This is a genomic window from Streptomyces muensis (assembly GCF_021474425.1).
GTDB classification, from domain to species: domain Bacteria; phylum Actinomycetota; class Actinomycetes; order Streptomycetales; family Streptomycetaceae; genus Streptomyces; species Streptomyces muensis.
Genome location: NZ_JAKEIP010000032.1, coordinates 1 through 56,302, shown reverse-complemented (window position 1 = coordinate 56,302; position 56,302 = coordinate 1). Strand labels below are relative to the sequence as shown.

Sequence of the window (56,302 nt, the reverse complement as noted above, 5' to 3'; positions counted from 1 at the left end):
ACCCCCGGTACCGAACAGCCAGTTCACGGCGAGCTGTTCCAGCACGGGCGTGCCCAGATCGGCGTAGGCGCGTGCGGGACGGCACCCGGACCCCCACCCGCTCCCCGACCTCCGCGAGCCGAGAGCCCGACAGGCCACCCGTGCGGACCCACAGCGTGAGCCCGCCCCGCGGCACCTCGAACTCCCAACCGGGCAGCTCCCGCCGCACGGCCGTGACGAGCGCGTCCCGGTTCTCCCGGGCCTGCCCGCGCCGCAGCTCCACGGCCTGCTCCCAACCCCCGGTACCGAACAGCCAGTTCACGGCGAGCTGTTCCAGCACGGGCGTGCCCAGATCGGCGTAGGCGCGTGCGGCCACGAGGCTGCGGATCACGTCCGGAGCCGCCCGCACCCAGCCAATCCGCATCCCCGCCCAGAAGGCCTTGCTGGCCGACCCTACGGTGATGACGGTCGAGCCGGCGGGGTCGAAGGCGCACACCGCGCGCGGCATCTCCACGTCCGGATCGAGCCACAGCTCGCTCATCGTCTCGTCGGCGACGAGCACCGTGCCCGCCGACCGCGCCGCGTCCACCAGCCGCCGCCGCTGGTCCTCGTCAGCCAGCGCCCCGGTCGGATTGTGGAAGTCGGCGACGACATAGGCGAGCCGGGGCGCGGCCTCCCGCAGCACCTGCCGCCACCGGTCCACGTCCCAGCCGGCCAGCCCCTCGGCCATGGCGACGGGCACGAGCCGGGCGCCCGCCTCCCGCATCAGCTGGAGGATGTTGGCGTACGACGGCGACTCGACCGCGATCCGCTCACCGCGACCCGCGAACAGATGACAGATCGCGTCCATGGCGCCCATCGCACCGGTCGTCACCATGATCTGCTCGGGCATGGTCGGAATCCCGCGCGCCGAGTACCGGTCGGCGATCATCGCGCGCAGTGCGGGCAGCCCGGCCGGATAGTCGCCGTGGGTGTGGGCGTACGGGGGCAATTCCTCAAGGGCGCCCTGGACGGCACGGGTCAGCCACGGCTCGGGGGCGGGCAGCGCAGCGGTGCCCAGGTCGATCATGGAGCCCAGCGCCTCGGGCGGCAGCGGCTCCAGACCGCGGGCGGGCAGCGGGTTCCCGGCCGGCACGGCCGTCCAGCTCCCGGCCCCGCGCCGCGACTCCAGGAACCCCTCGGTGCGCAGCGCCTCGTACGCGGCGGCCACGGTCGTACGGCTCACCGAAAGGGCGAGGGCCAGTTCCCGCTCGGCGGGCAGCCGTGCGGCGACCGGAACGCGGCCCTCCAGGACGAGCAGCCGGATGCCGTCGGCCAGGGACCGGTACGCGGGCGGGCGCTTGGTACCGGGGCCGGCGGGGCGGTCCTGCTGGGAGGTGAGCAGCCGGGCCAGCTGTGCGGCCCCCATCGCGGAAGTCCACTGCGCCATGATTTCCAGTCCACCTTCCCCGAATTGGCCATGGAGGGCACCGCCTCCCAAGCCACAGGGTGTCATGCATCAGTCCACTACCACCACAGGGGGGCACGCCTTGTCCACGCAAGGACATACGGCGAAGCGGCTCACGCACGGGCATCTCGTCCGGCGGCTGTCACAGCTCTACGTCGGGCTCGCGCTGTACGGCGCGAGCTCGGCGCTGCTCGTCGAGGCGGGCCTGGGTCTGGAGCCCTGGAACGTGCTGCACCAGGGCCTGGCCGAACGCACCGGCCTGACGATCGGTGTCGTGTCGATCATCGTCGGCGCGGCCGTGCTGCTCCTGTGGATCCCGTTGCGCCAGCGCCCCGGCCTCGGCACCGTCTCCAACGTCTTCGTGGTCGGCCTCGCCATGGACGGCACGCTCGCCCTGCTTCCCGAAACGCACACCCTGGCCGTACGGATCCCCCTCCTCCTGGCCGGCATCGTGCTCAACGGCGTGGCCACCGGCCTCTACATCGCCGCCCGCTTCGGCCCGGGCCCTCGCGACGGCCTGATGACCGGCCTGCACCAGCGCACCGGCCGCTCGATCCGCCTGATGCGTACGGCCGTCGAGATCGCGGTCGTCGTGACCGGCTTCGCGCTGGGCGGCACGGTCGGTGTCGGCACCGTCCTCTACGCGGTGTCCATCGGCCCGCTCGCCCAGCTCTTCCTGCGGGTGTTCGCCGTCCCCTCGGCATCGGACGGCAGCACGGTCGTTGCCACCGGGCAACCCCGGGGAGCGATACTGCGTCCGTGAGCACCACGCGGATACGCCACCCCTACCTCGACCACGCCGGTCCGATCCCCTTCGCCCACCGGGGCGGCGCGGCGGACGGTCTGGAGAACACCGTGCTGCAGTTCCGGCGCGCGGTCGAGCTGGGCTACCGGTACATCGAGACCGACGTCCACACCACGCGCGACGGCAGGCTCGTCGCGTTCCACGACTCGACCCTGGACCGGGTGACCGACGGGGCGGGCCGGATCGCGGACCTGCCCTGGGACGACGTACGGCACGCGCGCGTGGGCGGCAAGGAGCCGGTGCCCCTCTTCGAGGAGCTCCTGGAGACCTTCCCCGAGGTCCGCTGGAACGTCGACCTCAAGGCGGAGCCCGCGCTCCACCCCTTCCTGGAGCTGATCGAGCGCACGAACGCCTGGGACCGCGTCTGCGTCGGCTCCTTCTCCGAGGCCCGCGTCGTCCGCGCCCAGCGCCTGGCCGGACCGCGTCTCGCCACGTCGTACGGCACCCGGGGCGTCCTCAATCTGCGGCTGCGCTCCTGGGGAGTCCCGGCCGCGCTGCGCCGCTCGGCGGTCGCCGCCCAGGTTCCCGAGGCCCAGTCCGGGATCCAGGTGGTGGACCACCGCTTCGTACGGGCCGCCCACGCGCGCGGGCTCCAGGTGCACGTGTGGACCATCAATGATCCCCAGGTGATGCACCGGCTCCTGGACCTGGGAGTCGATGGCATCATGACCGATCACATCGACACATTGCGCAAGGTCATGGAGGACCGCGGCGTCTGGGTCTGACCCCCGCCCCCGTCCCCACCCGCGCGCGGGATCATCACGGGGAAGCGAGGGCGCGGTGGGCACCGGAACCGTGCGTACAGAGCCGGCCGACGAGGCCGCCGGACGTCGGCGCGAGCAGCGCGGCTGGTACTTCTACGACTGGGCGTGCTCGGTCTACTCGACGAGCGTGCTCACCGTGTTCCTGGGCCCGTATCTGACGTCGGTCGCCGAGGAGGCGGCGGACGCCGACGGGTTCGTCCACCCGCTGGGCATCCCGGTGCGCGCGGGTTCGTTCTTCGCGTACTCGGTGTCCCTGTCGGTGATCGTGGCCGTTGTGGTGATGCCCCTGGTGGGCGCGGCGGCCGACCGTACGGGCCGCAAGAAGCCCCTGCTCGGGGCCGCCGCCTATACGGGGGCCGCGGCCACCACGGCCATGTTCTTCCTGGACGGCGACCGCTATCTGCTCGGCGGCCTCCTGCTGATCGTCGCGAACGCCGCGCAGTCGGTCGCGATGATGCTCTACAACTCCTACCTCCCACAGATCGCCCCGCCCGAGGAGCGCGACGCGGTCTCCTCCCGGGGCTGGGCCTTCGGCTACGCGTCGGGCTCGCTGATGCTGGTCGTGAACCTGGTCCTGTATCTCGCGCACGACTCCTTCGGCGTCTCGGAGAGCACGGCGGTCCGCATCTGTCTCGCATCGGCCGGCCTGTGGTGGGGCGGCTTCGCACTGATCCCGCTGCGCCGACTGCGCGACCGCCGCGCCCGGAGCGAGACGGGCGACGAGGCACCGGCCGAAAAGAAGCAGACCGCCATGGGCTTCCGGCAGCTCGCGGCCACCGTCCGCGACATGCGCCGCCACCCGCTGACCCTCGCCTTCCTCCTCGCCTACCTGATCTACAACGACGGCATCCAGACGGTCATCTCCCAGGCGTCGGTCTACGGCTCCGAGGAACTCGGCCTCGGCCAGTCGACGCTCATCGGCGCCGTGCTGCTGGTCCAGGTGCTGGCCGTGGTGGGGGCGCTGACGATGGGGCGGCTGGCCCGGACGTACGGCGCGAAGCGCACCATCCTCGGCTCGCTGATCGCGTGGACGGTGACGCTGGCGGCCGGGTACTTCCTGCCGGCCGGGGCACCGGTGTGGTTCTTCGTACTGGCCGCCGGCATCGGGCTGGTCCTCGGCGGCAGCCAGGCCCTGTCCCGGTCCCTGTTCTCCCATCTGGTCCCGCCGGGGAAGGAGGCCGAATACTTCTCGGCGTACGAGATGAGCGACCGCGGCATGAGCTGGCTCGGCCCGCTTCTCTTCGGGCTCACCTACCAGCTGACCGGAAGTTATCGAGACGCGATCATCTCGCTCGTGGCCTTCTTCGTCCTCGGATTCGCCCTGCTCGCAAGGGTTCCGGCGCGTCGGGCGATCAGCGACGCGGGCAATCCGGTGCCGGACACGATTTAGCGTTCCGAGTGAAAGGGCGGTAGTGTACGCGTTTGGCCTGCCAGGCGTACCGTTACTGCGCGTCAAAGATGCCGAAACGCTGGGTTACATCTGCTAGCAGATGTGACAAACCGGGCGCCGGTGGGTACGACATTGGTCAGCAAGGCTGCGGCTACGACGGCGACGCATCACCCGGAACGGGACACGGAACGGGAATCTTTACCGCCGACCGGACGTTGACCGGATGACGACGACAGCGACACCTGTCCTGTGGGCGACAAGCCCGGGAGGCACGATTCATGAGTGAGCGAGCTCTTCGCGGCACGCGCCTCGTGGTGACCAGCTACGAGACGGACCGCGGCATCGACCTGGCCCCGCGCCAGGCCGTGGAGTACGCATGCGAGAAGGGGCACCGGTTCGAGATGCCCTTCTCGGTCGAGGCGGAGATCCCGCCGGAGTGGGAGTGCAAGGTCTGCGGGGCCCAGGCACTCCTCGTGGACGGCGACGGCCCTGAGGAGAAGAAGGCCAAGCCCGCGCGTACACATTGGGACATGCTGATGGAGCGGCGTACCCGCGAGGAACTCGAAGAGGTCCTCGAGGAACGGCTCGCCGTTCTCCGCTCCGGGGCGATGAACATCGCGGTTCACCCCCGGGACAGCCGTAAGTCCGCTTAACCCCTGCGGGGCTTGGGCGGAACCACCAGGCAACGTGTAACCGCGGGCGTCGTACGTGAAGCTGACGTACGACGCCCGCGGTTTGCCGTGCCCAAAAGCCTTCGGCGTACCCAAAGACTTGGTGCGCCAAGAGCAAGAACAAGAAGAGGGCCCGGCGCTCAGTGGCGCCGGGCCCTCTTCTTCTCGGTTTCCCGCATCTCGGTCTCTTCGCGTCTCACCGCGTCAGCGGCGGCCGCGGCCCCTCCGGGGCGTTCCCCGGCTCGTCCCGGATGACCTCGCCCTGAACGACCTTGCCGTCGGGGCGTTGCATCCGGGCCTGCTGGAAGGCGTCGCCGAACGAACCCGGGGTCGCCTCGCGCAGCTTGCGCTCGAACGTCCGCTCCGCACGACGGCTCAGCGCCTTCTGGACCGGCGGGATCAGCAGGAGCAGCCCCAGCGCGTCCGAGACCAGGCCCGGCAGCATGATCAGCAGGCCGCCCAGCATCATCAGGCCGTTGCCACCGCCGCTGGTCGGGGTGCCGCCGCGCTGCAGCGCCTCGTTCAGGGCCTGGAAGGCGCGTCGGCCCGCCCGCTTGATCACCACCGAGCCGAGCACGAGACCGGCGAGCAGCAGCAGGAACACCACGAGCCCGTTCGTCGCGCCGGCGACCACGGTGAGCAACCAGATCTCCAGCACCAGCCAGGCGGCGACACCCAGCGGCAGGAAGGTGCGCAGCCGGGAGCGCCGGGGCCGGGCGGGATAGGTGGGGGTCGGAGCGCCAGTCGTCATGCGTCCAGTGTGCCTGGACCCGGCTCAGAGCGGGATAAGCGGACGGCGACGCGACGAGCGGCGGGCAGTCGGGGCAGGAGCTACGACGGCCGGGGCGGCGACGACGGCTTCGTACGGCTCATCAGCTTGCCGACCCGCTCCCGCGCGCCCCACGACGTGACCCGCCACAGCGCCTCGACCAGGATGTCGCGGCTCATCTTCGAGTCACCGAGCTCCCGCTCGACGAAGGTGATCGGCACCTCGACGACATGGAAGCCGGCCTTGACCGCGCGGCGTGCGAGGTCGACCTGGAAGCAGTAGCCCTGGGAGGCGACGTCGTCCAGGCCGAGGCCCTCCAGGGTCTCGCGGCGGAAGGCGCGGTAGCCGCCGGTGATGTCGCGCAGGGGGAGGTCCAGGGCGACACGGGAGTACAGGCTGCCGCCGCGGGAGATGAACTCGCGGGACTTGGGCCAGTTCACGACCCGTCCGCCGGGCACCCAGCGGGAGCCGAGGACGAGGTCGGCGCCCTTGAGGGCGGTCAGCAGACGGGGCAGTTCCTCGGGCTGGTGGGAGCCGTCGGCGTCCATCTCGATCAGGACGCCGTAGTCGTGCTCGATGCCCCAGCGGAAGCCCGCGAGGTAGGCGGCGCCGAGGCCCTCCTTGCCCTTGCGGTGCAGGACCTGGACGTGGTCGTCCTCGACGGCGAGTTCGTCCGCGAGCTTGCCGGTGCCGTCGGGGCTGTTGTCGTCGGCGACGAGCACGTGCGCCTCGGGGACCGCCTTGCGGACCCGGCCGACGATGCTCTTGATGTTCTCCGCCTCGTTGTAGGTCGGGATGATCACCAACGCCGTGCCGAGCGGCCCGAACTGCCTCCCCCGGTGCTGTGCCCCGAGAGTCCCGTCGCCGTCGTTCACTGCTGCCCCTTCATGTCCGTCCGCAGACGTCCACCATAGTGGGCGCGGCCTGCGCTGACGTGACGGCACGTTCGTATGGTGGTGTCGATTCCACAAGAGCGGGGTAAGCATGCGTTTTCTGTGTGCGGACGCCGCGCGTCTGCTGCGGATGGGGGCCCGGCGCGCCCTTCGGGCCGACCTGGGACCCGCTGGCTGCGGATCGACCGAAAGCCGTTGTCTACTGAGCTCCCGGGCCCCACCCGGGTCACACCTCCCCGACCGGCCGGAACGTTCCGTCGTCGCCGCGCGGACACTGAGCCTGGCTCCCAGTGACGGTGCCCCGGTGCGGCACACCGTCCCTGACCCAGCGGCGTTGCGACGGGTTCCCGGAAGTTCCGCGGTTGCCCGGTCGGGCGTCCGGTGGTGGACCCGGCCGAACCTACCGGCCCCGGGCCTCCGCCTGTCAACAGCCGTTTGACCTGCGGGTATTCACCCAAATCGCTGGTCAGCGCAGAGGATGCGCAGGTCGCGCCAAGGGGCGGCGCGCGATGATCGAGTTCGCGCCACCCCGGGAGATCACTCGCCCGGCCGTACGAAGACCGTTCGTCCGCCCACAACCGTGCGCAGGCAGGTGGGGAGGTCCCGGCCCGGGCTCAGGTCGGGCAGTCCGGGCGTGCCGGAGCGAGGGTCGGTGGACCAGCGGGCGACCCGGTCGTCGGGGGCCTGGACCACCAGTTCGTCGGTGCGCCACACGGCGTAGTCGGCGGGTGCGCCCGGTACCAGGACGCCCGCGTCGTCGCGCCCGATCGCCCGCCAGCCGCCCCGCGTGTGCGCCGTGAACGCGGCGCGTACGGACACCCGGTGCTCGGGGGTGTGATGGAAGGCCGCCGCGCGCACCGTGCCCCACGGGTCGAGCGGGGTGACGGGGCTGTCGGAGCCGAACGCGAGGGGCACGCCGGCGCGCAGCAGGGCCGCGAACGGGTTGAGGGAGCGGGCGCGTTCGGCGCCCAGGCGGTGGGCGTACATGCCGTCCTCGCCACCCCACAGCGCGTCGAACACGGGCTGGACGGAGGCGGTCAGGCCCAGCTCGGCGAAGGCGGCGATGGTCTCGGGGGTGAGCATCTCGGCGTGCTCGACCCGGTGCCGGGCGGCGCGGACACGGGCGAGGCCGACCTTCTCGGCGGCGGCCCGCACGCCCTCCACGACGGCGGTCACGGCGGCGTCGCCGATCGCGTGGAAGCCCGCCTGGAGGCCGGCCTCGGTGCAGGCGACGACGTGGGCGGCGACGGCGGCCGCGTCCAGGTAGGCGGTGCCGGTGTGGTCCGCGTCGGCGTACGGCTGGTGCAGACATGCGGTGTGCGAGCCCAGGGCGCCGTCGACGAAGAGATCCCCGGCCGCGCCGGCCGCGCCCAGCTCCCGCGCCTTGCGCACGTCCTGCTCGGCCCAGTAGCCGACGACGCGCGGCCCGGCCTCCTCGCCGGCCAGCCGGAGCAGGCCGCTGAAGTCCTCCTCGGAGGAGATGTCCGGCCCTGCGCACTCATGGACGGTGCCGATCCCGAGGGACGCGGCGTGCGCGAGCGCGGCCCGCTGGGCCTCGACGCGCTGGGCGGGCGTGATGGAGGCCAGCGCGGTGGCGCGTACGGCGTGATGGGCGGCGGCGACGAGCGGCCCGTCGACCGTGCCGGGGCCGTCCGGCGTCATGTCCAGCAGGGCCGTGGTGACGACCGCCGAATGGACGTCGATACGGGAGAGGTAGAGAGGACGGCCCCCGGCGGCCTCGTCGAGCTCGGCGCGCGTCGGCGGACGCCCACCGGGCCAGCGGGCGGCGTCCCAGCCGTGCCCGAGGAGCACCCGGTCCTCGGGCCGGGCGGCGGCGAACTCCCGCACGAGACCCAGAGCCGCCTCCAGCGAGGACGCACCGGACAGATCGAGACCGGTCAGGGCGAGACCCGTGGCGGTGGTGTGCACATGAGCGTCGGTGAACGCGGGCGTGACCAGCGCACCGTCCAGATCGACGACTTCGTCCACCCCGTCGGCGAAGGCATCGGCGGCCCCCTCGGACCCCACCCAGGCCACCTGCCCCCGCTCCACGACCATGGCGGTGGCGAAGGGATCTGCGGTGCTGTGGACCTCTCCTCGGCGGAGAAGGACGGTTTTCGGCTGGGCGGCGCTGTCACTCATGAGGAACAGTCTCGCGCCTCCCCCCGCCCCCTCGGTACGCAGGTCCCACACTGCTGGACTGATCGCGCCGACAACCCCTGGGGGCGCGGGGAACTGCGCGATCAACCACGAACGACCCGCAGCAGACAACGCACAAACAGCCCAGCGGCGATCAGTCCCCCGTAAATCAAACCCGCGGCGGCCGCGCCTCGTACGGCGTCGACAACACCACCGTCGTCCGCGTGGACACCCCCGCCAACGACCGAAGCCGTGCCAACAGCTCCTCCAGCTCGTGCGGCGTGGCCACCCGAACCTTGAGGATGTAGTTCTCGTCCCCGGCCACGCTGTGACAGGCCTCGATCTCGGGCACTCCGGCCAGCCGGTCCGCGATGTCGTCCGGCGCGCTGGGATCGAACGGTTTCACCGAGATGAACGCGGTCATGGGCAGCCCCACGGCCTCGGGGTCCACCACCGCGGCATAGCCCCGGATGACGCCACGCTGCTCCAGCCGCCGCACCCGCTGGTGCACGGCAGACGTGGACAGACCCGTGGCCTTGCCCAGATCGGTGTAGCTCATCCGCCCGTCCTTGACGAGCAGCTGCACGATTTGTCGGTCCAGCTCCTCCATGGCGCAAGAACCTACAGTGCGGCTGATCTCCTCGGATACCTGAGCAGCCCAGGTCATGCCCGGTTCGTGATGTCCACGGGAAGCGGTTGCGGGCCGGCCGGGGGACAAACCGGCCGCCACGGGCACCTGCGGGCGGCATGTGACGAAGGCCACAGGCCTCGAACGGCCTCCGTGATGCTCCCGTGATTAACGCCGAGAGCAGACGGGAAGTGCTTGCTGTGGTCGAGGCCGCAGTGCCGTCACGGCCCAGCCCGAGGGGGAGAACCCAATGCAGAGTCTTAAGCGCCCTGGTCGAACCGCACCCAAGCGCCTCCAGGCGGTCGTCGAGCCCGAGCCGGAGGGCGTCGAACCCGACGCCCTCGACGAGGAACTCGACGCGTACGACACCTTCGAGATGTTCCGGGTGATCTGCCCGGACTGCGCGCAGCCCATCGCCCTGCTGGCCGACGAGGAGGTCCTGCCGGAGCACGCGCTGTGCGCCTCGCCGTGGAACCCCTTCGGTCTGACGGTCTGCGCCGGTACGGGCCGCAGGGCCGCCGAGGCCCGTTCCGCGGACGAGTCGCTGGAGCCCCAGGAGCAGGACACCGCCCTCCTGTTGACGCTCCCTCAGGGACTGAACTGGCGGACCCAGCCCTTCTCGCACGTCGGTGGCCCGGGCTCGCGCCCCATCAGGGTCCCGGTCATGCGCCGGCAGGCCGCCTGAGCGCACGCCGCTCCGCGCGCCGGCACCGGCGTCGCATCGCTCAATTCCAGTAGCTGCCCTGCACCATGGCTCGCAGGCTGCCGTGGTGCAGGATCAGTGTGTCCGGGTCCGCCGGGACGGCGACTTCGCCGAAGTGCGCCTGACGGTAGGCGATCCGGAGCATCACGATGGCGTGCCGCAGGGCCGCGTACAGCGTGTGGAAGTCCATGTCGTGCGGTGTGTGGCCGGTGAGGTCGGCGTAGCGGGCCTCGATCCGGTCGCGGCGTAGGAAGTCCGGCAGTCCGCGCTGGCCGAAGGCGACCGTCAGGTCGTGGAAGAAGCGGTGCAGATAGACCGTCCAGCCGAGGTCGACCTCGCGCGGCGCGAGGGCCGCCATCTCCCAGTCGAGGACGGCGGCGGGTTCGAAACCGTCGTAGACGATGTTCCCAATGCGTGCGTCACCCCAGTTGAGCACGGGTGTGCCCGGGTCGCACGGCCAGAGCTCCTCCAGGCGGGCGAACGCGTCCTCGATCAGCGGTGAGCGGGCGCGTCCGTCAACCACCCATTCGTAGTACGCGCGTTGGGCCGTGACATGTCGTCGCAGCGCGTCGCCGTTGCCCGGAAGGGTGAGGAACTCGGCCTCGCGCAACGGCACTTGGTCGTGCAGCCGGGCCAGCACCCCGATCGTGGCGGCCTCCAGCCGCTCGCGCTCCTCGTCGCTCGCCGCGTGCAGCCAGTTGCCCTGGTAGGTGTACGGCATGACGTCCGGCGGCACCCGCCCGTCGACGCGCTCCATGACGAAGAAGGGCGCGCCCAGGGGGCCGGGGTCCTCCTCCAGCCAGAGCACCTTCGGCACCGGCACATCGGTGTGCTCGGCGACGAGGCGCATGGTCCGGTACTGGCGCGGCATGTCGTACACGGGGAAGACGGTGTAGGCGGCCGGGTCCGCCGCGAGCCGCAACGCGCAGTTCCGCAGCGGGGGTTCGGGGTGCTCGATGTCGAAGAGCAGGGTCTCGCTGGACATGCCGTTCGACTCGGGGACGGTGACGCCGACTGCCTTGGCGCCCGGCAGCCGAGCCAGGCGGTGAGGCGGCGGGTGAGTTCCTCGGGGTCGCGGGTGCTGGTGCGCGGGCGGGGTGCCGTGGCTGCCATGTCGAAACCCCCTACGGAGCGACCGACTTGATGTCCGTGAACCCGCTCGGGTCGTGCCGTCCGAACGAGCCGTGCTCGAAGATGCCGTGCCCGACCCTGCCGTCCAGGCAAAAGCGCGCGGCGTGGTCGGTGACGCCGTATGCGGCGAGGGGGTGTGCGCTGGGGTCGGTGAGGTCGTAGGTACGGCGATCGGTCCAGCCTCGGCCGCGCCAGGTGCCGTGCTGCCAGTCGTCGGCGGGCGGGTAGCCGGCGCCGACGGCGAGCGGGGAGGAGGCCAGGATCTCCACCTGGAGTTCCTCGGGCTTGCGGATGTCGCCGAGGTGGATGAGGGCGCGCTCCGGGTGGCGGGTGCCCGGACGGTAGGTGATCTCGGTCTGTGGCCAGCCCAGTTGGCGGTCGCGGCGGCCGGGGCGGACCATCGTCGCGTCGCTGAGCGTGCGGTGTCCGTCGGCGTCCTCCTGGACGATCACCATCAGGAACCGGTCCTCGAAGCGCACCGGGCACCAGATCCAGTGGAAGCCCTCGGTCGGGTGCTCCTCGGCGAACCGGCCGCCCTCCTCCCCCGGTATGGGGCGCACACCCCAGCTGCGGTCACGGGTGCCGGTCCACCCGGTCGGGGTGACGCGGAACTCCTCACCGCCGGCGCGCACGACGCCCGCCACGCCGCCCCCCTGTACGAAGCGGCGCCCTTCGAGGGTGAGCCGGTCGCCGCGGCGCTGGAGGTGGTGGGGTTCCCAGAGGGCGGGGAAGTCGGCGGTCCAGGTGATGTCGTACGACAACTCCTGGTCGTCGCACGTCAGACGGAACCTCCGGAGCGGCTCCTCGACCTCGATGCGCAGCGGCCCGACGGCGAGCCGCATCCGGTCCTCGCCGAGGGCGTCCGAGGCCCGCACGGCGTGCAGCCGGTCCCCCACGCGCAGGGTCGCGTACGCGTCCATCACTCCGGCGTTCGGGTACACCCCGAGGCCGAGGATCAGCAGGGCCCGGCCCTGGTGGTCGAGGACGTGGAAGATGCAGCGGTCGTAGGCGTTGCGGTCGCTGGTCGCGACGTACCTCATGGACAGCGGCACCTGGTGCACCGGGTACTCGTCGAGCGCGACGGGGCGGTCGTCGTCGGCCACGGCATACCTCCCTGGAGGCGGCTGGGCTGACGGTACGTCAGGTAGTGGCAGGTGACCAGAGCGTGAGCCGGACGGCCGTGAACTCACGCCCGATTCCGGCGGGCGGTGACTTGTCCGCCCACCTCCGCGTTGCCCTGGTATGCCCCCCACCTATTCAGCGACCGGGCCTCAGCGCCGCATCTTCGTGCCGCGGCCCGCCGGCTCGCTGGCGCCGGCGCCTCCGCAGCAACCGGATCCGCCCATCTACCGCGAGCTGATGCGCACCTGGGCCGACCGTGGCCGCACGCTGCCCGGGCGCCACGACCCGGAGTGGATCCGGCTCGCGGCGCCGACGGTCAAGCACGGGCAGTTCAGCGTCCCTCGGGACCTGCTAGGTGACGGGCGATGACCATCCGCTGAATCTGGTTGGTGCCCTCGACGATCTGGAGGACCTTGGCCTCGCGCATATAGCGCTCGGCCGGGAAGTCCGCGGTGTAGCCGTATCCGCCGAGGATCTGGACGGCGTCGGTGGTGACCTTCATCGCGGTGTCGGTGCAGTGCAGCTTGGCCATCGCCGCCTGCTTGGCGAACGGCCGGCCCGCGTCGCGCAGCCGCGCCGCCGTGAGGTACAGCGCGCGGCCCGCCTCGATCTGGGTCGCCATGTCGGCGAGCATGAAGCGCAGGCCCTGGAAGTCGGCGATCGGCTTGCCGAACTGCCGGCGCTCGGTCGCGTACGACACCGCCTCGTCGAGCGCCGCCTGGGCGACACCGATCGCGCAGGCGGCGATGCCGAGCCGGCCGGAGTCCAGGGCGGACAGGGCGATGGCGAAGCCCTGGCCCTCGTCTCCGATGCGCCGCTCGTCGCCGACCCGGACGCCGTCGAAGTGGACCTGGGCGGTGGGCGATCCCTTCATGCCCATCTTCTTCTCGGGTGCCGCCGCGCTCACGCCCTCGGCGTCGCCGGGCACCAGGAACGCGGTGATCCCGCGCGGGCCCTCCTCGCCGGTGCGCGCCATGACCGTGTAGAAGTCGGCGATGCCGCCGTGCGTGATCCAGGCCTTGGTGCCGTTGATCACCCAGTCGTCGCCGTCGCGCACCGCCTTGGTGCGCAGCGAGGCCGCGTCCGATCCCGACGCGGGCTCGGAGAGGCAGTACGCGCCGAGCAATCCGCCGCCGAGCATGGCGGGCAGATGCTCGACCTGCTGCTGCTTGGTGCCGTAGGTGGCGAGGGAGTAGGAGGCCAGGGTGTGCACGCTGACACCCAGGCCGACGGTGAGGCGGACCGCGGCGAGTTCTTCGAGGACCTGGAGATAGACCTCGTACGGCTGGTCGCCGCCGCCGTACTCGGAGTCGTACGGCAGGCCGAGCAGTCCCGATTCGGAGAGCAGAGTGAAGACCTCGCGCGGGAAGCGGCCGGCGTCCTCCTCCTCGGCCGCCTTCGGGGCGATCTCGCGCTGCGCGATGTCGCGGACGAGCGAGATCAGATCCCGGGCCTCGTCCGTGGGCAGTTGACGGTCCACGGGCTGCGGGGCGCGGTCGGGCATGGCGACGATCCTCCCTGTCGGGCACGTCGGCGGTCATCCGCCTTGGGTGGGGCGGCTCCGCCGGGTCTCTCTGGTGCCGGGCCGATGCTCGCATTTCCGGGTCTCGGAAGCTGCTGACCAGCGGCTGTGCGCTGTGAGTATGCCCGATCGGAGGCATCGCGTCACCGGTTAACGACCGCTCACTAAAAGAAGTATCCAGCACGTTATCCCGGCGCCGAAATTGGTCCGAACCATTGACGTACTGGTCTAGTCCTCCTACGGTGACGGATCAACGCATCAGCGCGTCCATGCCAATCGGAGCATGCTCCCCTCTCCCCCCACGAGGAGACACCCGATGCACCTCTCGCACCGCCCGCGCGCCCGGCTCATGGCGCTCGTCTCCGCCGCGTGCGCGGCCGTCCTCGGCGCCGGACTGCTCGCCGGCGCGGGCACCGCCACCGCCGAACCCGCCGCCAAGCCGAAGCTCGCCGCCGGCTCCAAGGTCGTCGGCTACTTCACCGAATGGGGCACCTACGACCGCAAGTACTACGTCAAGAACATCGAGACGTCCGGCTCCGCGGCCAGGCTCACCCACATCAACTACGCCTTCGGCAACGTCACCGGCGGCAAGTGCGCGATCGGGGACTCCTACGCGGCGACCGAACGCACCTACACCGCCGCCGAGTCGGTGGACGGCGTCGCCGACACCTGGGACCAGCCGCTGCGCGGCACCTTCAACCAGCTGCGCGAGCTGAAGAAGAAGCACCCGGGCCTGAAGGTCCTGTGGTCCTTCGGCGGCTGGACCTGGTCGAACGGCTTCGGCGAGGCCGCACGCAACCCGGCCGCCTTCGCCCAGTCCTGCTACGACCTGGTCGAGAACTCCAAGTGGGCCGACGTCTTCGACGGCATCGACATCGACTGGGAGTACCCGAACGCCTGCGGCGCCACCTGCGACACCAGCGGCCGTGAGGCCTTCAAGAACCTGATGGCGGCGGTGCGCGCCAAGTTCGGTTCCGGCAACCTCGTCACCGCGGCGATCACGGCCGACGCCACCAGCGGCGGCAAGATCGACGCGGCGAACTACGCGGGCGCGGCCCAGTACGTCGACTGGTACAACCCGATGACGTACGACTTCTTCGGCGCCTGGGACGCGACCGGCCCCACGGCTCCGCACTCGGCGCTGAACTCCTACTCCGGCATCCCGAAGGCCGAGTTCCACACCTCGGCGACCATCGCCAAGCTCAAGGGCCTCGGCATCCCGTCGTCCAAGCTGCTGCTCGGCATCGGCTTCTACGGCCGCGGCTGGACCGGCGTCACCCAGTCGGCCCCCGGCGGCACGGCGACCGGCGCGGCTCCGGGCACCTACGAGGCGGGCATCGAGGACTACAAGGTGCTCAAGACCAAGTGCCCGGCGACCGGAACCGTGGGCGGCACGGCGTACGCCAAGTGCGGGAGCCAGTGGTGGAGTTACGACACCCCCGCGACCATCGCGACGAAGATGACGTACAAGAACCAGCAGGGTCTTGGCGGAACGTTCTTCTGGGAGCTGAGCGGGGACACCTCGGGCGGTGAACTGATCAAGTCCATCAAGTAGCGGGTCCCACGGGGGGACGCAGGGGCGGAGGGCCACGAGCCTCCGCCCCTGCGTCCTGCCGCCGGCCGGGGTCAGCTCTCCCGGCGCGCGGGCTCCGGGGCCGGGTAGGCGGGGTCCATCTCCTCGATGGCGCGCAGGGCGCCGCCCAGGGTCCTCACCAGCAGCTCGCGCATGGTGTCGCGGGGCAGTTCGGGCCGTTCGGTCCAGTCCAGGGTGGCGCCCTCCACGCTGCACACCCAGGCGAGCAGGCCCATACGGGCGATCGGGGCGATGTCGGTACGGCCGTACGCCCCCTCGGCGATGGTCGCCACGATGGCCTCGCGCACGCCGTCCCGGATGGCGTGCACCTCGGTGTCGAAGCCGACGCCGCCGCTGACGATGGTGCGGTAGGCGGCCTGGTTGTGCTCGGCGTAGCGGAGGTAGCTGTCGATGGTGCGGTGCACCCGGTCGACCGGCTGGAGTTCGAGGCCGCTCGCGGCGAAGGTGACCAGGTCGGCGACGGAGTCCTGGATGATCGCCAGGTAGTAGCCGCGCTTGGACTGGAAGTAGTAGTAGATCAGCCCCTTGGCGACATGGGCCTGCCGGGCGATGTCGTCCATGGAGAGCGCGTCGTACGACGTGTCGGCGAACAGCTTCCGCCCGATGGTGATGAGTTCGGCACGGCGCGCCATCGAGCGCTCGGTGCCGCGCGCCCGGGGCCGGGCCGCGTCACGCTGTTGACTAATATTCAATTTAGACCCTGTTGTTCAACGGGCGGCGGGACATCCGCAGTATGGCAGACCTGCACCAGCTGCTCGTTCGAGTCTGATCGAGTTTGGTGGGTCTGCCCGACAACAGGGTCGGGATATGTCCGGCCAAAGGGTCCTGTGTGTGTCAGGTCACAGCAGGCCGAGCTGTGTGATCAGCATCGCGACGACCACGACGAGGGTCCAGCCCATGATGTGCTCGAGGATCTTCGGGCCGTCTTCCTCGGGGCCGCCGGTACGGACGCGCGCGGCGGTGGCGGAATGCGTGGTCATACGCCCACCCTGCCACCGCGAACGGCCTGTGCGGCGGAGACGTTGCTCACAGCACGCCCGGCGTTCACACCACGCCCACCGCCGCGAGCGCCGCGCGCTGGCGCGGGGTGGGACGCGCCGGGAAGTAGAGGTAGCAGACGCCGCCGGTGCCGGAGGCGACCTTGCCCTCGGCGTTGTACCGCTTGGTCCGCAGCCAGATGTTCTCCCACTCGCGCCGCTTGTAGACGCGCCGCACCGCCTCGTTGCTCGGCGAGTTCGGGTCGTTGGCGATCACGTCGCCTTCGGCGGTGAAGCCGATGACGGTCATGAGATGCCCGGCGGTGCCGTACCCCGCCCCGGTCAGCTCGCCCTTCAGGAAGGACTGGGACGTTATGGCCGGGATGCCGGCCGCGATCAGCGTCTCCAGGTCGGTGAGCGAGCGGAGGCGGGTGACGACGCCCTGGAGGTCCTTGAAGGTGGCCGCGTAGGCGGCGTTGAACGGCCAGTTGCCGCACCCGTTGTACTGGTGGTCGAAGGTGTACCGGGCCGCGTGGCAGACCTGCGGGTCGGCGAACGCGGGGTCGACCCAGGCCAACTGCTCCGGGGTGAGCCGGCCGCCCCAGTACTCGATGATCATCTGCGAGGAGGTGGGGCTGCACCAGGCCTCGCCGCCGTTGTCGTACTCCGGGTACTGACCGATGTGAGTCTCCTGCGAGTAGCGCGGGACGGTCAGCTCCCGGGCAAGGCCGGGGGTGGAGGCCGGGACGGTGAAGCGGTCGGGGACGTCGGAGCCCATCGCGCCGGCCCGCCAGACGGTGGGGGTGAGCTTCGTGCCGGGCCTGCGGTACAGGGTCAGCCGCAGCCGGTAGGAGGCGACGCGCAGTCCGCCTGCCGGGTCGTCGACGGCGAGGGTGTCCGTCCAGACCGTGCTCCTGCCGTCCTTCTGGTCGTCGACCGAGGTGCGCCTGATGTCCTGGTCACCGGCCGCCCAGCGGCCCAGCACGTACCAGGGTGTGGCGGTGCCGTCCGAGTACGTCCCCTTCAGTTCGATCTGGATCCAGGTGCCGGCGGGGGTGTGCGCGTTCCAGGAGGTGATCACCTCGGTGGCGGGCACGGTGAGCCGGTGGACCGGGGACGTCCAGGTCGCGTACTCCCAGGAGGCGCTCTCGCCGGTGTGCGGATCCGTGTAGTCGCGGGTGCCCACGGCCGTGGCGATGACGAGGCCGGGGCGGGCGCCGGCGACGGCCCGGGTGCCCTGGGCGGTACCGCCGCGCCAGTCGGTGTACGTGGTCCAGGCGCGGTTGTCGACGGTGCGGGCCGGGGCCTGCGCGGGAGCCCCGGCGTCGGCGGTGACGTCGACGGCGACCGCCGGGCCCGCGCTGCCGGTGACGGTTGCGGCGACCGCGGCTGCCAGAACGATTCTGCGGGACGGCTGCTCGGCTCTGCTCATGGGCGGAGGACTCCCAGGTGTCCGGGTCGGGCGGGTCCAGTGCACGGTGGTCCGCCCACTATGACCGCAGGGGGTGGGCGTCTGCCAGCACTTCGGCCCGGACGCGCCTACGAATATTGGTGTCGACCACTGGCATGACCTTGGCGGAGTCCGAATGGCCCAATCACCGTACGGGCGGGGTGGGATGAGCGGGCGGATCGGCGGACGGACGACCGGACGAGCGCTCCCGGCGTCCGCCGCCGTGCGGCTTCGGACGCCGGGAGGGTGACGAGTCGTCAGGCGAGAGCCGCCGCCGGACGGATGTCGGCCGGTGTCAGACGAGATCCATCGCCGCGACCTCGTCGGGGCGGCCGTAGCTGACCGGGCCGTGGAAGCGGCGGCGGGCGCTGGTGAACCACCACACAGTGGCCACGGCCAGGACGACGGCCAGGGCGACGGGTGCGTAGTTGAAGGTGTCGGCGGTGACCGGCGAGGCGTGCGGCAGCATGAACAGGACGCTGCTGAGCAGGATCCAGGTCACCGCGACGACCCCGACCGGCCGCCCCCAGCGCCCCAGGTGCCAGGGCCCCGGCTGGAACTCGTCCCCCAGGCGCAGCCGGAGCAGGATCGGGACGGCGTACGCGAGGAAGAGTCCGACCACGTTGACGCTGACGATGGCGGTGAACGCCGTGTGCGACCACCAGCCGGGCACCACGAGCGCCAGCGAGCAGGCGACCGCGAGCCACACGGCCTTCACGGGGGTGCGGGTGCGTGGCGAGACCGAGTGCCACCAGCGGGAGCCGGGCATCGCGCCGTCCCGGGAGAAGGCGAAGATCTGCCGGGTGTTGCTGGTGAGGTTGGCCAGGCCGCAGAAGAGCATGGCGCCGATCACGATCAGCAGCAGCACCTTCGCGGTGCCCGCGCCGAGCCCGTCGATCAGGATCTGCACAGGCGGCGCGTCGGCGCTCGCCACCCGGTCGTAGTCACGAATGCTGTAGACCAATGCGAGCATCAGCAGCAGTCCCGCTATCGCCGAGTACGCGATGGCCCGGGTGATCCCGCGCGGCGCATTGACCGTCGCCCGGACCGTTTCCTCCGACATGTGGAAGCTGCCGTCGAAGCCGGTGAAGGTCCAGCTGGTGACCAGCAGGCCGAGCATCCCGCCATAAAGGCCGCTGGTGAAACCGGTGTTGTTCGCGAAATGCGTGACGAACGAAGCCGACTGATGATGATCGGGCATGACCATCAGGGCGGTCACAATGATCACGAGTCCGATCAGCAGCCACCACACGGAGATCCGGTTCAGTACGGCGACCAGGTGCACGGTGTAGGTGTTGGCGAGTCCCTGGAGCACGATGATCAGCGCTGTGATCAGCACCGTTCGGTGCCCGGTCGGCTCGTACGAGGGCCACTGGAGGGCGATGAAGGCCTGGATGAAGGTGGCGGCGGCGTAGCCGGTGGCGGCCGTGCCGCCCACCTGGCCCACGAAGTTCAGCCAGCCGGTGTACCAGGACCAGGCGCCCTTGTGCCGTTTGGCGAGCTTTCCCGCCGAGAAATACAGCGCGCCGCTCGTCGGATAGGCGGAGGCGACCTCGGCCATCGATGCTCCCACGAAGAGCACCATGACGGAGACGCCGATCCAGCCGAAGACGAGAATGCTCGGGCCGCCCGCGTTCAGACCGAATCCGAAACCCGAGAAGATACCCGAGATGATGTTGATGATGGTGAAGGAGATGGCGAAATTGTCGAATGCCTGAAAGCGGCGGGTGAGTTTTCTCGGATAACCCATCGCATGCAGCGTCGCGTCGTCGTCGAGCGCGATCGGATCCGCTCCCCCGCGTGCCGCGGCACGCGGGACCGATATCCGTTCTGACACGGGTCGGGCCTTTCTCTCGGTGGGGGGTTGCGATCCGTCAGGCGCTCGGCACGGGCAGGCCGCAGGCGCGGCGCGCCCGGGACAGCTGCGCGGCCGGGTCACCGAAGACGGACCAGGGCATGCGCGAGGCGTACGGCCCCATCGCCGTGAAGACGGCGCGTGCCTCCTCCTCGCGCCGGGCCATGACCAGGGCGTGCGCGAGATAGGCCAGGTCGAGGACCGGAGTGAAGGGGTAGTCGGCCACCGCGGGCAGCCAGTCGCCGTGGATCGACAGCGAGGTCGAGCGCCACTGCGGCTGCTCCCAGACCCGGTCGGCGAGCAGCTGGGTCGGGTCGTAGCACTCCACCAGGGCGACCAGTGGGAGCAGGCGCAGCGGCGAGTCGGCGGGGGCCCGTTGGCCGAGGAAGGCGGCGACGTCCCAGGCGGCGGTCACGGAGCCGCCGTACCGGGTGAAGAAGCAGGCCAGAAAGCGGTGGTGGGCCTCGCGGTGCCAGGGGTCGAGGGAGAGGATGTGGGCGAACAGCCGCCAGGGGCCCGGCGGTGCCGTGAGCAGTCCGCGCGGTGCCCGGTCGCGCAGCCGGTGCAGCCGGGCCATGGCCAGTTTGGCCACCAGGGGTGTGGGGTCGGCGGGGGCCGTCGCGGCGGCCCGGTCGCAGGCGGCCAGCGCTATCCGCTCCAGCGCCTCGGTCCGCGGGTCGCGTGCGTCGGCCGCGCGCAGCGCCCGCAGCACGGCCACCCGCGCCCACATCAGCTCCGCCTCGGGGCCCGGCTCCTCATGCAGCCAGCGCTCGACGAGGTCGGAGTCCGCGGCCTCCGAGGCGAGCACGAGGGAGCGATGGGCGCGCAGGCCGAAGTCACCGCGGGTTTCGGCCAGGGCGTCGAGGGAGCTCAGATATCGGCCGGCCCGGACATCGACGCATACGCTCCCCAGCACGCGGTCGTCGGCCGCCGGATGCCACACATACTGCCCCTCGAATAACCCCGCGGCCATCTGTCCCAGCCCATCCCCGTTACGGCACCTCACAGTTGCACTCCTGGCACCTTACTCAGCGTGCGGCTCAACCGGAACGTGAATTTCACCGGGGTGGCCGGAGTTTTTCGGCGGGATTGCGAGCAGCCGTCGGCTAGTTCAAAGTGACACCTTTTCTCATCTCGTTCTCGCACTCCCTGCCGCCCCGTCCCCACAACCGCTTTCGCCTGCTACTAGAATGTTCCAACGAAATATGCCCACCAGCCCGCCCCACTTCAGGAAAAACGATTCAGAACCTCGCCACCCGACTCCGCCGCCTCCCTCCGTCCTGCGGCCCGGTCCGCCTGATCGCCGTCGACGGACACGCCGGCTCCGGAAAGTCCACGTTCGCCGGGCAGTTGGCCCGGGCGCTGGGCGACGCCCCGGTGCTGCATCTCGACGACATCGCGAGCCATGACGAGCTGTTCGAGTGGACCGAGCGGCTGCTGGCCCAGGTGATCGAACCGTTCACACGGGGAGAGGTCGCCCACTACTCCCCCTACGACTGGCGGGCCCGCCATTTCGGGCCACCGGTCGCCGTGCCGCCCGCCCCGGTCGTCGTCGTCGAGGGCGTGGGCGCCGGCCGTCGCGCGCTGCGCCCCCACCTCGCCCGGCTGCTGTGGATGGAGCTTCCGCACGAGGAGTCCTGGAACCGGGGACGCTCACGGGACGGGGCGGAGCAGCGGGAGTTCTGGGACGGGTGGGTCAGGGCGGAGCAGAGGCACTTCGCGGAGGACCCGTCCCGGCCCTTCGCCGACCTCCTGGTTCGGCAGAGCGGCAAGGGATACGAGCTGCTTCCTGGGCCTGCCGGGACTGTTGGACCGGACCAGGCGATCACACTCGGTGACGACCCATCGGCAATGTGCTGAACTTGTGAAGAGCCCTCCCGGGCAAGTTCGCGGAGTGCCTCAACTCTGCTTGACCCGGGGGCCGTACAGGACTTACGTTCTCAATGTGCGGTCAATCGAAGCCGCCCACTGACGCGAAGCCCCCGGTTGTTCCCCCGTGATCGGGGGCTTCGTTCTGCCCTGACTCCTCTTTTCGGACGCCGAGAGGCGCGATTCGCTCACCCTGGGTCACCGAGCGCGCTCCGCCCGATCCGCTCCCACCTCGCCAAACGGCCGGTGCGGCACCCTGGGGCGGGTGACACCCTCGCAGGTACGATGCCCTCGGTGCGACGTACGGACGGCTGCTCTGCGCACCGTTGCAACTCCGGTCCGCGGCACGGCGGTTCGATCGATCCGATCAAGGCGGCCGACGGACGAGCGGTCGGTCAACCGACGGGGGCACGGTTTGTGGGGGACGTGATGGACTTCGGCACGCAGGGCCCCGAGGCCCCGGCCGACCTCGCCTGGTTGCGAGGTGTGGATGCCTACACGATGGGGGCCTATCCGCAGGCGGAGGAGGAGTTCCGCACCGCGGTACGGATCGATCCGGGGATGGCCGACGGCTGGCTCGGGCTGCACGCGCTGCGCGTCGACACGACGACCGCGCTGCTGCGGATGTTCCGACACCGGGAGCGCTTCGGGGAGCAGCGCGCCCGGCATCGGCGGACCATCAACTCCTGGTACTGGCTGGGCTGGTGGGTGCAGCCGGTGCTGGAGAGCCCGCGCGATCTGCTACTCGCCCACGCCTCGCACTGGCTGGACGGACGGCACGTGCCGGAGCTGGACCGGGCGCTGGCCGGGCTCCCGCCCGTCGACACCGACCACCAGGTCCGCTTTCTGCACGCCTGCCGCGCCTATCTGGTCAAGGACTGGGAGCAGCTCGTACGGCACACCGACCCGCTGCTCGACGACGCGATGCTCGGGATCGAGGCGGGCCTGTTCGGCGGCATGGCGCGGGTCCGCCTGGAGATGTACGGGCAGGCCGAGCCGCTGCTCTCGGCCGCGCTGATGCGATGTCGCAGCGAGCAGCCGCAGCGCAAGGAGCTGCGGTACTGGCTGGCGCGGGCGCACGAGGGCACGGGGCGGTCCGCCGCCGCGCTCCCCCTCTACCGCGCGGTGCACCGCGTCGACCCCGCGTTCATGGACACCTCGGCGCGGCTCGCGGCCATCGCCGAGGGCGACGGCTACGACGACGGCACCGACCTCGCGGCGATCACGCTGACCGGGTTCGGCGGGGACGTCGGCGACGGGCCCGACGGGCTCGACCCGCTGTTCGGCGTCGAGGGGCGGGACCTGAAGCTGTCCGACCCCGATCTGCCGCCGACCGGGCCGCTGCCCTCGGTGGTGGATCCGACGGTGCGCGAGAAGACCACGGTGTCCTCGCAGCCGTTGCCCTCCGGGCCGACCGATCCCCAGTTACTCGAGGAGGCGCTCGCCGAGCTCGAGCGCATGGTGGGGTTGGAGCCCGTCAAGCGGCAGGTCAAGGCGCTGTCCGCCCAGTTGAACATGGCCCGGCTGCGCGCCGGGCAGGGGTTGCCGGTGCAGCCGCCCAAGCGGCACTTCGTCTTCTCCGGGCCGTCCGGCACCGGCAAGACCACGGTCGCGCGCATCCTGGGGCGCGTGTTCTACGCCCTCGGGCTCCTCGGTGGCGACCATCTCGTGGAGGCTCAGCGGGCGGATCTGGTCGGCGAGTATCTGGGCCAGACCGCCGTGAAGGCCAACGAGCTCATCGACTCCGCGCTCGGGGGTGTCCTCTTCGTCGACGAGGCCTACTCCCTGTCCAACACCGGGTACGGCAAGGGGGACGCGTACGGTGACGAGGCGCTGCAGGTGTTGCTGAAGCGGGCCGAGGACAACCGGGACCATCTGGTGGTGATCCTCGCCGGCTATCCCGAGGGGATGGACCGGCTGCTGGCCGCCAATCCGGGGCTCTCCTCGCGGTTCACGACCCGTGTCGACTTTCCTTCGTACCGGCCTCTCGAACTGACCTCCATCGGTGAGGTGCTCGCCGCGGAGAACGGTGATGTCTGGGACGAGGAGGCGCTGGACGAGCTGCGCTCCATCGCGGGGCATGTGGTCGATCAGGGGTGGATCGACGAGTTGGGGAACGGGCGGTTTCTGCGGACGCTGTACGAGAAGAGTTGTGCGTATCGGGATCTGCGGTTGTCGACCTATCCCGGGGCGCTGACTCGGGACGACTTGTCGACGCTTCGGTTGCCGGATCTGATGCAGGCGTATGGGGAAGTGTTGTCGGGGCGGGGTCCGCAGGATCCGTCGGGCATGTGAGGTTCTCTCGCCCCCGCCGCCCCTACCCTTCCCATCCTTGAAGGGGCTCCGCCCCTTCGACCCCGCCAGGGGGCTCTGCCCCCTGGACCCCCGCTCCTCAAACGCCGGAGGGGCTGAAAGTGCCGGACGCCGGAGGGACTGAAAATGTCAGCCCGTAAGTGCTCCCTCCGGTTCCCCCGTGCTCAGGCGCGGCCCTGTCACCCGTACCTCCGGCAGTTGGCGGTGGGCCGGGTCGCGGACTTCTCCTACCAGGAGTTCCAGGACGTCTTCCAGGGCGACGAGGCCGAGGACCCGGCCGGAGGTGTCGGCCACCTGGGCCAGGTGGGTGGCGGCGCGGCGCATGACGGTGAGGGCGTCGTCCAGGGGGAGTTCCGAGCGGAGGGTGGTCATGGGGCGCCAGATGTGCTGGGGTACCGCGCGTTCGGACTCCTCCAGGTCCAGGACGTCCTTGACGTGCAGGTAGCCCATGAAGGCGCCGGTCTCCGCCGCCACGGGGAAGCGGGAGTAGCCGGTGCGGGCGGTGAGGGCGACGATCTGGCCGGGGGTGACCGAGGGGCTGACCGTGACCAGGGACTCGCGCTTGAGGAGGACGTCCGTCACCGGGCGGGAGCCCAGCTCCAGGGCGTCTCCCAAACGTTCCTGCTCCTCGGGGTCGAGCAGTCCGGCCTGGCCGGAGTCCTCGACGAGCCGGTTGAGCTGCTCGCTGGTGAAGACCGCCTCGACCTCGTCCTTCGGTTCGACGCGGAAGAGCCGCAGGATGGCCTGTGCGACGGCGCCGAGGGCCACGGTGATCGGGCGGCAGAAGCGGGCGAAGTAGACCAGGCCGGGGCTGAGCCACAGCGCCACCTTCTCCGGCGCCGCCATCGCCAGGTTCTTCGGCAGCATCTCTCCGATGACCAGGTGGAAGAAGACCACCGCGGCGAGCGCGATGACATAGGTGAGGGGGTGGATCATGCCCTCGGGCAGGTGCACCCACTCGAACAGCGGCTCCAGCAGGTGCGCCACCGTGGGCTCCGCCACCGCGCCCAGGGTCAGCGAGCACACCGTGATGCCGAACTGCGCCGCCGCCATCATCTGCGGCAGCCGCTCCAGGCCGTAGAGCACCTGCCGTGCGCGGGCCGTGCCGAGCGGTTCGATCTGGCTGCGGCGGACCGAGACGAGGGCGAACTCGGCGCCCACGAAGAAGCCGTTGGCCAGGACCAGCAGCGCCGCGAAGAGAAGTTGGAGCACGCTCATCGGGCGACCTCCACCACGGCACCGGTCCGGACCAGCCGGACGCGCTCGGCGCGGTAGTGGCCGACCCGGCGCACCGACAGCCGCCAGCCCGGCAGCTCCGCCTTGTCGCCGACGGCCGGGATACGGCCGAGCAGGTCGGCGACCAGGCCGGCGACGGTCTCGTACGGACCCTCGGGCACGTCGAGTCCTATCCGTTGGAGGATGTCGACGCGGCAGCTGCCGTCGGCGTCCCAGGCGGGCCGGCCGTCCTCCGGCGGGGCGGCGGCGAGTTCGGGCAGGTCCTGGCCGTCGTGCTCGTCGCGGACCTCGCCGACGATCTCCTCGACGATGTCCTCCAGGGTGACGACCCCGGCCGTGCCGCCGTACTCGTCGACGACGACCGCGATGGGCTGCTCGCTGCGCAGCTGGGCGAGGAGCGGCTGGACCGGCAGGGTCTCGGGGACCAGCAGGGCCGGGCGGGCGATCCGGCCGACCGGGGTGCGCAGCCGTTCACTCGAACGGACCGCCAGGGCGTCCTTCAGATGGACCATGCCGACGACCTCGTCGATCTTCTCGCGGTAGACCGGGAAGCGGGACAGACCGGTGGCGCGGGTCAGGTTCACGACGTCCTCGGCGGTCGCGGACGACTGGAGCGCGCTGACCTTCACGCGCGGGGTCATCACGTGCTGCGCGGTGAGCTCGGCGAGCGACAGGGTCCGTACGAAGAGATCCGCGGTGTCCTGTTCCAGGGCGCCGGCCTGGGCGGAGTGGCGGGCCAGGGAGACGAGTTCGCCGGGGGTGCGGGCGGAGGCCAGCTCCTCGGTCGGCTCGATGCCCAGGGCGCGGACGAGACGGTTGGCGACCGAGTTCAGCGCGGCGATCACCGGGCGGAACAGGCGCGCGAAGACGTGCTGCGGGCCGGCGACGAAGCGCGCGACCTGCATCGGCCGGGACACCGCCCAGTTCTTCGGCGCGAGCTCGCCGATCACCATCTGCACGGCCGAGGCCAGCAGCATGCCGACGACCACGGCCACCCCGGACACCGCGCCCTCGGGGATGCCGATCGCGGTGAAGGGGCCGCCGAGCAGCTCGGCGAGCGCCGGTTCGGCGAGCATGCCGACGACGAGGGAGGTGATGGTGATGCCGAGCTGGGTGCCGGAGAGCTGGAAGGACAGTTCCTTCAGTGACTCGACGACCCGGTGGGCCCGTCGGTCGCCCTCGGCGGCGGCCTTCTCGGCGTCCGTCGCCTCGACCGTGACCAGGCCGAACTCGGCGGCCACGAAGAAGCCGTTGGCGAGAATCAGGAGGAACGCGGCTGCGAGTAGCAGCAGGGGGATGCTCATGACGCGGCCGCCCCGGTATGTCGGGAGGGGGCGGCGCAGGTACTACAGGACGATCCGTCCATCGCTGGAGGGAATCACTCCTCGGGTAGCAGGGGGCCTCTGAGGGCGGGTGGGACATCAAAGGCGGAGGCGTCGGAAAACGCCTCCGCCAACAGATTAATCAAGACATGGCGATTTACGTCAGGGTGAAAGTCCCCCAGTGAGCCCCGATGGCCCCCTGAGTCAGCCCTGATGCTCCTCCGGATCCCTGATGGCACGGGCCTCGGCGAGTGCCCGCAGAGCGCGCGCGTCGGCGATGGCCCGCTGCTTGGCGATGCCGGGCTGGATGCCGAGCGCGGGCAGGCTGGTGCCGTCGCTGAGGTTGAGGAACACCCAGGGGTCGCCCGGGCGGAGGTTCACCTGGACGATCTCGGCCCACTCCAGTCGGCGCCTGGTGGCGATGTTCACCACGGTGACGCCGGACTCGTCGGCGACGACCTTCACGCGCGCCAGCATGGCCAGCACGCCGAACATCAGGGCGCCGGTGAGGACGAAGCTGAGGCGCTCGCCGGGGCCGAGCTTCGCCAGCAGCAGCGCCACCGCCGTGATGACGACGAAGATGGCGACGCCTGCGGTGAGCAGGACGGCCCGGGTGCGGCCCGGCCGGAAGGTGACGGGCAGGGCGGGCAGTTCGGAGGACATCGGTGTACGGCCCCTCGGGTCAGAGGCGGCAGGCGTGGATGGCCGTGGTCAGGATGGCCCGCGCGCCGATGTCGTACAGGTCGTCCATGATCCGCTGGGCTTCCTTGGCCGGAACCATGGCCCGTACGGCGACCCAGCCCTCGTTGTGCAGCGGCGAGACGGTCGGCGACTCCAGGCCCGGCGTGAGGGCGACCGCCTTCTCCAGCTGCTCGACGCGGCAGTCGTAGTCCATCATCACGTACGTCCGCGCGACCAGGACGCCCTGGAGGCGGCGCAGGAACTGCTGGACCTTGGGCTCCTCGCCGTCCGCGCCGGTGCGGCGGATGACGACGGCCTCGGACTTCATGATCGGCTCGCCGACGACCTCCAGGCCGGCGTTGCGCAGCGAGGTGCCGGTCTCGACGACGTCCGCGATGACCTGGGCGACACCGAGCTGGATGGCGGTCTCGACGGCGCCGTCGAGGTGGACGACGGAGGCGTCGATGCCGTGGTCGGCCAGGTGCTTGGCGACGATGCCCTCGTAGGAGGTGGCGACCGTCTTGCCGTTGAGGTCGGCCAGGTCGTCGCCGACGGTGCCCGGCTTGGTGGCGAAGCGGAAGGTGGAGCGGGCGAAGCCGAGTGCCAGGATCTCCTCGGCGTTGGCGCCGGAGTCGATCAGCAGGTCACGGCCGGTGAGGCCGATGTCGAGCTGTCCGGAGGCGACGTAGATGGCGATGTCGCGGGGGCGGAGGTAGAAGAACTCGACGTCGTTGCCGGGGTCGACGATCCGCAGTTCCTTGGACTCGCGGCGCTGGAGGTAGCCGGCCTCATGCAGCATCTCCGCCGCAGGGCCGGACAGGGAACCCTTGTTGGGGACGGCGATGCGCAGCATGAGGTCGGCTTCCTTCGTTCGCTGTTACGGGTGTGCTGGACTGCTGGTGCTCAGGTGCTGGTGCTCAGAGGTGGGCGTAGACGTCGTCGAGGGAGATCCCGCGCGCGACCATCATCACCTGGACGTGGTAGAGCAGCTGCGAGATCTCCTCGGCGGCGGCTTCCTTGCCCTCGTACTCGGCGGCCATCCAGACCTCGGCGGCCTCCTCGACGACCTTCTTGCCGATGGCATGGACGCCCTTGCCGACCAGCTCTGCGGTGCGGGAAGTGGCGGGGTCGCCGTTCGCGGCCTTGTGCTGGAGCTCGGTGAAGAGCTCCTCGAAAGTCTTCTTGGACATGGTGGCGCCCACTTTACGCGTAGTACCGGTCCACCTAACGCCACGGTTCGGATACTGAGCGGAGGGTCGCGGCGGTGGCGACCGCCGCGGTCACCGCCTCGTGCCCCTTGTCCTCGTTGGAGCCCTCGATGCCGGCCCGGTCCAGGGCCTGCTCCTCGGTGTCGCAGGTCAGTACGCCGAAGCCGACGGGGACGCCGGTGTCGACGGAGACCTGGGTGAGGCCCTGGGTCACGCCCTGGCACACGTACTCGAAGTGCGGGGTGCCGCCGCGGATGACCACGCCGAGCGCCACGATGGCGTCGTAGCCGCGGCCCGCGAGGACCTTGGCGACCACCGGGAGTTCCCAGCTGCCGGGGACCCTGAGCAGGGTCGGCTCGTCGATCCCCAGGTCGTGCAGGGCGCGCAGCGCGCCGTCCACCAGACCGTCCATCACCTTCTCGTGCCACTGCGCCGCGATGACCGCGACCCGCAGGTCACCCACATTGCGTACGGACAGCTCCGGTGCGCCCTTGCCGCTCACGTTCCTTCAGTCTCCTCGTGTGCTCTTACTGGTTGGTGCAGGTGGACAGGGTGGCCGGGGCGGCCCCGGGTGCCGGGTCCAGCCAGGGCAGGTCGTGCCCCATCCGGTCGCGCTTGGTGCGCAGGTACGTCAGGTTGTGCTCGCCCGCCTGTACGGGCATCGGCTCCCGCTCGCTGACCTTGAGGCCGTGGCCGGTGAGCGCGTCCGTCTTGTCGGGGTTGTTGGTCAGCAGGCGCACGCTGTGCACGCCGAGGTCGACCAGGATCTGCGCGCCGGCGCCGTAGTCGCGGGCGTCGGCGGGCAGACCGAGTTCGAGGTTGGCGTCCAGGGTGTCGCGGCCGCGCTCCTGGAGTTCGTAGGCGCGCAGCTTGGACATCAGGCCGATGCCCCGGCCCTCGTGTCCGCGGAGATAGACGACGACTCCGCGGCCCTCGTCCTGGATGCGCTGCAGCGCCGCTTCCAGCTGGGGTCCGCAGTCGCAGCGCAGGGAGTGGAAGACGTCGCCGGTCAGGCATTCGGAGTGGACGCGGACGACGACGTCCTCGCCGTCGCCGATCTCGCCGTGCACGAGCGCGACGTGCTCGACGCCGTCGGCGGTGGAGCGGTAGCCGTACGCCGTGAAGGCGCCGTGGGCGGTGGGCAGGTGGACCTCGGCCTCGCGGCGGACGGCCGGCTCGCCCGGCGGCCGCTGCTCGACGAGGGCGGGCCGCTGTTCGGCCGGGGTGGGCTCCTGCTCGGCCGGCTCCGGGTGCTCGGTGGCGCGGCGGTAGGCGATCAGGTCCTCGATGGAGATGATCGTCAGGCCGTGCTTGCGGGCGAACGGGATCAGCTCGGGCAGCCGCAGCATCTCGCCGTCCTCGCCGGCGATCTCGACGATGGCGCCGGCCGGGCGCAGCCCCGCGAGGCGGGCGAGGTCGACGGCGGCCTCGGTGTGGCCGTCGCGGACGAGGACGCCGCCGGGACGGGCGCGCAGCGGGAAGATGTGGCCCGGGCGGACGAGGTCGGAGGGCTCCGCCTTGCCGCTCGCCAGGAGCTGGAGGGTGGTCGCCCGGTCGGAGGCGGAGATGCCGGTGGTCACGCCGTGCGCGGCGGAGGCGTCCACGGAGACCGTGAAGGCGGTCTTCATCGACTCGGTGTTGTCCGCGACCATCTGCGGCAGTTCGAGCCGCTCAAGCTCCTCGGGCTCCATGGGCGCGCAGATCAGACCGCGGCACTCGCTCATCATGAAGGCGACGATCTCGGGGGTCGCGTGCTCGGCGGCGATGACGAGGTCGCCCTCGTTCTCCCGGTCCTCGTCGTCGACGACCACGATCGGGCGGCCTGCGGCGATGTCGGCGATGGCCTGCTCGATCGGGTCGAGCGTGAGGTCCTCGACGCCTTCGGTGCGGTACAGAACGGGTGCCGTGGTCATGCCGGCGCTCCTTCCAGGACGGGCCGCGCGTCCTTGCGGGAGCGCAGCCACCAGTCGCGCATGCCCCACAGGACGAGTGCGCCGTAGATGACGTAGACGAAGCCGGAGAAGGCGTAGCCGTTGGCGAAGTTGAGGGGGACGCCGACGAGGTCGACGAGGAGCCAGGCGAACCAGAACTCGACCATGCCGCGCGCCTGGGCGTACATGGCGACGATGGTGCCGACGAAGATGTAGGCGTCGGGCCAGGGGTCCCAGGACAGGGTGGGGTAGGCCTTGAAGAGCAGTGCCACCGCGACGGTGCCGGCGGCGGCCGCGGCGACCATCGCGCCGCGCTCGCGCCAGGTGGCGAACCGCACGCTGATGTGGCCGTCCTCGCTCTGGCCCTTGCCGCGCTGCCACTGCCACCAGCCGTACGCGGCGACGAGCATGACGACGGCCTGCTTGCCCGCGCTGCCGGTGAGGTGGCCGAAGAAGGCGCCGAAGAGGATCAGTCCGGCCAGGAACTGCACGGGCCAGGTCCATATGGAGCGCCGCCAGCCGAGGGCGAGGGCGGCGAGGCCGAAGAGGTTGCCGACCATGTCCGACCAGAGGATGTGCTGGCCGAACAGGGTGAAGGCCTCGGAGTTCAGCGAGTTCACTTCGCCGTCGCCCCTTCGGAGGAGAGCCGGTCGCCCAGCATCCGCTCGACGTACTTGGCGATGACGTCGACCTCGAGGTTGACCGGGTCGCCGGGCTGCTTCAGACCGAGCGTGGTCAGGTCGAGGGTGGTCGGGATGAGGCTGACGGTGAAGTAGTCGGGCCCGGCGTCGACGACGGTGAGGCTGATGCCGTCGACGGTGATGGAGCCCTTCTCGACGACGTACCGGGAGAGGTCCGCGGGGAGCGAGATCTTGACGATCTCCCAGTTCTCGGAGGGCTTGCGCTCCAGCACCTCGCCGGTGCCGTCGACGTGGCCCTGCACGATGTGCCCGCCGAGGCGGGCGCCCACGGCGGTGGGGCGCTCCAGGTTGACGCGGGAGCCGACGGTGAGGACGCCCAGGCTGGAGCGGTTCAGGGTCTCGGCCATGACGTCGGCGGTGAACTCGTCGCCCTCGTGCTCGACGACCGTGAGGCAGACGCCGTTGACGGCGATGGAGTCCCCGTGCTGCGCGCCTTCGGTGACGACGGGGCCGCGCAGTCGGAAGCGACAGGCGTCGTCGAGGGTCTCGACAGCCGTGACGTGGCCCAGCTCTTCGACGATTCCGGTGAACACTTCCCGGGTCCTCCTGCCTCATTCGGGCACGGACTCCGGGGCTGTCGATGACGACAGAATGTACGAGCAGGAACACCGAGGGCGACGCCGAACAGGGCTCGCCACAGGGGCGAACCGATACGGCGGCGCGCACGAATGCCCGCCCGCCGCGCACTGCCTCCCATCCGGACTTTAACCGTCGGTCCAGGAATTTCACCTGGTCAACCGGCCGCTGGAAGCGACCGGGTCGCGGACTGTAACCGCCGGTTCGGACTTTCACCGACCCCGGAGTGCGCTGCTTCTGGTACAGGGCCAGTGTGCCACGCCCGATCCATGTCCATGCGGGTGAATGTTGTGGGGTGGCTCACAGGCCGTCCGACCGGACCTCTGCCAGGGATTGGTCCATACCTATTGACGCACTGGTCTAGTCCTCTCTAGGGTCTGCGCAACTTCCGTGGAGAGGAACCGACTTGCTGTCCCTTTCACGCAACCGCGCGAGACCCGCCCTGCTCGCCGCCCTCGGCACGATCGCCGGCCTGGTGCTCGCCGGTCTCCCCGCGAACGTCTCGCACGCCGCCGACCAGGAGTCCTGCCGCCCCGACGGCCTCTACCGGACGCCGGGCGTCGACGTCCCGTACTGCTCGGTCTACGACTCGGCCGGCCGGGAGAAGATGGGCGCCGACCACCAGCGCCGGGTGATCGGCTACTTCACCGGCTGGCGCACCGGCAGGGACGGCACGCCCGCCTACCTCGCCCCGGACATCCCCTGGGACAAGGTCACCCACCTCAACTACGCCTTCGCGCACATCGACAGCGGCAACAGGATCTCCGTCGGCACGGACAGTGCGACGAACCCGGCTACGGGAATGACCTGGCCGGGCGTGAACGGCGCGGAGACGGACCCGGAATTCCCCTACAAGGGCCACTTCAACCTGCTGAACAAATTCAAGAAGCAGCACCCGGACGTCAAGACGCTGATCTCGGTGGGCGGTTGGGCCGAGACCGGCGGCTATTTCGACGACAGCGGCACGCGCGTCAACTCGGGTGGCTTCTACTCGATGGCCACCAACGCCGACGGTTCGGTCAATCAGTCCGGCATCGACACGTTCGCGGATTCGGCGGTCGGGTTCATCAGGAAGTACGGATTCAACGGCGTCGACATCGACTACGAGTACCCGACGTCCATGAAGGACGCGGGCCACCCGTTCGACTGGTCCGTCTCCAACGCCCGCAGGTCCGGCCTGGTCAAGGGCTATGCGGCCCTGATGAAGACGCTCCGCGAGAAGCTCGACCGCGCGGGCGCGGCGGACGGCAGGCACTATCTGCTCTCCGTCGCCGCGCCCTCCTCGGGATATCTGCTGCGCGGTATGGAGACCTTCCAGGTCCAGAAGTACCTGGACTACGTCAACATCATGTCGTACGACCTGCACGGCGCCTGGAACGAGTACGTCGGTCCGAACGCCTCGCTCTTCGACGACGGGAAAGACGCCGAACTCGCCGCGGCGGGCGTCTATTCCACGTCCCAGTACGGCGGAATCGGCTATCTGAACACCGACTGGGCGTACCACTACTTCCGCGGTTCGATGCCCGCGGGCCGTATCAACATCGGACTCCCCTACTACACCCGGGGATTCAAGAACGTCACGGGCGGCACGGACGGACTGTGGGGCAGAGCGGCCTCGACGACCTGTCCGGCGGGCTCCGGGCTGACCAGGTGCGGTGACGGGGCCGTCGGGATCGACAACCTCTGGCACGACCTCGACACCGACGGCAAGGAGTCACCGGCCGGTTCGAACCCGATGTGGCACGCCAAGAACCTGGAGAAGGGGATCGTCGGGGACTACGTCACCAAGTACGGCTTCCCGGCCGGGACCCGGCTGACCGGCACGTACGCCCGCAAGTACGACTCGACCCTGGTCGCGCCCTGGCTGTGGAACGCGGAGAAGAAGGTGTTCCTGTCCACCGAGGACGAGCAGTCGGTGAACGCCAAGGCCGACTACGTCGTCGACCACGGCATCGGCGGCACGATGGTGTGGGAGCTGGCCGGGGACTACGGCTGGAACGCGGGCAAGGGGCAGTTCGAGCCGGGGTCGACGTTGACCTCCGCGATGTACGAGAAGTTCAGGTCGGCGGGCCCGTACGGCGCGAAGCGGTCGACGGTCGACCTGCCGGCCGAGGCACTCGACATCGACGTCGACTTCGGGCAGTTCCCGCTCGGCGACTCCAACTACCCCATCAGCCCCAAGCTGAGGATCACCAACAACTCCACGGCGACGCTGCCCGGCGGCACGGAGTTCCAGTTCGACTACGGGACCTCGGCGCCAGGAAACGCCAAGGACCAGTCGGGCTGGGGGACTTCGGTGATCCGCAGCGATCACACGGGGAGCAACGTCGGCGGGCTGAAGGGCGACCACCACCGCGTGTCCCTGAAGCTGCCGGGCTGGCAGACGCTGGCGCCGGGGGCGTCCGTGGAGCTGGACCTCGTGTACCACCTGCCGGTGTCGACGCCGTCCAACTGGACGGTGACGTTCGGCGGGAGGACCTACGCGCTGGCCGGGGATCTGGCACGCGGCACGACCGTCGTCGAGCCGGGATCGGGAACCCCGTCCCCCTCTCCCACCTCTTCCAGTGGAGAGTGCGCGAACCCCGTCTGGAGCGCCACGACGGAGTACGGCGGAGGCAGCGCCGTGTCCCATGAGGGGCACGCGTGGAAGGCCAGGTGGTGGACGAAGGGCGAGGAACCCGGCACCACCGGCGAGTGGGGTGTGTGGCAGGACCTCGGAGCCTGCTGAGCCCCGCGCAGTCGGCCCGGCGGCGGTGACGACGGCCCTTGCCCGCCGCCGGGTCTCCCAACGCCCGCCCCTCGCGGTTCTGGCAGGGTGAGGGGCATGACCACCGCGACCGCCGACGAGTTCGAGACCCATCGACCCCGGCTGTTCGGCCTGGCCTACCGCATGCTGGGCTCCGCGGACGAGGCCGAGGACACCGTCCAGGACGCGTATCTGCGCTTCAGCGGCGCGGACCGCACGGCGATCGAGTACCCGGCGGCCTGGCTCGCCAAGGTCGTCACCAACCTCTGCCTCACCCGGCTGACCTCGGCCAGGGCCCGGCGCGAGCAGTACGTCGGGCCCTGGCTGCCGGAGCCCGTGGTCACCTCGGACGGCGTACTCGGACCGCTGGAGTCCGCCGAGCAGCGGGACGCCGTGTCCATGGCGATGCTGGTGCTGCTGGAGCGGCTCACGCCGACGGAACGCGCCGTGTACGTGCTGCGGGAGGCGTTCGCGTACGGGCACCGGGAGATCGCCGAGGCGCTTGAGCTGTCCGAGGCCAACTGCCGGCAGCTGTACCGGCGGGCGGTCCAGCGGGTGGGTGAGGAGCGGGCGCGGTTCGAGCCGTCCCGGGAGCGGCAGGAGGAGCTGGTCAGGTCGTTCCTCACGGCGGCACGCGACGGCGACCTCGGCGGCCTGGAGAAGCTGCTGGCGGCCGACGTCGTCTGGTCGAGCGACGGCGGCGGCAAGGTCTCGGCGGCCCGGCGGCCCATCGAGGGCAGGGACAAGGTGTTCCGCTTCCTGGCGGGTGCGACGCGGACCTTCCTGGCGGGTGTGGAATTCACGGCGGTGGAGATCAACGGCGCGGCCGCGCTGGCCGCGTGGGAGGGCGACACGCTGCTCTCGGTGACGGCCTTCGACGTGCGGGACGGTCTGGTCGCGCACGCGTGGGCCGTGGTGAACCCGGACAAGCTGGACTTCGTACGCCGTCAGCTGGCGCGGGCGTGACGGAGTCGGCGGCGCGGCCGTCCCCGGGTGTCACATTTCACGCGGGGTACTCGGTCCCAGCTGACGAGGGGTGCTCCAGCCGGGAGTGCCCGGCGTCCGAAGGGGCTGAACAGCATGACCACGATCCTCGTGACCGGCGGCACCGGCACACTCGGCAGGCTCGTCACCGAGCGGTTGCGGGCGGACGGCCACGAGGTGCGGGTGCTCAGCCGGCACGCCCAGCCGTACGCCGTCGACCTGCGCAAGGGCGGGCCCGGCCTGGACGCGGCGCTGGACGGCGTGGACACGGTCGTGCACTGCGCGACCTCGGCGGGCGGCGGTGACGAGGAGGCGGCGGCGCGTCTGATCGCGGCGGCGCGCAGGGCCGGTGTGCGGCACCTCGTGTACATCTCGATCGTCGGCGTCGACCGGGTGCCCTTCGGCTACTACAAGGCCAAGCTCGCCGTGGAGCGGCTGGTCGAGGAGTCGGGGCTCGGCTGGACCGTGCTGCGCGCGACCCAGTTCCACGATCTGGTGGTGCGGGTGCTGGGGATCCTCGCCAAGTCGCCGGTCATGCTGCTGCCGGCCCGAGTGAAGGACCAGCCCGTCGAGGTCGCGGAGGTCGCGGCCCGCCTCGCCGAACTGGCACTGGACGCCCCGGCCGGACGCGTCGAGGACATGGGCGGGCCCGAGGTGCGGACCTTCGACTCGCTGGCCCGCGCGTACCTCGAGGCGACGGGCCGCAGGCGCGTCGTGCTGCGCGTGCCGCTGCGGGGGAAGGCGTACGACGGCTTCCGCTCGGGCGGTCATCTGGCGCCGGGGCAGGCGGTGGGCAAGGGGACGTTCGAGGAGTACCTGGAGCGGCGGTTCGGGGGTGGGCAGGGGGTCTGACCAGGGCCTGCCTGGTCCGGGTCACCGGTCCGGCGGCCCGAACAGCTCGTCCTGCGCGGCGTCCCGCGCCGTGAGCAGTGCTCCGCGCAGGACGGCGGCGCCGCCCAGGCCGGTGGGCCGGACCACGGTCGCCAACGGCGACATCCGTCGGATCCGCTGCTCCACCCGCCCGGCGAGCACCTCCCCGCCGACCTGTCCGACCTCCCCGCCGAGGACGACACAGCCGGGGTCGAGGATGGCGACGACGGAGGCGACCCCCACGGCGAGACGGTCGGCGAGGGCGTCGAGGAAACGGTCCACGGAGGCGATGTCGCGTTCCTGGCCGGAGGCCCTCACGGACTCGGCGGCCTCGGCGTCGTCTGCGCCCACCAGCCCCACAGCCGCCCTGACCACCCCGGCGGCGGGCGGCTCGTGCGCCGACGCGCCCTCGGTCGGCAACCCGTGCGCCCCCGCCAACTCCACGATCGCCGCCGACCCCGCCAGGGAGTGGAACCCGCCCTCGCAGTCCACCGCCGACGGCAGTCCCGAGGTGCCCGGTACCGGCAGGAAGCCGATCTCGCCGGTGCCGCCGGAGGCTCCTCGGCGCAGCGCACCGTCGAGGACCACGGCGGCGCCCGTGCCGTGGCCGAGCCAGAGCAGGACGAAGGTGTCGCGGTCGCGGGCCACGCCGTCGCGCTGTTCGGCGAGGGCGGCGAGGTTGGTCTCGTTCTCGACGTTGACGCGGGCCTCGGGGAACCTTTCCTGGAGGGCCTCGACCAGGCGGCGGTGCCATTCGGGCAGGCCGGTGGAGACACGGAGCTCGCCGCTCGCCGGGTCGATCAGGCCCGGGGCGCCTATCCCCACCGTATGGAGCCGGTCGGCTCCCGCCTCCTTCGCTACCCGCTCCACGAGCGTGACCGCCTGCTCCACCGCCGGCCCGGTCCCGGTGTCGCCGCCGATCGGTACCGACGCCTCGGCGAGCACGGCCCCGACCAGGTCGGACACCACCACGGAGACGCCTTCGGTACGGACGTCCAGCGCCGCCAGATGGGCGCGGTCGGCGACGATGCCGTACAACTTGGCGTTCGGACCGCGCCGCTGCTCGCCGGCCTCGCCGGCGACCGCGATCAGGCCGGCGGCGGAGAGGCGTTCGACGAGGTCGGCGACGGTCGGCCGGGACAGGCCGGTCAACTGCTTCAACTGCCCTGCCGTCAGCGGGCCCTCCTGCTGGAGCAGTCGCAGGGCGAGCCGGTCGTTGATGGCCCGGGCGGTGCTCGGGGATGCGGGCATGCCGGGATCCTTCCAGATCGGCGGGGGCGTGCGGCGGGCGGCCGGGATATCCCCTATCTATCAGGCAGGGACCCTGATAGTTTACGCGCGGCGTCAACACAGAGTGCAGTGCACAGGGAACGAAGTCCGCGCGGAGCGAGGACCGGGAGGGGCCGGACAATGGGTGAGGTGGTCTACGACCTGCGCGAGGTGAAGCGCGCCCGGTACGCCGTGGCGGCCGTCTTCGCCGTGCACGGCGCCGTCACCGGCTCGTTCGCGACACGGGTGCCATGGATCCAGGACCATGCCGGGGTCAGCGCGGGCCAGCTGGGGTTGGCGCTCGCCTTTCCCGCGCTCGGCGCCTCCGTCGCGATGCCGCTGGCGGGCAGCATCAGCCACCGCTTCGGCGCCCGGAACGCCCTGCGCGGACTGATCGCCCTGTGGACCCTCGCCCTCGTCCTGCCCTCCCTCGCCCCCAACCTGCTGACCCTGTGCCTGGCGCTGTTCGTCTACGGCGCGACCGCGGGCATGGCGGACGTGGCGATGAACGCGCTCGGCGTCGAGGTCGAGAACCGTCTCGGCCGGTCGATCATGTCCGGGCTGCACGGCATGTGGAGCGCGGGCGCCCTGATCGGCTCGGCGGCCGGCACCCTCGCGGCCCACCTGGGTTCGGACGCCCGGCTGCACCACGCGCTGGCCGCGGTGACCCTGACCGTCCTCGGTGTGGCGGCCTGCCAGTGGGTGCTCGACCTTCAGCCCGCCGAGGACGAGGAGCCGCCGCCCCGGTTCGCGCTGCCGCCGAAGTCGGCGCTGCTCATCGGCGCGGTCGGGTTCTGCGCGGTCTTCGCGGAGGGCGCGAGCCTGGACTGGTCGGCGGTCTATCTGCGGGACCAGCTGGAGACCTCGGCCGGACTGGCGGCGGCGTGCACGACCGGCTTCACCCTGACCATGGCGCTCGCCCGGATCGCCGGGGACCGGATCGTGGACCGCTACGGCGCCGTGCGCACGGTCCGGTTCAGCGGTGTGCTCGCGACACTCGGCGGTCTGCTGATCGTGGTGTCGGACCAGCCGGCCGTGGCGATGACCGGGTTCGCGCTGCTGGGTCTGGGCATCGCGGTGGTCGTGCCGCTCTGCTTCGCGGCCGCCGGCCGCAGCGGCAACAACCCTTCGCTGGCCATCGCGGGCGTCGCCACGATCACGTACACCTCGGGTCTGATCGCGCCGAGCGCGATCGGCGGGATCGCCCAGGCCACCAGTCTGATGGTGTCCTTCTGCCTGGTGACCGTGCTGTCCTTCGGCCTCGTCCTGTTCGCGCGCGTCCTGCGCGCCGGTGACCGCGACCGCCCGAAGGTCAGCCGGCCGGACGCAGCAGTTCCCGACCCGCGGCCCTGAAGCCCTCGCTCCACGGCGCCGGCCGCAACGTCCCGGCGTCCAGCCGGACCAGGACCCGGCTGCCGTGGGCGTAGGTGACCGCCCCGTCGGCCGAGCAGAAGCGGAAGCCGTACGTCAGTCCGGTGTTGCCGAGCCGCTCCAGCCAGAGGTGGACGGCGTAGGCGCCCGGCTTGGTGACCGGTGCCTCGTAGCTGATGCGCAGTTCCTTCACGGCGTTGCAGGCGTCCCCGGCGGCCGCCCAGTCGCCCTCGAAGTGGAAGCCGTGCTCCTGCCACAGCTGGGCCCAGGCCCGCTCGACCATGAGCGGGTAGCGGGCGTTGTGCAGCAGTCCGAGCGCGTCCAGGTCGTCGAAGTGGACGGTGACGGGGACGAGCCGGCCGTGGGAGAGGGCGGGGGCGGTGAGGGCTTCGGCGGTCACGTGCGGGACTCCTGGGACGTACGGGATGACTCTCCTCATCCTAAGCGGTCGCTCAGTATGCTTGATCGGCCCTCTGGTCGGCCCGCTGGTCGGCCCTGGTCAGCGGCGGCCCACCCCGGTCGGCGCGTCTCACGGCGTACCTGACAATGGTCCGGTCACCCACCCGCACGACGAAAGCGAAACCGCACCATGGATCTCGGCGTCCGCTGGAAACTGCACGGCGACGGACGCACGCCGGCGCCCGGAGCGGTGGTCCGCCCCGACGAACGGCTCTCGTGGCCCCGCACCGTCGGGCTCGGCGCCCAGCACGTGGTGGCCATGTTCGGCGCGTCCTTCGTGGCGCCGGTCCTGATGGGGCTCGACCCCAACCTGGCGATCATGATGTCCGGTGTCGCGACGCTGGTCTTCCTGCTCGCCACCCGCGGCCGGGTGCCCAGCTACCTCGGCTGCTCCCTCTCCTTCGTCGGGGTCGCGGCGGTCATCCGGGCCGACGGCGGTACGAGTGCGACCGTCACCGGCGCGGTCCTCGTCGTGGGCGTCGTGCTGTTCCTGGTCGGTCTGGCCGTGCGGCGGTTCGGCGCGCGGATCATCCACGCCACGATGCCGCCGATCGTCACCGGCGCCGTCGTGATGCTGATCGGCTTCAACCTCGCCCCGGTGACGGCCTCGACGTACTGGCCGCAGGACCAGTGGACGGCGCTGCTGGTGATGCTGTTCACCGGGCTCGCGGTGGTCTGTCTGCGCGGGTTCTGGTCCCGGATCGCGATCTTCCTGGGTCTGGTCTTCGGCTACGGCGTCTCCTGGGCCTTCGACCGGATCTTCGGGAAGATCCACTCGGTGGACGCGAGCGGCAAGCTCACCGACCACTGGCGGCTCGACCTCTCCGGGGTCGCGAAGGCCGACTGGATCGGCCTGCCGGACCTGCACGGCCCGTCCTTCCAGTGGTCGGCGATCCTGGTGGCGCTGCCCGTCGTCATCGCCCTGGTCGCCGAGAACGCCGGGCACGTCAAGGCGGTCGGCGAGATGACCGGCGACAACCTGGACGACAAGCTGGGCACCGCGATCTCCGCGGACGGCGTCGCCTCCGTGCTCTCCACGGCGGTGGGCGGCCCGCCCAACACCACGTACTCCGAGAACATCGGCGTGATGGCCGCGACCCGCGTCTACTCGACCGCCGCCTACTGGGCCGCCGCCGGCTTCGCGCTGCTCTTCGGCGTCTGCCCGAAGTTCGGCGCGGTCGTGGCCGCGATCCCGGGCGGCGTCCTCGGCGGCATCACGGTCATCCTGTACGGCATGATCGGCCTGCTCGGCGCGCAGATCTGGATCAACGCCAAGGTCGACCTGCGCAATCCGCTCAACCTCGTCCCGGCGGCGGCGGGCATCATCATCGGCGTCGGCAACGTCACCATGGAGTTCACCGACACCTTCGAGCTCAGCGGCATCGCCCTGGGCACGCTCGTCGTCATCACCGGCTACCACGCGCTGCGGGCCTTCGCCCCGGCCCACCTCAAGACGCAGGAGCCGCTGCTCGACGAGGGCACGTCGTCCTACGACGAGGAGGGCCGGTCCGGCGACGAGAGTGACAGCGGCGACGGGGCTCAGCGCGCCAGGTCGTAGGCGTACGACGCGGTGAAGGTCCCCGGCCTGCCCTTGCAGCCGTCCGACTCCCCGGGCAGCTTCACCCACAGGTAGCCGTCGATCCGCGACTCCCCCGTGCTGAGCGTCGGCGCCCGGCCCAGCTTGCGCCCTGCGGGGTCGCACCACTCCCCGTCGGCGGGGGCGCCGGCGCCGTTGCGGCTGGTGTCGATCACGGCACCCAGGCTCGCGGGGCCGCCGAGGGCGTCGAGGACCTGCCGGTCGTAGGCGATCTCGGCGGTGGTGGCGTGGAAGTTGGAGACGTTGCTGAAGACGCCGTCGGAGGACGCGGACGAGGCGGCGCCGGCCTGTCGCAGCCACTGAGCCTGTTTGCCGGGCGCGTGCCAGCCGGAGTGCCCGGCGTCGTAGTAGACACGTGCCTTGGGGTTCGCCGTCTTGATGGCGCGGCCCGCGCGGGCCAACGAGGCGAAGCGGTCGGCGCGTTCGGTGGCGGAGAGGCACTCGGACTGGGCGACGGAGTCGGGCTCCAGGATCACGATGACGTCGGAGGAGCCGAGCCCGGCGGCGAACCTGTCGATCCAGGCGTCGTAGGCGTCGAGGTCGGGCGCCCCGCCCTGGGAGTGCCCGCCGCAGTCGCGGTCCGGTATCGCGTACGGCACCACCACCGGCACCCGCCCCAGCGCGGAGCCGCCCGAAGTGACCGCGCGGACCCGGGCGGTGACGGTGTCCGGCGTGAAGTCGGCGAACCACACGGCGGCCGGCTGGGCGGCGATCCGGGACGCGATGACGGCGTGGCGCGGGTCCGCGGCGTTGCCGCGGACCCACTCCAGCACCTGGGAGTCCGGGTGGCGGTAGAGACGGGCGGAGACCACGGTCGGCTGCCGAGTCCTCTCGGTCCTGGTCGGGGAGGGCGCCGGGCTCGCCGGGCCGGCCTTCTTCTCCTTCGGGGACGGTGAAGTCGGCTTCGGGGACGGGGACTTCGTGACCGACAGGGACGGCGAGGGCACGAGGGGCAGGGAGTCCAGGCTCGGCGAGCGCGTCACCTCGGGCGGCCCGGCCTCGTCGGAGCGCCCTCTGCCGTCGAGTGCGGAGATCATGCCGGTGGCGGTGCCGACGGCGACCACGACGCAGGCCGCCACGACCATGGCATGGCGCCGGGCCGCCCTCCTGCGCTCGGACCTGCGTGCGGCCAGTCGCTGGGCACGTAAGCCTGGCACCGTCCTGCTCCCCCTCCCCCAACGGCGGGCGCGTTCCCCCGTTCTGGGGAAGCGCCGGGCCCGCCGACACTTCCGCCAGCCTAGAGCTGGGACTCTGCCCCCATGGCGCAATGCGAACAATTCACCACACCCGTGGACGCCGTCATCTCCCGTATGCGCGCCCTCCACGCGACCCTGCCCGAACGCGACGGAGTGTCCGTCTTCAACCGCGTCTACCTCACCGTCACCGAGGCCGTCGACCGGCACATCGACGAGGGCCGGTTCACGGACGCGCGGGCGGCGATCACGCTGGACGTGCGGTTCGCGGAGCGCTATCTCGCGGCGGTGGAGCGGGCCGAGGACGAGCGGCGCCCGCCCGCCTGCTGGCGGCCCCTGTTCCAGATGCGCCGGCATCCCGGCGTACGTCCGTTGCAGTTCGCGCTCGCGGGCATCAACGCGCACATCGGCCACGATCTGGCGCTCGCCGTGGTGGACGCCTGTCGTAGCCTCGACTGCGAACCCGCCGATCTGGAGGACGAGTTCGATCGGGTGGGTGATCTCCTCGTCTCGCTGGAGGAGCACGTCCGCGAAGAGCTGATGCCGGGTCCCGACCTGCTCCAGATCGCCGACCCGCTCACCCATCTGCTCGGCTCCTGGAGCCTGGAGCGGGCCCGGGACGCCACCTGGTCGACGGCGCGGGCACTGTGGGCGCTGCGCCGACTGCCCGACGTCGCCGAGGAGTTCACCGAGCGGCTGGACGCGGCCGTGGGGTTCGCGGGACGCATGATGCTCACGCCGCTGCCGGACTGATCCGGGTCCGGCAGCGGTTCGCGCGTGAACGCCGGTCAGTCCTCCGGCAGCTCGACAGGCGCGATCTCGTCGTAGACGTCGCCCGGCCCCGGGTTGGTCGCGTCGGTGGCACCGCCGAAGTGGTGCATGACGCCCCAGACCGCGTTCAGCGCGGTCTGGACGGCGCCCTCGGCCCAGCCGGCCGTCCAGGAGATGTCGTCACCGGCGAGGAAGATGCCCCGCTTGTCCTCGTCCAGCCGGTCCTGCATGAAGTGCGTGAACAGGCGCCGCTGGTAGCGGTAGTGGCCGGGGAGGTTGGCCTTGAACGCGCCCATGAAGTACGGCTCGTTCTCCCAGGACACCGTCACCGGGTTGCCGATGATGTGCTTCCTGATGTCGACCTTCGGGTAGATCTCGCCGAGCGACTTCAGCATGACCTCCATCCGCTCGCTCGCGGACAGCGGCAGCCACTTCAGGCTGTCGTCGCACCAGGTGTAGGAGAGGCAGATGACGGCGGGCTTGTCCGGGCCGTCGTCGAGGAGGTAGGTGCCGCGCGTCATACGGTCGGTGAGCGTCATCGACATGACGTCCCGGCCGGTCTCCTCGTCCTTGTCCAGCCAGAACGGCCGGTCCACGGGCACGAAGAGCTTCGAGGACTCCATGTAGTGGGTGCGCTCGATGGCGGTCCAGTGGTCGATCGGGAAGAGCGAGTCGTCGCAGGCGATCTTCGACAGCAACATCCAGGACTGGGCGGTGAAGATCGCCGCCTGGTACGTACGGATGTCGCCGTTCGCGTCGGTCACGGTGATCCGGTTGCCCGCGGTGCGGTGCAGCCGGGTCACGGCCGGGCGGGGCGCGCCGTTCTCGTGCAGCTTCGCGAGCGAGGTGCCGTAGGCCCAGTGGACGATCTTCTCCGGCTCGCGCTCCCACAGGCGCAGCGGCAGCTGCTGGGAGCCGCCGACGATGCCGCGGTGGTGGTCGTCGGCCTCGGTGTAGACGACACGGAGGATCTCCAGGATGGAGTTGGGGAAGTCGGTGTCCCAGCCGCCGGTGCCGAAGCCGACCTGGCCGAAGATCTCGCGGTGCCGGAAGGACTTGAACGCCTCGGAGTCGCAGAGGAAGCCGTAGAACGTCTGGTTGTCGAGCTTCTCGACGAGCTTCGCCCAGATCTCCCGGATGCGCGGCACGTCCCGCTCCCGCATGGCGCGGTTCATGTCGGAGAAGTCGGCGCCCTCTTCGAGGCACTTGTTCCAGGCCTCGGCGACGTCCCGGTAGACCTGCGGCAGGTCGTCGATGGTCTCGGCGTAGTGCGACTCGCCCTTGAGGTCGACGACGGTCGAAGGCGTGGCCTCGGCGAGGGGGTTGGGGAAGGGCTGGGTCTCCAGGCCGACCAGGTCGATGTAGTGCTGGAGCGCCGTGGAGGACGGCGGGAAGCGCATCGCGCCCATCTCGGCGGTGAGTCCCTCGGTGTTGGGGCCGTCGAAGCCGACGGTCCGCAGCCGCCCACCGATCTGGTCGGCCTCGTACACGACGGGCTTGAGCCCCATCTTCATCAGCTCGTACGCGGCCACGATCCCGGACAGACCGCCGCCGATCACCGCGACCTCGGTGCCGTGCTCGGTCGCCGGTATCTGGCCGAGCCCGGCCGGGTGGGCGAGGAAGTCGTCGTACGCGTACGGGAAGTCCGGGCCGAACATGGTGATCGGCGGCTGCTGCTCGTCGGCGTGCTGGACGGCGTTGGGCACCGTGGACGTCATGGGGTGCGGACTCCTTGCAGAAGCTGCTGGTGAGGCTGGGGGGATGTCAGACGAGCGACCCGTAGAGGCCGGGGCGGCGGTCCTTCAGATACGGGTTCTCCTCGCGGGAGGCGGCGAGGAGGACGGGGTCGACGTCGGCGAGGACGAGTTCCTCGGCGCGGCCGGCGCGGGTGCGGGCGACTCCGTCGGGGCCGGCGAGGGTGGAGAGGCCGACGAACTCGAACTCCCCCTCCCGCCCGACCCGGTTGACGTACGCGACGTACATCTGGTTCTCGAAGGCCCGCACCGGGATCATCGACTCGGCGACGAACTGGAACGGATGCATCTGCGCGGTCGGCACGATCAGCAGGTCGGTGCCGGCGAGGGCGTGGGCGCGGACGTTCTCCGGGAACTCGACGTCGTAGCAGATCAGGATGCCGACGCGGACGCCGTCGACCTCGGCCTGGACGACCTGCGTCTCACCCGGCGTGAAGTGGTCGCGCTCGAAGCAGCCGAAGAGGTGGGTCTTGCGGTAGTTGGCGAGCCGGGTGCCGTCGGCGGAGATCAGCTGCGCGGAGTTGTACACGGCCCTGCCCGCCCGCTCCGGGTAGCCGTAGGCGATCGTCAGACCGTGCCGCGTCGCGCTCTCGGCGACGGCGTCCGCGCACTCACCGTCGGCCGGCTCGGCGAGCCGGCCGATGTCGTCGCCGATCGCGTACCCGGTCAGGAACATCTCCGGCGCGACCAGCAGCCCCGCCCCCGCGGCGGCGGCACGCCCCGCGGCCTCGTCGAGAACCTTGAGGTTCTCGACGGTCGAGCCGGGGCGGCCGGAGCTCTGGAGCAGGGCGGTGCGCATGCGTGTTCCTCACCGGGGTGGAGGGGTGGTTGTGGGGGCCACGTAGACGGTACGGGCGCCCGACCAGGGCGGACAAGAAGAAGCCGTTGCGCGCCGGTGAGCGGTTCGTTGCGTGCACGAGGGGGTGGGCGGCGATTCGTTGCGCGACCTCGGGCGTAGGCCCGCTCGTCCCAGCGGCGCAGAGCTCTGCGGCGTCCCCGCCTGGCGGCGGAGGCGGGGACCCGTCTCCGGCGCGATGTGCCGCGAGCATGGCGCCGGGAGAGTGGGAACCGTCCGCTTGACCTGCCGAAAGGACCGCGATGAACCACTTCACCAAGATCGTCGTGCTCGGCTCCGCGCTGCTGCTCACGGCCGGGGCGGCCTCGGCCGCCACGGCGTCGCACTCGGACGCATCCCGGCAGCGGGAGGCCGCCGCGCTCACCGGCACCGCGAAGCTGTACCGCTCGGCCGGGGACGACATCACGTTCTCCTTCGACGCGCATCTGGCGGCCAAGGACACCGCCGACCCGACGAAGGCCACCGGCACCTTCGAGTTCAGCCACTACCTCGACGGCGAGGGCGCCCGGGCGAAGGCGAAGGTCGACTGTCTGCTGACCGGCGGCAAGGTGGCGGTCGTGTCCGGCGTCATCACCTCTTCCGACCTGCCGGGCGCCGAGGGCAAGCGGGTCGGTGTCACCGTCCACGACCTCGGCAACCGCGACCGGCTCGGCTACAGCTGGGCGTCGACGGGCAACCCCGTCGAGACCAAGGAGCTGCCCAAGTGCGTGAGTTCGGCGCCCTTCGAGAGGGTCAAGAAGGGCACCGGGGACTTCACGGTCGTGCCGTGGCGGCCCGACTTCTAGTCAGCGCCAGCGCGGTCACCAGGTACGGGATCGCCAGCACCGCGAACACCGTGCTGTGTGCCAGTTCCGTGCCGAGCAGCGCGTACAGGGCGAACGTGGCGACCGTGGCCAACTCCGTGCCCAGGCTCGCGACGGAGGTGAGCGTGGCCCTGCGGGAGTCGTCGATGCGGTGCTGGAGACGGACGTCGGCGAGGACCTCCGCCACCTGGAACCCGCCGAAGGCGAGGCCCACGAGGGCGATGCCGGCCACCGAGCCGGCGACGGCGCCCACGGCCATGGCGAGGGCGGCGGCCGCGAGCAGTACCGCGAGTCCCCTCGTGCCGAGGCGTTCGGCCGGTCCGGTCAGGAGGCTTCCGGCGGTGACGCCGGCCCAGATCAGCAGGATCAGATAGGGGACGGTGGCCTCGGCGACGCCGATGTCCCGGACCAGCAGCGGGGTGTACTCGTCGAGGGCGCCCCAGACGGCGGCGACTGCGGGGATCAGCAGCAGCGCACCCCGTACGGAACGGTCAGCGCGGACCTCGGCGAGCCCGGTCCGCAGGGTCGTCGCCCAGCTCTCCTCCCCCGTGGCCGGCCGCACCCGGTGCTCGGGGAACCGGGTCGCCGTGGCGGCGGTCAGCAGACAGACGAGGATGCTGGCCGCGCCGACCACGGGGTAACCGCCGAGCGCGAAGGCCGGCCCCGCGAGACCGGCGGAGCCCATCGTGCCCACCAGTCGCGCGGCCCGGGCCCGGCCCATGACCCTCGCGTACTGGTCGGCGGCACCCAGCCGGTCCAGCTCGTCGTACACCAGCGCCTCCAGCGCACCGGAGCCGAGCGCTCCGCCGGCGCCCCACAGCACGAAGCCGACCGCGAAGGCCCAGTACGAGGGGGTGACGACCCACAGTGCGAAGCCGACGGCGGTGAGCAGCGGGCCGATCCACAGCAGCCGGCGCCGCGACACGGTGTCGGCCCAGGCGCCGGAGGGGACCTCCAGCAGGACGCCGGTGATCGACCACAGGGCGAACAGGGAGGAGATCTGCCAGAGCGACAGACCGGTGTCGGCGAACAGCAGCGCGTACACCGGGTAGAGCAGGACGAAGTCGTCGAGGAACGAGTAGCCGTACAGCGTGGCCGTGAGGCGGCGGACGCCGGTGGCGGGCACGCGTGCAGGTGAGAGTGTCATGAGGCCTTCCCGCAGGGACTGTTCGGACACCGGATGTACGGCGCCCGAGGCGGCCCTCGGGAGGCACGGCTGGTGGATCAATGTCGCCAGGTCATGGCACCGATGGTAGGCGCCCCTGGCGCGGGAGCGCAGGCGAAATAGACGCAGGCACTAGCGCCCTTAGGGGCGCGGGGAACTGCGCGCCCAGCCACAACGAAGCCGCAGACGAGGAACGACATGACGAGGCACCCCCCTCACCCTGCCCACCCCGCGGAGCGCTACGTCGGCGACCCGGAGGAGAACCTCCGCAGCAACGGCGACAACACCAGCACCGACTTGGTCCGCTCCACGAACGGCTCCCCCGCGATCCGCTCCAGCACCCGCTCGAAGTGCCGCATGTCCGAGGCGAACACCTGCACGACCGCGTCCGCGTCCCCGGTGACGGTGGACGCGGCGACGACCTCCTGATACCGCTCGAGCCCTCGCCGAATCGTCTCCGGCGAGGTGTTGTGGCGGCAGTAGATCTCGACGAACCCTTCGGTCTCCCAGCCGAGGGCCGACGGGTCCACCCGTACGGTGAAGCCGGTGATGGCCCCGGTGGCGCGCAGCCGGTCCACGCGCCGCTTCACGGCGGGCGCGGACAGGCCGACGAGCTGCCCGATGTCCGCGTAGGAGCGGCGGGCGTCCTCGGCGAGGGCGTGCACGATGCGTTCGTCGAGATCGTTCAGCACTGCGGGTGGTTCACTTCACTTCTGGCGTGGCTGCTTGCGCGGCAAGACGGGAACGGCGATAGCCGTACAGGAAGTAGAACACGAGTCCGGCGGCCATCCAGCACCCGAAGACCACCCAGGTCACGGTGTCGAGGCTGAACATGTTGTACGCGCAGAACAGGAAGCCCAGCACCGGCAGCACCGGCCCGAACGGCACCCTGAACGTGCGCTCGAGCTCGGGCCGCTTCACGCGCAGCACGATCACCGCGATGTTGACCAGCGCGAAGGCGAACAGCGTGCCGATGCTGGTGGCGTCGACGAGCTTGCCCAGCGGGATGAGGGCGGCGAGCACACCGCAGAACAGGGACACGATGATCGTGTTGAGCCGCGGCGCACCGGTCTTCCGGTGGACCTTGCCGAGCGCCCTGGGCACCAGGCCGTCGCGGGACATCGCGAAGAGGATGCGGGTCTGGCCGTAGAGCACGGTCAGGACGACGCTCGCGATGGAGATGACGGCGCCGAGGGCGAGCAGTGTGCCCCAGAAGCTCTGGCCGCTGACGTCGTTCATGATCGCGGCGAGGGAGGCCTCGGAGCCCTCGAACTTGGTCCAGTTCCAGGCGCCGACGGCGACGCCCGCGACGAGCACGTACAGCGCCGTCACGATGATCAGCGACAGCATGATCGCCCGCGGCAGGTCCTTCTTGGGGTCCTTGGCCTCCTCACCGGCGGTGGAGGCGGCGTCGAAGCCGATGTACGAGAAGAAGAGCGTCGCACCCGCGGCGCTCACGCCGGCCATGCCGAGCGGCATGAAGTCCGAGTAGTTGCCGGACTTGAAGCCCATGAAGCCGACGGCGCAGAACAGCACCAGCGCGGCGATCTTGACGGCGACCATGATCGTGTTGGCGCGTGCGGACTCGCGGACACCGCCGAGCAGGAACACCATCGCCAGCAGGACGACGATCAGCGCGGGCAGGTTGATGATCCCGCCCTCGCCGGGCGCCGAGGAGAGCACGGACGGGATGGTGACGCCTATCGTCCCGTCGAGCAGCTCGTTGAGGTACTCGCCCCAGCCGACGGCTACCGCGGCCACCGAGACGCCGTACTCCAGCACCAGACACCAGCCGCAGACCCAGGCGACGAGCTCACCCATCGTTGCGTACGCATACGAGTACGAGGAGCCGGCGACCGGGATGCTGCCGGCCAGTTCGGCGTACGACAGGGCCGAGAAGAGCGCCGTCAGACCGGCGATCACGAAGGCCAGGGTGACGGCCGGGCCGGCCTCCGGGACGGCGTCGCCGAGGACGACGAAGATGCCGGTGCCGAGGGTGGCACCGATGCTGATCATGGTCAGCTGCCACATGCCGAGGGAGCGCTTGAGCGACCCTCCCTCACCCTGGCCACCCTCCGCGACCAGGTGTTCCACCGGCTTGCGACGCATGAGGCGCGCGCCGACGCCCGGGGACGGTGGGCCGGTCTGGGGGCGGTTCTGCGGTGGTGCGCCTTGGTCGAGCACGCGCTGACTCCTTCGTCGCTGCCTCTCGGCGCGGCGGGGACCGGCGGCACCCTGCGACAGCAGGAACCCGACCGAGCGGGGTCCCTGCCACGCCACGTACGAGGCGACAGCCTATGAGGAGTGACGTTGCGGATGAAATGCAGCAACCTTGCGTATGCCCGCATGATCATTGCGTGTCTGGCGACTGGGTGAACGTTCGTTGCAGGGGGGCTTTCGACCATTGCAAGGTGCGGCTGCGTGGGGGCTGGTCGCGCAGTTCCCCGCGCCCCTGAAGGGGCGTCCACTGCACGCACCTAAAGGGGCGCGGGGAACTGCGCGACCAGCCACGACGAACCCGCGGCCGCCCTCACACAGCCGTACCCGAGCTATTGGGCGAACCGGCGTTGACGAGGCGTCAGCTCCAGCTGGCGTGCAGCGGCTTGCCCTCGGCGTAACCGGCCGCGCTCTGGATGCCGACGACGGCCTTCTCCGCGAACTCCTCCAGCGACCCCGCACCGGCGTACGTGCAGGACGACCGCACACCCGCGATGATCGAGTCGATCAGGTCCTCCACTCCCGGCCGCGCCGGGTCGAGGAACATCCGGGAGGTCGAGATGCCCTCCTCGAACAGCGCCTTACGGGCACGGTCGTACGCCGACTCCTCCGACGTACGGTTGGCCACGGCACGCGCGGACGCCATGCCGAACGACTCCTTGTACAGCCGCCCGTTGGCGTCCTGCTGAAGGTCGCCCGGCGACTCGTACGTCCCCGCGAACCAGGACCCGACCATCACGTTGGACGCACCAGCGGCAAGCGCCATGGCGACGTCACGCGGGTGCCGCACACCACCGTCGGCCCACACATGCTTGCCGTACTTCTTCGCCTCGGCCGCGCACTCCAGCACGGCGGAGAACTGCGGCCGGCCGACGCCGGTCATCATGCGGGTCGTGCACATCGCACCCGGACCGACCCCGACCTTGACGATGTCGGCGCCCGCCTCGATCAGATCCCGCACACCCTCGGCGGCGACGATGTTGCCGGCGACGATCGGCACCTTCGGGTCGAGCGCCCGCACGGTCCGGATCGCGGCGATCATCGACTCCTGGTGGCCGTGCGCCGTGTCGATGACGAGGGTGTCGACGCCCGCGTCGAGCAGCTGCTTGGCCTTGCCCGCCACGTCGCCGTTGATGCCGACGGCGGCCGCGATGCGCAGCTTGCCGTTCGCGTCGACGGCCGGGGTGTACAGCGTGGCGCGCAGGGCGCCCTTGCGGGTGAGGATGCCGGCGAGGCGGCCGTCCGCGTCGACGGCCGGGGCGTAGCGCCGGTTGTGGTGGTCGAGGGTGTTGAAGGCCTCGCGCGGGTCCTGGTCCGCGTCGAGGAGCAGCAGGTCGCGGGACATGACCACTTCGAGCTGGGTGAAGCGGTCGACGCCGGACAGGTCGGCGTCGGTGACCACACCGATCGGCTTGAAGTCGTCGTCGACGACCACACCGGCGTTGTGCGCGCGCTTGGGCAGCAGGGCCAGCGCGTCGGCGACGGTCTGGTGCGGGGCCAGCACGATGGGGGTGTCGAGGACGTGGTGGCGACTCTTCACCCAGGAGACGACGTCCGTGACGACGTCGATCGGGATGTCCTGCGGGATGACGACCAGGCCGCCGCGCCGGGCCATCGTCTCGGCCATCCGGCGGCCGGCGATGGCGGTCATGTTGGCGACGACCAGCGGGATCGTGGTGCCCGTGCCGTCCGGGGAGCTGAGGTCCACGCCCTGCCGCGAGCCGACCGCGCTGCGGCTCGGGACCATGAAGACGTCGTCGTACGTCAGGTCGTACGCGGGCTGGATGTCATTGAGGAAACGCACGTGCTGCACATCCCAGTCGATCAGAGGTGGCCCCCGGACAGGTCAGCCAGGGGAGAAGAGCACGTACTTCATTGTCCCATGCTGACCGGATCGTGATGCACGGTCGCTTCATACAAGCAGGTCAGAGGGGCCTTAGGAGGATCCTCCGAGAGCGAGCATGACAGTGAGCGACGGCGCCCGGTCCACGGCCGCGGAGAACACCTCCTGGGCGATCTCCCACTCCTCGGGCCGCGCCTTCGCGTACGGCTGCCAGTTCCGTACGACGACCAGCAGCCCGTCCGCGGCGTCCGCGGGCCACACGGAGGGATCGGAGAGGCTGTCGGCGAGGGCGTCCCAGTTGCGGCCGAACCAGTCGGGGAACTCCAGGGTCAGGGCACAGCGGTCCATCAGGCCCGCCTTGTCCGTCACCCCGTCGAGGTCCAGCGTGACCGCGAGGTCCGTCATCTCAGTACCGCCGAGTTCGTAGTGATCGTCGATGAACGAGGGGGCGGCCACCGGCCGCCCCCCGCTGACACACCGTCACTGTCCGTCCGGGTCGGACCTGTTGAGCGCCGACTTCGGGGTCGTACCCGCCGTCATCAGCACGTCCGCCGCCGAGGTGTCCGTCACCAGGCTGGTGACGAGCCCGGAGCGCAGCACCGCGTCGATCGCGGCGGCCTTGCGCGCCCCGCCCGCGATGGCGACGACCTCCGGGATACGGCGGAGCTGGTCCGCCTTGACGGTGATGCACCGCTCCCCGAGGTCCCGTCCGACCCGGCGCCCCTCGGCGTCGAAGAGGTGCGCGGACATCTCGGCGGCGACGCCGAGCGAGGCGTAGTGGGCCCGCTCCTCGTCGCTGAGCATGTCGTGCACCGTCGAGATGCCCGGTTCCCAGGAGCCGATGGAGACACAGGCGACCGTGACCTTGTCGAAGTACTCGAAGGCCCGGGCGATCCCGGTCTGGTGGCGCAGCGCCGCCGCGGTCGCCGCGTCCGGCAGCAGCATCGGCGCGTAGATGGGGTGCGCGTCGCCGCCGGAGACCTGCGCGGCCCGTCGTACGGCTTCCACGGAACCGCGCTCGGCGGTCCCGGCGTCGTACACGCCCGTCAGCTGCACCACCGTGCAGGGCGGCAGCCGGTCGAGGGCGGCCGCCATGTGGATGGTGGACCGGCCCCAGGCCAGGCCCAGCACATCCCCCTCGTTGACCAGCTCGCCGAGCAGGTCGGCGGCCACTTCTCCCAGGTTCTCCGGGTCGGGCGTCTCCTCGGCCTCGGCCGGGGACTCCACCACGACGGCGTGCCTGAGGCCGTAACGGGCGCGCAGCGCGTCCGAGCGCTCCGCGTCCAGCTCGGCCGGGACTCGGATCTCGATGCGCACCAGATCCCGTTCGAGAGCGGTCTCCAGGACCCGGGCCACCTTGAAGCGGCTGACGCCGAACTCCTCCGCGATCTGGATCTTGGACTTGCCCTCGAGGTAGAAGCGGCGGGCCATGGCCGCCGCCTGCACCAGCTCAGCGGGTCCCATCCGCATGGCTGACCGGCCCGCCGACATACCCGACACGGCGATCTCCTCACTGCTGTTCACACTCTGGATTCGCCGTTCATCCTTGCAGATCCGGCGCTCTTGATCCGCCCAGATGGGCGCCGTTCACGTTCCCTTGGCTCAGTGGTCGCATGCCCAGGCGGCGGTCTTCGTGACGCCCTCCGCCTGCTTGCGCAATGCACGTACCGCCTCGGCGGGGTCCTCGGCCCCGTACACCGCCGAACCGGCCACGAATACGTCCGCGCCCGCCTCGGCGCACCGCTCGATGGTGGCGGCCGAGACCCCGCCGTCCACCTGGAGCCACAGCTGAAGGCCGTGCTTGCTGATCAACTCGCGAGTGCGGCGGATCTTCGGAAGCATGATGTCGAGAAACGCCTGACCACCGAAGCCCGGCTCGACCGTCATGATCAGCAGCATGTCGAGTTCGGGGAGCAGATCCTCGTACGGCTCGATGGGCGTCGCGGGCTTGAGCGCCATGGAGGCGCGGGCGCCCTTGGCCCTGATCTCCCGGGCGAGCCGCACGGGGGCGGCGGCGGCCTCGACATGGAAGGTGACGGAGGAGGCCCCCGCCTCGACGTACTGGGGCGCCCACCGATCGGGGGCCTCGATCATCAGATGGCAGTCCAGCGGGGTGTCCGTCGCACGGGCCAAGGACTCTACGACCGGCACGCCGAGCGTGAGGTTCGGGACGAAATGGTTGTCCATGACGTCGACGTGGAGGAAGTCGGCTCCCTCGACCGCCTTCGCCTCGTCCGCGAGGCGAGCGAAGTCGGCGGACAGGATGCTGGGGTTGATCTGCACGGCCATGACCCAAGCCTGCCATGCCCTCCGGGGGTGAGCAGCATCGGTCCGGGAAGGAAACGGTCGTATGTTCGCCGCGGACCGTCCACGGCGGGTCGTGCCCGCCCGGCGGAGCCGCAAATGTCCCGGTCGCGCACCCCTTACGGGGCGCGGTCGCGGGGGTGGATATGAAGAAGAACCGCGGTGTCGCGCATCTGGTCTGCGGGCGGCGTGCCAAGTGGGTCGTGCTGGTGCTGTGGCTGCTGGCGCTGTTCCTGACGGCGCCGCTCGCACAGAAGCTGACCGACGCACAGGACAACGACGCGGCGTCCTGGCTGCCGGGGTCCGCGGAATCCACCCAAGTCCTGGAAGTCTCCGAGAACTTCAGGCCGGAGCAGATCCCGGCGATCGTCGTCTACGCCCGTGACGGCGGCCTGACGGCCCAGGACCGGGCGGCGATCACCGAGGACGTCGCCCGGCTCAAGCAGCTCACCGACCACGGCATCCGCGGCGCCGAGACCCGCGGCCCGGTCTTCAACCGCGAGGTGGACCCGCAGGCGGCCCAGGTCCAGGTCCCGATCACGATGGACGAGAAGGGCTGGGAACGCATCGCGCCCGCCGTCGACTCCATCAGGGACGTCGTCGGCACGGGCGGTGCCGGACTCGCCGTGCACATCACGGGCCCCGGCGGCACCTCCGCCGACTTCTCCGAAGCCTTCGAGGGCATCGACTCCACCCTGCTGCTCTCTGCGATGGCGGTCGTCATCGTCATGCTCCTGATCACCTACCGCAGCCCGACCCTGCTCCTGGTCCCCCTCGTCGCCGTGATCGTCGCCCTGTTCAGCGCGCAGGCCTTCATCTATCTCCTGGCGGAACACGCGGGCCTGACGGTGAACGGCCAGAGCGCCGGCATCCTCACGGTCCTGGTCTTCGGCGCGGGCACGGACTACGCACTGCTGCTGGTCGCCCGCTACCGGGAAGAACTCCGCCGTCACGAGGACCGCCACGAGGCGATGGCCCTGGCCCTGCACCGCGCGGGCCCGGCGGTGATCGCCTCCGGCGCGACCGTCGTGCTGAGCATGCTGGTGCTGCTGGCGGCGGAGATGAACTCGACGCGCGGCCTCGGCCCGGTGGCGGCGATCGGCGTCGCGGTGGCCCTGATCGCGATGCTCACCCTGTTCCCGGCCCTCCTGGTCATCTTCGGCCGCTGGATCTTCTGGCCGGTGATCCCCCACCTGGGCACGGAGAACCCGGAGACCCGAGGCATCTGGGCCCGCATGGGCCGCCGTATCGCCCACCGTCCCCGCATGGTCTGGACGGTCACGGCCATCGCCCTCGCCGTCTGCTCCCTCGGCCTGATCCAGCTCCGCGCCGAGGGCCTGAGCAACGCCGACGCCTTCACGGACAAACCCGACTCCATCACCGGCCAGGAGATCTCCGAGCGCTACTTCCCGGCCGGCAGCGGCGACCCCCTGGTCATCATCAGCAACCAGGCCCAGGCCGTACAGGTGGGCCGAGCCGTGGCCGCGACCGAGGGCGTCGTCCCCACCTCCCTCGGCCTCCCACCAGGCACAGAACCCTCCTACGAAGGCAAGGTGCTCTTCGAGGCGACGATGACCGCCCCCGCCGACAGCGAGGCCGCGAAACAGACCGTCGAACGAGTCCGCGACGCCGTCCACGCGGTACCGGACGCGGATGCCCAGGTCGGCGGCGGTACGGCGGCACTGCTCGACATGGACGAGGCGACGACCCACGACAACATACTGATCATCCCGCTGGTCCTGCTGGTGGTCCTGCTGATCCTCTGCGCCCTGCTCCGCGCCCTGATCGCCCCGCTCCTGCTGATCGGCACGGTGATCCTGTCCTTCGCGGCCGCCCTCGGCATCAGCGCACTCGCCTTCCGCCACCTCTTCGACTACGCGGGCGAGTCGACCGACTTCCCCCTCTTCGTCTTCGTCTTCCTGGTAGCCCTGGGCATCGACTACAACATCTTCCTCACCACCCGCATCCGCGAGGAAGCAGCCCACCAGGGCACCCGCCCCGGCGTCATCACCGGCCTCGCCGCCACCGGCGCGGTCATCACCTCAGCCGGCCTCGTCCTCGCCGGCACCTTCGCCGCCCTGGGCACCCTCCCCATGGTCGCCTTCGCCGAAATCGGCTTCACCGTAGCCCTGGGCGTCCTCCTGGACACCTTCATCGTCCGCTCGATCCTGGTGACGTCCCTGTTCCTGGACATTGGCCCGAAGGTCTGGTGGCCACATCAACTGGCACAAAGCGAGAAACAGCCCGACCAGGTGCACGCCGGCCAGCCCGGCGCGTGAGGACGAGTCTCGCCATCCCGATCCCCCACCCACCTGCAGGGGGCTCCGCCAGGCATCTTCAGCCCGTCCGGCGTTTGAGGACGAGGCCGAAGGCCGATGGGGGTCCAGGGGGCAGAGCCCCCTGGCGGGGTCGAAGGGGCGGAGC

The 56,302-nt window shown here is 70.8% G+C and carries 50 protein-coding genes, 1 pseudogene and 1 riboswitch; of the genes and pseudogenes, 17 read left to right on the top strand and 34 right to left on the bottom strand.

Annotated features, from left to right (window positions below):
- Nucleotides 1–1,408, bottom strand: a 1,408-nt coding sequence (locus L0P92_RS11745) for an SCO1417 family PLP biosynthesis transcription factor (RefSeq protein ID WP_234762498.1), incomplete at its 3' end; no start/stop codon positions are given.
- A 64-nt stretch (nt 1,409–1,472) separates the two neighbouring features.
- On the opposite strand from L0P92_RS11745, the gene yczE reads away from it, so the two are divergent.
- The 4 genes from yczE (at nt 1,473) to L0P92_RS11725 (ending at nt 5,038) form a co-directional block, all read left to right on the top strand.
- Nucleotides 1,473–2,189 (top strand): membrane protein YczE, encoded by a 717-nt coding sequence (gene yczE, locus L0P92_RS11740; RefSeq protein ID WP_234762497.1) that lies wholly within the window; start codon nt 1,473–1,475, stop codon nt 2,187–2,189.
- Nucleotides 2,186–2,956, top strand: a complete 771-nt coding sequence (locus tag L0P92_RS11735; protein ID WP_234762496.1) for a glycerophosphodiester phosphodiesterase family protein — start codon at nt 2,186–2,188, stop codon at nt 2,954–2,956. The genes yczE and L0P92_RS11735 overlap by 4 nt, the downstream gene beginning before the upstream one ends.
- Before the next feature lie 55 nt (nt 2,957–3,011).
- A complete protein-coding gene (locus L0P92_RS11730) occupies nt 3,012–4,385 on the top strand; it encodes an MFS transporter (RefSeq protein ID WP_234762495.1) in 1,374 nt (457 codons plus the stop codon).
- Nucleotides 4,386–4,663: 278 nt separating this feature from the next.
- A complete protein-coding gene (locus L0P92_RS11725; RefSeq protein ID WP_003977404.1) occupies nt 4,664–5,038 on the top strand; it encodes an RNA polymerase-binding protein RbpA in 375 nt (124 codons plus the stop codon).
- Between the two features lie 214 nt (nt 5,039–5,252).
- On the opposite strand, the gene fxsA is transcribed toward L0P92_RS11725, so the two are convergent.
- The 4 genes from fxsA to L0P92_RS11705 form a co-directional block, all read right to left on the bottom strand.
- Nucleotides 5,253–5,807: an FxsA family membrane protein gene (fxsA, locus tag L0P92_RS11720; protein WP_234762494.1), complete on the bottom strand. Its 555-nt coding sequence runs from the start codon at nt 5,805–5,807 to the stop codon at nt 5,253–5,255.
- Between the two features lie 80 nt (nt 5,808–5,887).
- The gene (locus L0P92_RS11715; RefSeq protein ID WP_234762493.1) at nt 5,888–6,700 is read right to left on the bottom strand and encodes a polyprenol monophosphomannose synthase; all 813 of its coding nucleotides are present in this window, start codon (nt 6,698–6,700) and stop codon (nt 5,888–5,890) included.
- A 555-nt stretch (nt 6,701–7,255) separates the two neighbouring features.
- Nucleotides 7,256–8,860 carry an amidohydrolase gene (locus tag L0P92_RS11710; protein ID WP_234762492.1) on the bottom strand — a complete coding sequence of 535 codons (1,605 nt, stop codon included), beginning with the start codon at nt 8,858–8,860 and terminating at the stop codon, nt 7,256–7,258.
- 166 nt (nt 8,861–9,026) lie between these two features.
- Entirely contained in the window at nt 9,027–9,467 is a 441-nt protein-coding gene (locus L0P92_RS11705) for an Lrp/AsnC family transcriptional regulator (protein ID WP_016434164.1), read from the bottom strand.
- A 268-nt stretch (nt 9,468–9,735) separates the two neighbouring features.
- Between L0P92_RS11705 and L0P92_RS11700 the strand changes: the two genes are divergently transcribed.
- Nucleotides 9,736–10,170, top strand: coding sequence for a hypothetical protein (locus tag L0P92_RS11700; protein WP_234762491.1), 435 nt, complete (start codon nt 9,736–9,738; stop codon nt 10,168–10,170).
- Nucleotides 10,171–10,210: 40 nt separating this feature from the next.
- Here L0P92_RS11700 and L0P92_RS11695 read toward each other — a convergent pair.
- A pseudogene (locus L0P92_RS11695) lies at nt 10,211–11,301 on the bottom strand (phosphotransferase family protein).
- Between the two features lie 11 nt (nt 11,302–11,312).
- Nucleotides 11,313–12,422 carry an Rv3169 family protein gene (locus L0P92_RS11690; RefSeq protein WP_505016539.1) on the bottom strand — a complete coding sequence of 370 codons (1,110 nt, stop codon included), beginning with the start codon at nt 12,420–12,422 and terminating at the stop codon, nt 11,313–11,315.
- 139 nt (nt 12,423–12,561) lie between these two features.
- Between L0P92_RS11690 and L0P92_RS45670 the strand changes: the two genes are divergently transcribed.
- Nucleotides 12,562–12,810 carry a hypothetical protein gene (locus L0P92_RS45670; protein WP_234762490.1) on the top strand — a complete coding sequence of 83 codons (249 nt, stop codon included), beginning with the start codon at nt 12,562–12,564 and terminating at the stop codon, nt 12,808–12,810.
- Here the strand turns inward: L0P92_RS45670 and L0P92_RS11680 are convergent.
- Nucleotides 12,773–13,945 carry an acyl-CoA dehydrogenase gene (locus L0P92_RS11680; RefSeq protein WP_234762489.1) on the bottom strand — a complete coding sequence of 391 codons (1,173 nt, stop codon included), beginning with the start codon at nt 13,943–13,945 and terminating at the stop codon, nt 12,773–12,775. The genes L0P92_RS45670 and L0P92_RS11680 overlap by 38 nt on opposite strands.
- 334 nt (nt 13,946–14,279) lie before the next feature.
- Here L0P92_RS11680 and L0P92_RS11675 point away from each other — a divergent pair, with 334 nt between their 5' ends.
- A complete protein-coding gene (locus L0P92_RS11675) occupies nt 14,280–15,518 on the top strand; it encodes a glycoside hydrolase family 18 protein (RefSeq protein WP_234762488.1) in 1,239 nt (412 codons plus the stop codon).
- A 71-nt stretch (nt 15,519–15,589) separates the two neighbouring features.
- On the opposite strand, the gene L0P92_RS11670 is transcribed toward L0P92_RS11675, so the two are convergent.
- The 5 genes from L0P92_RS11670 to L0P92_RS11650 all read right to left on the bottom strand — a co-directional run bounded on the left by L0P92_RS11670 (nt 15,590) and on the right by L0P92_RS11650 (nt 20,812).
- A complete protein-coding gene (locus tag L0P92_RS11670) occupies nt 15,590–16,249 on the bottom strand; it encodes a TetR/AcrR family transcriptional regulator (protein ID WP_234762487.1) in 660 nt (219 codons plus the stop codon).
- A gap of 147 nt (nt 16,250–16,396) precedes the next feature.
- Nucleotides 16,397–16,537: an SCO1431 family membrane protein gene (locus tag L0P92_RS11665; RefSeq protein ID WP_234762486.1), complete on the bottom strand. Its 141-nt coding sequence runs from the start codon at nt 16,535–16,537 to the stop codon at nt 16,397–16,399.
- A 64-nt stretch (nt 16,538–16,601) separates the two neighbouring features.
- Nucleotides 16,602–17,966, bottom strand: coding sequence for a C39 family peptidase (locus L0P92_RS11660; protein WP_234762485.1), 1,365 nt, complete (start codon nt 17,964–17,966; stop codon nt 16,602–16,604).
- Nucleotides 17,967–18,279: 313 nt separating this feature from the next.
- A complete protein-coding gene (locus L0P92_RS11655; protein WP_234762484.1) occupies nt 18,280–19,821 on the bottom strand; it encodes an amino acid permease in 1,542 nt (513 codons plus the stop codon).
- Nucleotides 19,822–19,858: 37 nt separating this feature from the next.
- On the bottom strand, nt 19,859–20,812 hold the full coding sequence (locus L0P92_RS11650; protein ID WP_234762483.1) for a hypothetical protein: 954 nt from the start codon (nt 20,810–20,812) through the stop codon (nt 19,859–19,861).
- Nucleotides 20,813–21,078: 266 nt separating this feature from the next.
- On the opposite strand from L0P92_RS11650, the gene L0P92_RS11645 reads away from it, so the two are divergent.
- Together L0P92_RS11645 and L0P92_RS11640 are read left to right on the top strand one after the other, a co-directional pair.
- The gene (locus L0P92_RS11645; RefSeq protein ID WP_234762501.1) at nt 21,079–21,699 is read left to right on the top strand and encodes a nucleoside/nucleotide kinase family protein; all 621 of its coding nucleotides are present in this window, start codon (nt 21,079–21,081) and stop codon (nt 21,697–21,699) included.
- A gap of 438 nt (nt 21,700–22,137) precedes the next feature.
- Nucleotides 22,138–24,003 (top strand): AAA family ATPase, encoded by a 1,866-nt coding sequence (locus L0P92_RS11640; RefSeq protein ID WP_234762482.1) that lies wholly within the window; start codon nt 22,138–22,140, stop codon nt 24,001–24,003.
- A 147-nt stretch (nt 24,004–24,150) separates the two neighbouring features.
- Here the strand turns inward: L0P92_RS11640 and L0P92_RS11635 are convergent, their stop codons facing one another.
- The 9 genes from L0P92_RS11635 to L0P92_RS11595 all read right to left on the bottom strand — a co-directional run bounded on the left by L0P92_RS11635 (nt 24,151) and on the right by L0P92_RS11595 (nt 31,633).
- Nucleotides 24,151–25,239, bottom strand: coding sequence for a hemolysin family protein (locus L0P92_RS11635; RefSeq protein WP_234762481.1), 1,089 nt, complete (start codon nt 25,237–25,239; stop codon nt 24,151–24,153).
- Nucleotides 25,236–26,561 carry a hemolysin family protein gene (locus L0P92_RS11630; RefSeq protein WP_234762480.1) on the bottom strand — a complete coding sequence of 442 codons (1,326 nt, stop codon included), beginning with the start codon at nt 26,559–26,561 and terminating at the stop codon, nt 25,236–25,238. Before L0P92_RS11630 ends, L0P92_RS11635 begins: the two co-directional genes overlap by 4 nt.
- Before the next feature lie 222 nt (nt 26,562–26,783).
- Entirely contained in the window at nt 26,784–27,242 is a 459-nt protein-coding gene (locus L0P92_RS11625; protein ID WP_234762479.1) for a PH domain-containing protein, read from the bottom strand.
- A 19-nt stretch (nt 27,243–27,261) separates the two neighbouring features.
- Nucleotides 27,262–28,113 carry an ATP phosphoribosyltransferase gene (gene hisG, locus L0P92_RS11620; protein ID WP_234762478.1) on the bottom strand — a complete coding sequence of 284 codons (852 nt, stop codon included), beginning with the start codon at nt 28,111–28,113 and terminating at the stop codon, nt 27,262–27,264.
- Nucleotides 28,114–28,177: 64 nt separating this feature from the next.
- A complete protein-coding gene (locus tag L0P92_RS11615; protein WP_031486114.1) occupies nt 28,178–28,450 on the bottom strand; it encodes a phosphoribosyl-ATP diphosphatase in 273 nt (90 codons plus the stop codon).
- 34 nt (nt 28,451–28,484) lie between these two features.
- Nucleotides 28,485–28,970 (bottom strand): 6,7-dimethyl-8-ribityllumazine synthase, encoded by a 486-nt coding sequence (gene ribH / locus L0P92_RS11610; protein WP_030038615.1) that lies wholly within the window; start codon nt 28,968–28,970, stop codon nt 28,485–28,487.
- Nucleotides 28,971–28,995: 25 nt separating this feature from the next.
- Complete coding sequence (gene ribA, locus L0P92_RS11605; RefSeq protein WP_234762477.1) at nt 28,996–30,381, bottom strand: GTP cyclohydrolase II; 1,386 nt, start codon at nt 30,379–30,381, stop codon at nt 28,996–28,998.
- On the bottom strand, nt 30,378–31,019 hold the full coding sequence (locus L0P92_RS11600) for a nicotinamide mononucleotide transporter family protein (protein WP_234762476.1): 642 nt from the start codon (nt 31,017–31,019) through the stop codon (nt 30,378–30,380). The genes ribA and L0P92_RS11600 overlap by 4 nt, the downstream gene beginning before the upstream one ends.
- Nucleotides 31,016–31,633, bottom strand: a complete 618-nt coding sequence (locus tag L0P92_RS11595) for a riboflavin synthase (protein WP_234762475.1) — start codon at nt 31,631–31,633, stop codon at nt 31,016–31,018. The genes L0P92_RS11600 and L0P92_RS11595 overlap by 4 nt, the downstream gene beginning before the upstream one ends.
- 146 nt (nt 31,634–31,779) lie before the next feature.
- Nucleotides 31,780–31,910: riboswitch (FMN riboswitch) on the bottom strand.
- Nucleotides 31,911–32,082: 172 nt separating this feature from the next.
- Here L0P92_RS11595 and L0P92_RS11590 point away from each other — a divergent pair.
- From L0P92_RS11590 to L0P92_RS11580, 3 genes are all read left to right on the top strand, one after another.
- Nucleotides 32,083–34,404, top strand: a complete 2,322-nt coding sequence (locus L0P92_RS11590) for a chitinase C-terminal domain-containing protein (RefSeq protein ID WP_234762474.1) — start codon at nt 32,083–32,085, stop codon at nt 34,402–34,404.
- A 96-nt stretch (nt 34,405–34,500) separates the two neighbouring features.
- Nucleotides 34,501–35,388 carry an RNA polymerase sigma-70 factor gene (locus L0P92_RS11585; RefSeq protein ID WP_234762473.1) on the top strand — a complete coding sequence of 296 codons (888 nt, stop codon included), beginning with the start codon at nt 34,501–34,503 and terminating at the stop codon, nt 35,386–35,388.
- A 114-nt stretch (nt 35,389–35,502) separates the two neighbouring features.
- Nucleotides 35,503–36,258, top strand: coding sequence for an SDR family oxidoreductase (locus tag L0P92_RS11580; protein WP_234762472.1), 756 nt, complete (start codon nt 35,503–35,505; stop codon nt 36,256–36,258).
- A gap of 21 nt (nt 36,259–36,279) precedes the next feature.
- Here the strand turns inward: L0P92_RS11580 and L0P92_RS11575 are convergent, their stop codons facing one another.
- Complete coding sequence (locus L0P92_RS11575; RefSeq protein WP_234762471.1) at nt 36,280–37,527, bottom strand: ROK family transcriptional regulator; 1,248 nt, start codon at nt 37,525–37,527, stop codon at nt 36,280–36,282.
- 159 nt (nt 37,528–37,686) lie between these two features.
- On the opposite strand from L0P92_RS11575, the gene L0P92_RS11570 reads away from it, so the two are divergent.
- A complete protein-coding gene (locus L0P92_RS11570; RefSeq protein ID WP_234762470.1) occupies nt 37,687–38,898 on the top strand; it encodes an MFS transporter in 1,212 nt (403 codons plus the stop codon).
- Here L0P92_RS11570 and L0P92_RS11565 read toward each other — a convergent pair.
- The gene (locus L0P92_RS11565) at nt 38,858–39,316 is read right to left on the bottom strand and encodes an acyl-CoA thioesterase (protein ID WP_234762469.1); all 459 of its coding nucleotides are present in this window, start codon (nt 39,314–39,316) and stop codon (nt 38,858–38,860) included. The genes L0P92_RS11570 and L0P92_RS11565 overlap by 41 nt on opposite strands.
- Nucleotides 39,317–39,505: 189 nt before the next feature.
- Between L0P92_RS11565 and L0P92_RS11560 the strand changes: the two genes are divergently transcribed.
- Nucleotides 39,506–40,933, top strand: coding sequence for a uracil-xanthine permease family protein (locus L0P92_RS11560; protein WP_234762468.1), 1,428 nt, complete (start codon nt 39,506–39,508; stop codon nt 40,931–40,933).
- Here the strand turns inward: L0P92_RS11560 and L0P92_RS11555 are convergent.
- Nucleotides 40,915–42,057, bottom strand: a complete 1,143-nt coding sequence (locus L0P92_RS11555) for a glycoside hydrolase family 6 protein (RefSeq protein ID WP_234762500.1) — start codon at nt 42,055–42,057, stop codon at nt 40,915–40,917. The genes L0P92_RS11560 and L0P92_RS11555 overlap by 19 nt on opposite strands.
- A gap of 174 nt (nt 42,058–42,231) precedes the next feature.
- Here L0P92_RS11555 and L0P92_RS11550 point away from each other — a divergent pair, with 174 nt between their 5' ends.
- Entirely contained in the window at nt 42,232–42,918 is a 687-nt protein-coding gene (locus L0P92_RS11550) for a DUF5995 family protein (RefSeq protein ID WP_234762467.1), read from the top strand.
- 35 nt (nt 42,919–42,953) lie between these two features.
- On the opposite strand, the gene L0P92_RS11545 is transcribed toward L0P92_RS11550, so the two are convergent.
- Nucleotides 42,954–44,654, bottom strand: coding sequence for a flavin monoamine oxidase family protein (locus tag L0P92_RS11545; RefSeq protein ID WP_234762466.1), 1,701 nt, complete (start codon nt 44,652–44,654; stop codon nt 42,954–42,956).
- 46 nt (nt 44,655–44,700) lie between these two features.
- Entirely contained in the window at nt 44,701–45,489 is a 789-nt protein-coding gene (locus L0P92_RS11540) for a carbon-nitrogen hydrolase family protein (protein ID WP_234762465.1), read from the bottom strand.
- A 299-nt stretch (nt 45,490–45,788) separates the two neighbouring features.
- Here L0P92_RS11540 and L0P92_RS11535 point away from each other — a divergent pair, with 299 nt between their 5' ends.
- On the top strand, nt 45,789–46,331 hold the full coding sequence (locus tag L0P92_RS11535; protein ID WP_234762464.1) for a Repetin: 543 nt from the start codon (nt 45,789–45,791) through the stop codon (nt 46,329–46,331).
- Here L0P92_RS11535 and L0P92_RS11530 read toward each other — a convergent pair.
- The 7 genes from L0P92_RS11530 to rpe all read right to left on the bottom strand — a co-directional run bounded on the left by L0P92_RS11530 (nt 46,300) and on the right by rpe (nt 53,863).
- Nucleotides 46,300–47,496, bottom strand: coding sequence for an MFS transporter (locus L0P92_RS11530; RefSeq protein WP_234762463.1), 1,197 nt, complete (start codon nt 47,494–47,496; stop codon nt 46,300–46,302). The genes L0P92_RS11535 and L0P92_RS11530 overlap by 32 nt on opposite strands.
- A 257-nt stretch (nt 47,497–47,753) precedes the next feature.
- Nucleotides 47,754–48,206 carry an Lrp/AsnC family transcriptional regulator gene (locus L0P92_RS11525; RefSeq protein ID WP_062713983.1) on the bottom strand — a complete coding sequence of 151 codons (453 nt, stop codon included), beginning with the start codon at nt 48,204–48,206 and terminating at the stop codon, nt 47,754–47,756.
- 10 nt (nt 48,207–48,216) lie between these two features.
- The gene (locus L0P92_RS11520) at nt 48,217–49,698 is read right to left on the bottom strand and encodes an amino acid permease (protein WP_234762462.1); all 1,482 of its coding nucleotides are present in this window, start codon (nt 49,696–49,698) and stop codon (nt 48,217–48,219) included.
- Nucleotides 49,699–50,092: 394 nt separating this feature from the next.
- Nucleotides 50,093–51,535 carry a GuaB1 family IMP dehydrogenase-related protein gene (locus L0P92_RS11515; protein ID WP_234762461.1) on the bottom strand — a complete coding sequence of 481 codons (1,443 nt, stop codon included), beginning with the start codon at nt 51,533–51,535 and terminating at the stop codon, nt 50,093–50,095.
- 132 nt (nt 51,536–51,667) lie between these two features.
- Nucleotides 51,668–51,979, bottom strand: coding sequence for a barstar family protein (locus tag L0P92_RS11510; protein ID WP_234762499.1), 312 nt, complete (start codon nt 51,977–51,979; stop codon nt 51,668–51,670).
- A gap of 75 nt (nt 51,980–52,054) precedes the next feature.
- Nucleotides 52,055–53,098 carry a sugar-binding transcriptional regulator gene (locus L0P92_RS11505; protein ID WP_234762460.1) on the bottom strand — a complete coding sequence of 348 codons (1,044 nt, stop codon included), beginning with the start codon at nt 53,096–53,098 and terminating at the stop codon, nt 52,055–52,057.
- 78 nt (nt 53,099–53,176) lie between these two features.
- Nucleotides 53,177–53,863: a ribulose-phosphate 3-epimerase gene (gene rpe, locus L0P92_RS11500; protein ID WP_234762459.1), complete on the bottom strand. Its 687-nt coding sequence runs from the start codon at nt 53,861–53,863 to the stop codon at nt 53,177–53,179.
- A 161-nt stretch (nt 53,864–54,024) separates the two neighbouring features.
- Here rpe and L0P92_RS11495 point away from each other — a divergent pair, with 161 nt between their 5' ends.
- Entirely contained in the window at nt 54,025–56,157 is a 2,133-nt protein-coding gene (locus L0P92_RS11495; protein ID WP_234762458.1) for an MMPL family transporter, read from the top strand.
- Nucleotides 56,158–56,302: the final 145 nt, after the last annotated feature.

Coding starts and splice junctions, on each gene's coding strand:
- yczE (WP_234762497.1), top strand. CDS start 1,473: ATGCATCAGTCCACTACCACCACAGGGGGGCACGCCTTGTCCACGCAA.
- L0P92_RS11725 (WP_003977404.1), top strand. CDS start 4,664: ATGAGTGAGCGAGCTCTTCGCGGCACGCGCCTCGTGGTGACCAGCTAC.
- fxsA (WP_234762494.1), bottom strand. CDS start 5,807: ATGACGACTGGCGCTCCGACCCCCACCTATCCCGCCCGGCCCCGGCGC.
- L0P92_RS11710 (WP_234762492.1), bottom strand. CDS start 8,860: ATGAGTGACAGCGCCGCCCAGCCGAAAACCGTCCTTCTCCGCCGAGGA.
- L0P92_RS11705 (WP_016434164.1), bottom strand. CDS start 9,467: ATGGAGGAGCTGGACCGACAAATCGTGCAGCTGCTCGTCAAGGACGGG.
- L0P92_RS11700 (WP_234762491.1), top strand. CDS start 9,736: ATGCAGAGTCTTAAGCGCCCTGGTCGAACCGCACCCAAGCGCCTCCAG.
- L0P92_RS45670 (WP_234762490.1), top strand. CDS start 12,562: ATGCCCCCCACCTATTCAGCGACCGGGCCTCAGCGCCGCATCTTCGTG.
- L0P92_RS11680 (WP_234762489.1), bottom strand. CDS start 13,945: ATGCCCGACCGCGCCCCGCAGCCCGTGGACCGTCAACTGCCCACGGAC.
- L0P92_RS11675 (WP_234762488.1), top strand. CDS start 14,280: ATGCACCTCTCGCACCGCCCGCGCGCCCGGCTCATGGCGCTCGTCTCC.
- L0P92_RS11665 (WP_234762486.1), bottom strand. CDS start 16,537: ATGACCACGCATTCCGCCACCGCCGCGCGCGTCCGTACCGGCGGCCCC.
- L0P92_RS11660 (WP_234762485.1), bottom strand. CDS start 17,966: ATGAGCAGAGCCGAGCAGCCGTCCCGCAGAATCGTTCTGGCAGCCGCG.
- L0P92_RS11650 (WP_234762483.1), bottom strand. CDS start 20,812: ATGGCCGCGGGGTTATTCGAGGGGCAGTATGTGTGGCATCCGGCGGCC.
- L0P92_RS11640 (WP_234762482.1), top strand. CDS start 22,138: ATGGACTTCGGCACGCAGGGCCCCGAGGCCCCGGCCGACCTCGCCTGG.
- L0P92_RS11635 (WP_234762481.1), bottom strand. CDS start 25,239: ATGAGCGTGCTCCAACTTCTCTTCGCGGCGCTGCTGGTCCTGGCCAAC.
- L0P92_RS11630 (WP_234762480.1), bottom strand. CDS start 26,561: ATGAGCATCCCCCTGCTGCTACTCGCAGCCGCGTTCCTCCTGATTCTC.
- L0P92_RS11625 (WP_234762479.1), bottom strand. CDS start 27,242: ATGTCCTCCGAACTGCCCGCCCTGCCCGTCACCTTCCGGCCGGGCCGC.
- hisG (WP_234762478.1), bottom strand. CDS start 28,113: ATGCTGCGCATCGCCGTCCCCAACAAGGGTTCCCTGTCCGGCCCTGCG.
- L0P92_RS11615 (WP_031486114.1), bottom strand. CDS start 28,450: ATGTCCAAGAAGACTTTCGAGGAGCTCTTCACCGAGCTCCAGCACAAG.
- ribA (WP_234762477.1), bottom strand. CDS start 30,381: ATGACCACGGCACCCGTTCTGTACCGCACCGAAGGCGTCGAGGACCTC.
- L0P92_RS11585 (WP_234762473.1), top strand. CDS start 34,501: ATGACCACCGCGACCGCCGACGAGTTCGAGACCCATCGACCCCGGCTG.
- L0P92_RS11580 (WP_234762472.1), top strand. CDS start 35,503: ATGACCACGATCCTCGTGACCGGCGGCACCGGCACACTCGGCAGGCTC.
- L0P92_RS11575 (WP_234762471.1), bottom strand. CDS start 37,527: ATGCCCGCATCCCCGAGCACCGCCCGGGCCATCAACGACCGGCTCGCC.
- L0P92_RS11570 (WP_234762470.1), top strand. CDS start 37,687: ATGGGTGAGGTGGTCTACGACCTGCGCGAGGTGAAGCGCGCCCGGTAC.
- L0P92_RS11560 (WP_234762468.1), top strand. CDS start 39,506: ATGGATCTCGGCGTCCGCTGGAAACTGCACGGCGACGGACGCACGCCG.
- L0P92_RS11555 (WP_234762500.1), bottom strand. CDS start 42,057: ATGGTCGTGGCGGCCTGCGTCGTGGTCGCCGTCGGCACCGCCACCGGC.
- L0P92_RS11550 (WP_234762467.1), top strand. CDS start 42,232: ATGGCGCAATGCGAACAATTCACCACACCCGTGGACGCCGTCATCTCC.
- L0P92_RS11545 (WP_234762466.1), bottom strand. CDS start 44,654: ATGACGTCCACGGTGCCCAACGCCGTCCAGCACGCCGACGAGCAGCAG.
- L0P92_RS11540 (WP_234762465.1), bottom strand. CDS start 45,489: ATGCGCACCGCCCTGCTCCAGAGCTCCGGCCGCCCCGGCTCGACCGTC.
- L0P92_RS11535 (WP_234762464.1), top strand. CDS start 45,789: ATGAACCACTTCACCAAGATCGTCGTGCTCGGCTCCGCGCTGCTGCTC.
- L0P92_RS11530 (WP_234762463.1), bottom strand. CDS start 47,496: ATGACACTCTCACCTGCACGCGTGCCCGCCACCGGCGTCCGCCGCCTC.
- L0P92_RS11510 (WP_234762499.1), bottom strand. CDS start 51,979: ATGACGGACCTCGCGGTCACGCTGGACCTCGACGGGGTGACGGACAAG.
- rpe (WP_234762459.1), bottom strand. CDS start 53,863: ATGGCCGTGCAGATCAACCCCAGCATCCTGTCCGCCGACTTCGCTCGC.
- L0P92_RS11495 (WP_234762458.1), top strand. CDS start 54,025: ATGAAGAAGAACCGCGGTGTCGCGCATCTGGTCTGCGGGCGGCGTGCC.